Origin of the sequence: Sphingomonas sp. RIT328 (assembly GCF_000632225.1) — a bacterium.
Lineage (GTDB): Bacteria > Pseudomonadota > Alphaproteobacteria > Sphingomonadales > Sphingomonadaceae > Sphingomonas > Sphingomonas kyungheensis.
In genome coordinates, this window is record NZ_JFYV01000026.1 from 1 (window position 1) to 41,437 (window position 41,437).

The 41,437-nt window shown below is 71.0% G+C and carries 39 protein-coding genes, 1 tRNA gene and 2 pseudogenes; 11 read left to right on the plus strand and 31 right to left on the minus strand.

Annotated features, from left to right (window positions below):
* A pseudogene (locus tag BW41_RS12605) lies at positions 1–272 on the minus strand (hypothetical protein); the annotation flags it as partial.
* Between the two features lie 101 nt (positions 273–373).
* Here BW41_RS12605 and BW41_RS12610 point away from each other — a divergent pair.
* Entirely contained in the window at positions 374–1,330 is a 957-nt protein-coding gene (locus tag BW41_RS12610) for a PhzF family phenazine biosynthesis protein (RefSeq protein ID WP_081793080.1), read from the plus strand.
* Here BW41_RS12610 and BW41_RS12615 read toward each other — a convergent pair.
* From BW41_RS12615 to BW41_RS12740, 26 genes are all read right to left on the minus strand, one after another.
* The gene (locus tag BW41_RS12615) at positions 1,247–1,870 is read right to left on the minus strand and encodes a tetratricopeptide repeat protein (protein ID WP_037534878.1); all 624 of its coding nucleotides are present in this window, start codon (positions 1,868–1,870) and stop codon (positions 1,247–1,249) included. The two genes, BW41_RS12610 and BW41_RS12615, sit on opposite strands and share 84 nt — an antisense overlap.
* Positions 1,870–2,271 carry a cytochrome c-type biogenesis protein gene (locus BW41_RS12620; protein WP_037534879.1) on the minus strand — a complete coding sequence of 134 codons (402 nt, stop codon included), beginning with the start codon at positions 2,269–2,271 and terminating at the stop codon, positions 1,870–1,872. The genes BW41_RS12615 and BW41_RS12620 overlap by 1 nt, the downstream gene beginning before the upstream one ends.
* Positions 2,268–2,795 carry a redoxin family protein gene (locus BW41_RS12625; protein WP_037534880.1) on the minus strand — a complete coding sequence of 176 codons (528 nt, stop codon included), beginning with the start codon at positions 2,793–2,795 and terminating at the stop codon, positions 2,268–2,270. The genes BW41_RS12620 and BW41_RS12625 overlap by 4 nt, the downstream gene beginning before the upstream one ends.
* Entirely contained in the window at positions 2,792–4,708 is a 1,917-nt protein-coding gene (locus BW41_RS12630) for a heme lyase CcmF/NrfE family subunit (RefSeq protein WP_037534881.1), read from the minus strand. Before BW41_RS12630 ends, BW41_RS12625 begins: the two co-directional genes overlap by 4 nt.
* Positions 4,705–5,139 (minus strand): cytochrome c maturation protein CcmE, encoded by a 435-nt coding sequence (gene ccmE, locus BW41_RS12635; protein WP_037534882.1) that lies wholly within the window; start codon positions 5,137–5,139, stop codon positions 4,705–4,707. Before ccmE ends, BW41_RS12630 begins: the two co-directional genes overlap by 4 nt.
* Before the next feature lie 97 nt (positions 5,140–5,236).
* Complete coding sequence (ccmC, locus tag BW41_RS12640; RefSeq protein ID WP_037534883.1) at positions 5,237–5,962, minus strand: heme ABC transporter permease CcmC; 726 nt, start codon at positions 5,960–5,962, stop codon at positions 5,237–5,239.
* Positions 5,963–6,415: 453 nt separating this feature from the next.
* Complete coding sequence (locus BW41_RS12645) at positions 6,416–7,468, minus strand: Glu/Leu/Phe/Val dehydrogenase family protein (RefSeq protein ID WP_037534884.1); 1,053 nt, start codon at positions 7,466–7,468, stop codon at positions 6,416–6,418.
* A 123-nt stretch (positions 7,469–7,591) separates the two neighbouring features.
* A tRNA-His gene (locus BW41_RS12650) sits at positions 7,592–7,668 on the minus strand.
* 48 nt (positions 7,669–7,716) lie between these two features.
* Entirely contained in the window at positions 7,717–8,430 is a 714-nt protein-coding gene (gene gspN, locus BW41_RS12655) for a type II secretion system protein N (protein ID WP_037534885.1), read from the minus strand.
* On the minus strand, positions 8,427–8,897 hold the full coding sequence (gene gspM, locus BW41_RS12660; RefSeq protein WP_037534886.1) for a type II secretion system protein GspM: 471 nt from the start codon (positions 8,895–8,897) through the stop codon (positions 8,427–8,429). The genes gspN and gspM overlap by 4 nt, the downstream gene beginning before the upstream one ends.
* Positions 8,894–9,985 (minus strand): type II secretion system protein GspL, encoded by a 1,092-nt coding sequence (gspL, locus tag BW41_RS12665; protein ID WP_037534887.1) that lies wholly within the window; start codon positions 9,983–9,985, stop codon positions 8,894–8,896. Before gspL ends, gspM begins: the two co-directional genes overlap by 4 nt.
* A complete protein-coding gene (gspK, locus tag BW41_RS12670) occupies positions 9,982–10,962 on the minus strand; it encodes a type II secretion system minor pseudopilin GspK (RefSeq protein WP_037534888.1) in 981 nt (326 codons plus the stop codon). Before gspK ends, gspL begins: the two co-directional genes overlap by 4 nt.
* Entirely contained in the window at positions 10,959–11,780 is an 822-nt protein-coding gene (gene gspJ, locus BW41_RS20600) for a type II secretion system minor pseudopilin GspJ (RefSeq protein ID WP_152542307.1), read from the minus strand. The genes gspK and gspJ overlap by 4 nt, the downstream gene beginning before the upstream one ends.
* A gap of 326 nt (positions 11,781–12,106) precedes the next feature.
* The gene (gene gspI / locus BW41_RS12680; RefSeq protein ID WP_037534889.1) at positions 12,107–12,472 is read right to left on the minus strand and encodes a type II secretion system minor pseudopilin GspI; all 366 of its coding nucleotides are present in this window, start codon (positions 12,470–12,472) and stop codon (positions 12,107–12,109) included.
* Entirely contained in the window at positions 12,472–12,936 is a 465-nt protein-coding gene (locus BW41_RS12685; protein WP_081793082.1) for a GspH/FimT family pseudopilin, read from the minus strand. The genes gspI and BW41_RS12685 overlap by 1 nt, the downstream gene beginning before the upstream one ends.
* Positions 12,937–12,938: 2 nt before the next feature.
* Entirely contained in the window at positions 12,939–13,412 is a 474-nt protein-coding gene (gspG, locus tag BW41_RS12690) for a type II secretion system major pseudopilin GspG (RefSeq protein WP_081793083.1), read from the minus strand.
* 19 nt (positions 13,413–13,431) lie between these two features.
* Positions 13,432–14,655, minus strand: a complete 1,224-nt coding sequence (gene gspF, locus BW41_RS12695) for a type II secretion system inner membrane protein GspF (protein WP_037534890.1) — start codon at positions 14,653–14,655, stop codon at positions 13,432–13,434.
* A gap of 265 nt (positions 14,656–14,920) precedes the next feature.
* Positions 14,921–16,492, minus strand: coding sequence for a GspE/PulE family protein (locus BW41_RS12700; protein ID WP_081793084.1), 1,572 nt, complete (start codon positions 16,490–16,492; stop codon positions 14,921–14,923).
* Between the two features lie 424 nt (positions 16,493–16,916).
* On the minus strand, positions 16,917–19,136 hold the full coding sequence (gene gspD / locus BW41_RS12705) for a type II secretion system secretin GspD (protein ID WP_037534914.1): 2,220 nt from the start codon (positions 19,134–19,136) through the stop codon (positions 16,917–16,919).
* Between the two features lie 8 nt (positions 19,137–19,144).
* Positions 19,145–19,999 (minus strand): type II secretion system protein N, encoded by an 855-nt coding sequence (locus tag BW41_RS12710; RefSeq protein WP_037534891.1) that lies wholly within the window; start codon positions 19,997–19,999, stop codon positions 19,145–19,147.
* Between the two features lie 65 nt (positions 20,000–20,064).
* Positions 20,065–20,667, minus strand: coding sequence for an ATP-binding cassette domain-containing protein (locus tag BW41_RS12715; protein WP_037534892.1), 603 nt, complete (start codon positions 20,665–20,667; stop codon positions 20,065–20,067).
* Positions 20,657–21,346 (minus strand): molybdate ABC transporter permease subunit, encoded by a 690-nt coding sequence (gene modB / locus BW41_RS12720; RefSeq protein ID WP_037534893.1) that lies wholly within the window; start codon positions 21,344–21,346, stop codon positions 20,657–20,659. Before modB ends, BW41_RS12715 begins: the two co-directional genes overlap by 11 nt.
* Complete coding sequence (modA, locus tag BW41_RS12725; RefSeq protein WP_037534894.1) at positions 21,346–22,095, minus strand: molybdate ABC transporter substrate-binding protein; 750 nt, start codon at positions 22,093–22,095, stop codon at positions 21,346–21,348. The genes modB and modA overlap by 1 nt, the downstream gene beginning before the upstream one ends.
* 288 nt (positions 22,096–22,383) lie before the next feature.
* Complete coding sequence (locus tag BW41_RS12730; protein WP_037534895.1) at positions 22,384–25,755, minus strand: polysaccharide deacetylase family protein; 3,372 nt, start codon at positions 25,753–25,755, stop codon at positions 22,384–22,386.
* Positions 25,756–26,191: 436 nt separating this feature from the next.
* Positions 26,192–27,172 carry a quinone oxidoreductase family protein gene (locus BW41_RS12735; RefSeq protein ID WP_037534896.1) on the minus strand — a complete coding sequence of 327 codons (981 nt, stop codon included), beginning with the start codon at positions 27,170–27,172 and terminating at the stop codon, positions 26,192–26,194.
* A gap of 59 nt (positions 27,173–27,231) precedes the next feature.
* Positions 27,232–27,900: a spermidine synthase gene (locus tag BW41_RS12740; protein WP_037534897.1), complete on the minus strand. Its 669-nt coding sequence runs from the start codon at positions 27,898–27,900 to the stop codon at positions 27,232–27,234.
* A gap of 141 nt (positions 27,901–28,041) precedes the next feature.
* On the opposite strand from BW41_RS12740, the gene BW41_RS12745 reads away from it, so the two are divergent.
* Positions 28,042–28,392, plus strand: coding sequence for a DUF6481 family protein (locus tag BW41_RS12745; RefSeq protein WP_037534898.1), 351 nt, complete (start codon positions 28,042–28,044; stop codon positions 28,390–28,392).
* A gap of 246 nt (positions 28,393–28,638) precedes the next feature.
* Here the strand turns inward: BW41_RS12745 and BW41_RS12750 are convergent, their stop codons facing one another.
* Entirely contained in the window at positions 28,639–32,757 is a 4,119-nt protein-coding gene (locus BW41_RS12750) for a translocation/assembly module TamB domain-containing protein (protein WP_235199757.1), read from the minus strand.
* On the minus strand, positions 32,754–34,679 hold the full coding sequence (locus BW41_RS12755) for an autotransporter assembly complex protein TamA (RefSeq protein ID WP_037534899.1): 1,926 nt from the start codon (positions 34,677–34,679) through the stop codon (positions 32,754–32,756). Before BW41_RS12755 ends, BW41_RS12750 begins: the two co-directional genes overlap by 4 nt.
* 165 nt (positions 34,680–34,844) lie before the next feature.
* Between BW41_RS12755 and BW41_RS12760 the strand changes: the two genes are divergently transcribed.
* Complete coding sequence (locus BW41_RS12760; RefSeq protein ID WP_037534900.1) at positions 34,845–35,606, plus strand: ThuA domain-containing protein; 762 nt, start codon at positions 34,845–34,847, stop codon at positions 35,604–35,606.
* A 30-nt stretch (positions 35,607–35,636) separates the two neighbouring features.
* Here the strand turns inward: BW41_RS12760 and BW41_RS12765 are convergent, their stop codons facing one another.
* On the minus strand, positions 35,637–35,861 hold the full coding sequence (locus BW41_RS12765; RefSeq protein WP_037534901.1) for a hypothetical protein: 225 nt from the start codon (positions 35,859–35,861) through the stop codon (positions 35,637–35,639).
* Positions 35,862–36,005: 144 nt separating this feature from the next.
* Between BW41_RS12765 and BW41_RS21605 the strand changes: the two genes are divergently transcribed.
* Positions 36,006–36,176, plus strand: coding sequence for a hypothetical protein (locus BW41_RS21605; protein ID WP_200870427.1), 171 nt, complete (start codon positions 36,006–36,008; stop codon positions 36,174–36,176).
* Here BW41_RS21605 and BW41_RS12770 read toward each other — a convergent pair whose 3' ends face one another.
* Positions 36,177–36,794 (minus strand): S24 family peptidase, encoded by a 618-nt coding sequence (locus BW41_RS12770; RefSeq protein ID WP_037534902.1) that lies wholly within the window; start codon positions 36,792–36,794, stop codon positions 36,177–36,179.
* A gap of 92 nt (positions 36,795–36,886) precedes the next feature.
* Here BW41_RS12770 and BW41_RS21610 point away from each other — a divergent pair, with 92 nt between their 5' ends.
* From BW41_RS21610 to BW41_RS21615, 7 genes and pseudogenes are all read left to right on the plus strand, one after another.
* Entirely contained in the window at positions 36,887–37,063 is a 177-nt protein-coding gene (locus tag BW41_RS21610) for a hypothetical protein (RefSeq protein WP_200870428.1), read from the plus strand.
* The gene (locus BW41_RS12775; protein ID WP_037534903.1) at positions 37,060–37,356 is read left to right on the plus strand and encodes a hypothetical protein; all 297 of its coding nucleotides are present in this window, start codon (positions 37,060–37,062) and stop codon (positions 37,354–37,356) included. The genes BW41_RS21610 and BW41_RS12775 overlap by 4 nt, the downstream gene beginning before the upstream one ends.
* A 24-nt stretch (positions 37,357–37,380) precedes the next feature.
* Positions 37,381–38,163 carry a tryptophan 2,3-dioxygenase gene (locus BW41_RS12780; protein WP_037534904.1) on the plus strand — a complete coding sequence of 261 codons (783 nt, stop codon included), beginning with the start codon at positions 37,381–37,383 and terminating at the stop codon, positions 38,161–38,163.
* Between the two features lie 58 nt (positions 38,164–38,221).
* The gene (locus tag BW41_RS12785; RefSeq protein WP_037534916.1) at positions 38,222–39,406 is read left to right on the plus strand and encodes an acyl-CoA dehydrogenase; all 1,185 of its coding nucleotides are present in this window, start codon (positions 38,222–38,224) and stop codon (positions 39,404–39,406) included.
* Positions 39,403–40,539 (plus strand): CaiB/BaiF CoA transferase family protein, encoded by a 1,137-nt coding sequence (locus BW41_RS12790; RefSeq protein ID WP_037534905.1) that lies wholly within the window; start codon positions 39,403–39,405, stop codon positions 40,537–40,539. Before BW41_RS12785 ends, BW41_RS12790 begins: the two co-directional genes overlap by 4 nt.
* Positions 40,540–40,580: 41 nt before the next feature.
* On the plus strand, positions 40,581–41,132 hold the full coding sequence (locus BW41_RS12795; protein ID WP_037534906.1) for a (2Fe-2S)-binding protein: 552 nt from the start codon (positions 40,581–40,583) through the stop codon (positions 41,130–41,132).
* Between the two features lie 92 nt (positions 41,133–41,224).
* A pseudogene (locus tag BW41_RS21615) lies at positions 41,225–41,437 on the plus strand (RcnB family protein); the annotation flags it as partial.

Here is a 41,437-nt window from a genome sequence, read left to right on the forward strand (position 1 = left end):
CCCTGCCCCGCCGCCAGCTGCTTGCGCTCGGCCTTGGTCTTGCCGCGCGCCATGCGGATCAGGAAACCGGGGACGCCCGGCAGGGTGAGGTCGACGACCTTCGAGGAGACGTCCCACGCGCCGGGCTGTACCGCCGATGCGGCCGCCGCGACCGGTTGCAGGACGAGGGCGACGGCGAACAGGCTGATCATCCCCGGATGGTGAACCGCCAGCGCCATCGGCGCAACCGGCAATACCGGACAGATCAAGGCCTTGTCGACGATCCGCGCCATGCCTCGCCGAACCGGGTCGCGGCGTCGGTCCCCGACGGCAGCCTGCCTTGCCCGCATCGGTCCGGCGCGGATAGATACGTGCCCCATCGACAGGAGTCGCCATGTCCCGCCCCTTCCGCCTCGTCGACGTCTTCGGCACCGAACCGCTGACCGGCAATCCGCTGGCGGTCGTCACCGATGCGGAGGGACTGACGACGGACGCGATGCAGGCCATCGCCGCCTGGCTCAACTTCTCCGAAACGGCTTTCCTGCTGCCGCCAACCGATCCGGCGGCCGACTATCGCGTCCGCATCTTCACCATGGCGCAGGAGTTGCCCTTTGCCGGCCACCCGACGCTGGGCAGCGCGCACGCCTGGCTGGAAGCGGGGGGCGAGCCGAAGCGGGACGGCGTCATCGTGCAGCAATGCGGGGTCGGCCCGGTCACGCTGCGGCGCGACGGCGATCGGCTCGCCTTCGCCGCACCGCCGCTGCTGCGCGGCGGCCGGCCGGACGAGGCAGACATCGCCCGCGTCGCCGGCCTGTTGCGCATCGACCGCACCGCGATCGTCGATGCCGCCTGGGCGGACAATGGCCCCGGTTGGATCGCGGTGATGCTCGAATCGGCGGCGGCGGTGCTCGCGGTCGAGCCGGTGCGGCACCATCCCGAACCGGTCGATATCGGCATCGTCGGCCCGCATCCGCCGGGCGCCGCCGTCGCGTTCGAGCTGCGCGGCCTCTTCACCGATGCCCACGGTGGCCTGATCGAGGATCCGGTGACCGGCAGCCTCAACGCCTCGGTCGGGCAATGGCTGTTCGCGAGCGGCCGGGCGAGCGGCCGCTATGTCGCCGCGCAGGGCACGCGGCTCGGGCGGACCGGACGCATCCATGTGTCGCAGGACGAGGCGGGACAGGTCTGGGTAGCGGGCGCGACGCGGACGGTGTTCAGCGGCCGGACGCACGACTTACGCGAGCCGCGGCCGTCCGACGGCGAACCCTCAGCCCCGCTCCGCCAGCAGCCGATCGAGCAAGGCGAGCCGCACCGCTATGTCGCGCCGATACGACGCCTGCGCCGGGCATAGCGCCAGCGCGCGCGCCCATGACCGGCGCGCCGCGACATAGTCGCTCGCCCGCACCTGTGCGAGGCCAAGGAAGAAGAGCGGCGCGGGATGCTCCGGCGCGAGGCGGATCGCCTGCTGGAAGGCGAACACGGCCGGCGGCGACAGCTGGTTGCCGTCATGCATCGCCAGCGTCGTGCCGAGCCCGGTCCACAGCATCAGGCTCTGCGGATAGCGGTTGAGCCCGCCGAGGATCGCGCGTGCCGCCGAGCGCGTATCGCCGGCGCGGGTCATCGCATCCGCCGCGATCAGATAGGCGGCATCGGCGGTGAAGCGGCCGAGCATCCGTTCGCGCAGATCGACCAGCGACGGGTCCTCGGCGACGCGCAGGCGATCGGGTTGCGCCGGGCTCGCCGCGAGCATCGGCGACCCCTGCCAGGCATAGCCCGCCGCGCCGAGCATCAGCGCCGCGCCGACCATCGACCAGAGCAGCCGGTCGACGCACAGCAGCACCAGCGCCGCCATCGCCGCCGCCGCAAGCAACAGGAGCGCGATCCAGCCCATCAGCGCCGCCGCCGGAAGCTGGACCGGGCGATCAGCGCGCCGACGACGAGCAGCGCCACCGGCGCCAGCCACAGCGGCCAGGTCGCCGGCCCCAGCGGCGGATCGTAGCTGACGTAATCGCCATAGCGTTCGACCAGCCAGGTGCGGATCGCTGCCGGCCGCTCGCCCGCAGCGATGCGGCTGCGCACCAGCGCGCGCATGTCGCCCGCCATGCTCGCATCGCTGTCGGCGATCGACTGGCCCTGACAGACGAGGCAGCGCAGCGTCGTCATCAGAGCGCGCGCCTGCGCCTCCTGCGCGGGATCGCGCAACTGCGTGTCGGCGAGCGCGGAGGGCGGCGTCGTCGGATCGGCGAGCGCGGGGGCGGCGAGCAGCGCCAGCGGAAGCAGCAGCCGCCTCATCGCGCGCTCCGCACCGCCGCCGCGATGGCCTCGACATCGTCGGCGCCGATGACGCCGACGTGCTGGAGCACGATCGTCCCGTTGCCGTCGATCACGAAGCTTTCCGGCACCCCCGCCGAGCCGAGCGCCAGTTGCACGCGGCTCTGCGAATCGTCGCCGATCGCGCGATAGGGATCGCCGTAGCGGGCGAGGAAGTCGCGCAGGTCGGGCGCCGTGTCGCGGATCGCGATACCGTCGATCGGCACGCCCATCGCCTTCAGCCGCAGCAATTGCGGCGTCTCGGCGGCGCAGGGGATGCACCAGCTGCCGAAGATGTTGAGCAGGCGTGGCCCCCCGTGGCGGAGGCTGGCGTTGGACAGGCCGGGCTTGCCGGGCGCGATCGCCGGCAGCGTCACGTCGGGGAGCGACTTGCCGATCAGCGCCGAGCGGACGGTGCGATCCGCCGGGCGGAACAGGCCGCTCGCCACCACCGCCAGTACGATCACGAACGCGACCAGCGGCGTCCACAGCAGCACCCGCCTCATGCCCAGGCCTCGCGCACCGCCGCGCGCCGCTCGCGCCGCCAGCGTCCGACCAGCGACAGCAGCCCGCCCAGCGCGATCAACCCGCCGCCGAACCAGATCAGCGTCACGAACGGCTTCCACCACAGGCGCAGCTGCCAGCGCCCCTCCCCGTCCGGGCGGCCGAGCACGGTGTAGAGCTGGCCGTCGCGGAAGGTGGCGATCGCGCTCTCGCTCGTCGTCGTGACGGGGTCGGCGAAGAAGCGCGACTGCGGCCGCAGCACGATCGTGTCGTCGTCGCGCGTCGCGCTCAGCCGCGCCTCGAGCGCCGACCAATTGTCGCCGATCACCGGCTTGATCCCATCGAGCCGCACGGTGAACGGCCCGACCCGCACCGGCTGGCCGACCCGCGCGGCGATCAGCGTCTCCGCGGTATAGGCGCTGTCGCACGCCATGCCGGCGAGGCTGACCGCGATGCCGAGATGTGCGACCACCATGCCCCAGGTGAACAGCGGCGTCCGCCACGGATTGCGCCCGATCACCGGCAGCACGCTCGCCACCGCCAGTCCCGCAGCGAGGCTCAGGCCGAGCAGCGGCATCACCCCCGGCGGCGCGAGCGCGACGAGCCCGGCGCCGGTGAAGCCCGCCGCGGCGATCGGCCAGATCATCCGGTCGAGCAGCGCCGCCGCATCGTCGCGTCGCCAGCGCAGCAGCGGCCCGACCGCCATCGCCACCATGAGTGCGAGGGCGATCGGCCCCGCCGCGGCGTTGAAGAACGGCGGTCCGACCGACAGCTGCACGCCGAACTCCGCCGCGACGAGCGGATAGAGCGTGCCGATCAGCACGACGCCGAGGATCACCGAGAGCAGCAGGTTGTTGAGCACCAGCCCGCCCTCGCGGCTGACGAGCGTGAAGGTGGTGCCGGCACGCACCGTGCCGATCCGCGCCGCGAACAGGGCGAGCGCGCCGCCGGTATAGAGCGCGAGCAGGACGAGGATGAACCGGCCGCGCACCGGATCGACGGCAAAGGCGTGGACGCTGGTCAATATGCCCGAACGGACGAGGAAGGTGCCGATCATCGACATCGAGAAGGCGACCACCGCGAGCATCACCGTCCAGGCGCGCAGGCCGTCGCGCGTCGCCAGCACCGTCACCGAATGCAGGAGAGCGGTCGCGGCCAGCCATGGCATCAGCGAGGCATTCTCGACCGGGTCCCAGAACCACCAGCCGCCCCAGCCGAGCTCGTAATAAGCCCAATAGCTGCCCGCGGTGATGCCGAGCGTCAGGAAGATCCACGCCCCCAGGACCCAAGGCCGCATCGCCTTGGCGAAGACCGGGCCGACGTCGCGCGTGACCAACGCACCGACCGCAAAGGAGAAAGCGACCGATATGCCGACATAGCCGATGTAGAGCGTCGGCGGATGGAAGGCGAGGCCGGGGTCCTGCAACAGCGGATTGAGCCCGAGCCCGTCGCGCGCCGCGGGACTGACCCGCGCGAACGGGTTGGAGGCGGCGAGCAGGAAGGCGTAGAAGCCGAGCGCGATCACCGCCTGCGCGCCCAGCGTCGCGATCAGCGTCCGCTCGGGCAGCCGCCGCTCGAAGATCGCGACCGCGCCGCCGGCAAGACCGAGGATCGTCACCCACAGCAGCATCGATCCTTCGTGATTGCCCCAGGCGCCGGCGAATTTGTACAGCCACGGCTTGGCCGAATGGCTGTTCTCGACGACCAGTCGCACCGACATGTCGCTGGCGAGGAACAGCGCGATCAGCGCCGCCATCGCCAGCGCGGCGAGCCCGCCCTGGACGATCGCGATCGGCCGCACCGCCGCGGTCGGCGCCGCCTGCCCGCGCGCCAGCCCGAGCGCGGCCATCGCCACCTGCAGGGCGGCGAGCGCGGCGGCGAGCCACAGAGCGGCGAGACCGAGTTCGGCGGTCATCGTTCGAGCGTCCGCGTCTCGTGCATCTTGCCGGCGAGTTCGGGCGGCATGTATTTCTCGTCGTGCTTGGCGAGCAAATTGGTCGCGGTGAAACTGCCGTCGCGATTGAAATGCCCCTCGGCGACGACACCCGAGCGCTCGCGGAACAGGTCTGGGACGATGCCGGCGAAGGTCACCGGCGTCGTCGCGATCCCGTCGCCGACGACGAAATGCACCGTGACGCCGTCGCCGGCGCGGCGGATCGACCCCGCCTGCACCATCCCGCCCAGCCGCACCGCGCGCCCGAGCGGCAGGCCCTGTTTCGCCACGTCGGACGGCGCATAGAAGAAGCTTGCCTGATCCTTGAGCGCCGACATCGCCAGCAAGGCGGCGGCGACGATCGCCGCGACGCCGAGCAGCGCCAGCGTCAGCCGTTGATGCTTGGGGCTCATTTCTCGGCGCGCTTCATCGCCAGATAGCTCGCCAGCGTCAAAGCGGCGGCGGCGCCGAGCGCGATGGCATAAGCGGCGATGACGAAGGGCCAGGCGTTCACGACCGCGCCATCCGCCGCATCCGCGCCTCGCTGCGCAGCCGCGCCAGCGCCGCGCGCATCCGCATCAGCACGATGCCAGCGAACAACAGCGTAAAGCCGCTCATCGTGAAGCCGAGCGGCCAGAGAATGCTGCCGGCGATCGTCGAGCGGGTCAGGCCGATCGACGGCCCCTGGTGCAGCGTATTCCACCAGATCACCGAATAGCGGATGATCGGCAGGAGGGCGGTGCCGGCGATGCCGTAGAGCGCCGGGATCCGCCCGTCGCCGCCCCGTTCGGCATCGGCGCGGGCGAGCGCCATATAGCCGCAATAGACGAAGAACAGCAGCAGCATCGAGGTCAGCCGCCCGTCCCACTGCCACCACGTCCCCCAGGTCGGCCGCCCCCAGATCGAGCCGGTGACGAGGCACACCGCGGCGAACACCGCTCCCGGTAACGCGATCGCCCGCGCGGCGACCGCGGCGAGCGGATGCCGCCAGACGAGGAAGGCGATGCTGCTCGCCGCCAGCCCGCTCCACCCGCCCATGCCGAGCCACGCCGCCGGCACATGGATATAGAGGATGCGGACGCTGTCGCCCTGCAGATAATCGGGCGGCGTCTGCGTCAGCCCGGCCCAGCAGCCGATGCCCAGCAGCAGCAATCCGGCGCAGGTCAGCAGCGGCGTCGCCGGTCGGGCGATCGCCAGAAAACGCGCGGGATTGGCAAGGGCATGAAGGCTCGGCACGGTTGCCGGCAGTCATAGAAAGCTTTGCGTGCCGCGTCACCCGTTATGGCAATGTCGGAGGAGGATGTCCGACGGACCCGACCGGCACGATCCGGCTCAGCCCATGTCGTGCGCCGTCCATCGCGCTGCGAAGGACAAGACGGCTTGGCTTAATCGCGCCGCTGTCCTCTTCGATTTCGGGTGGCTCTGCTCCGGCAGAAGGAATCCGCCTCCCACGCCTCGTGTTTCCGCGAAAGTGGGACCCCAGTAGCCAAGCCAATCAACGACTTGCAACGGCGGGAACCGGGCGCGCGGCTTTCGCGAAACATCTGCAAAAGCCGCGCCGTGATGCCGGACTTGGTCCGGCATCAACTGGTCAGGCGGCACGGTGGACCCCGGACCACGTCCGGGGTGACGGCAGGCGTTGGGCGGCGACGAAACGCAAGCACACGTCTCGCCTCGCCGCCCCACGCCTCACCCCCGCCCGATCAGCCGCTGCGCGATCGTGTCCGCGACCTCCGCCGCCGGGCGGCCGGTGCGCTCGCTCTCGTCCCACACCTCGTCGAGCCGCGCGGGGATCTTGGCGATCCGGGCCATCACCTCGGCCTCGTCGCCCTGGCCGAGATATTCTAGGCCGACGTTGATGATGCCGCCCGCGTTGATGACGTAATCGGGCGCGTAGAGGATGCCGCGCGCATGCAGCCGGTCGTAATCCTCGCGCGTGGCGAGCTGGTTGTTGGCGCCGCCCGCCACTACCTTGGCGACCAGCGTCGGGATCGTCGCCTCGGTGAGGATCGCGCCCAGCGCATTGGGGCTGAAGATATCCGCCTCCACGCCGAGGATCGCGCCCGCCGCGACCGTCTCCGCGCCGAGCTCCGCCGCCAGCGCCTTGGCGCGCTCGGCATCGACATCGGCGAGCGTCAGCCGCGCGCCGTCCTTGGCGAGCAGCCGGGCGAGCCCGCCGCCGACCGAGCCGACGCCCTGGATCGCGACATGGACGCCGCGCATGTCGTCGCTGCCCAGCCCACGCTTGGCCGCCGCCTTGACGCCGAGATAGACGCCGTGCGCAGTATAGGGACCGGGGTCGCCGCCCGCGGCGCCGCTCGCCACCGGCAGGCCGCTGACGAACTTGGTCTCGCTGGCGATCACCTTCATCCGCGCTTCGGACATGCCGACATCCTCGGCCGTGACATAGGTGCCGCCGAGCGATTCGACCGCGCGACCGAAGGCGCGCAGCCGCTCGTCGCTGATCACCGCGCCGGGCTGGTCGGCGAGGATCACGCCCTTGCCGCCGCCGAGCGCGAGGCCCGCCATCGCATTCTTGAAGCTCATCCCGCGCGACAGGCGCAGCGCGTCGGTCACGGCGAGATCGCCCGCGGCATAATGCCAGAAGCGCGCGCCGCCCGCCGCCGGCCCGAGATGGGTCGAATGGACGGCGATGATGGCGCGCAGACCGGAGGCGCGATCGGTGAAGGTATGCACGCCCTCGTGCGAATCGAAATCAGGAAGATCCCACACCGACGTCATAGCTTACTCCGCTGTCCGGCCCCACGACGACCCAAGCCGCGCGAAGGCACAAAATTGCTGGGACTCGTAATATTGTTTCTCGACGCCGTTGACTAGCCTCGAAGTGGACCGAGGGCGGAGAAATGGGGCGACCGACGGGACTTGAACCCGCAACTTCCGGCATCACAAGCCGGCGCTCTAACCAATTGAACTACGGTCGCCGCGAAGGATTGCGCCCCTAAGCGGACAGCACCGCGCCGTCAAGGCCGTCAGAAGCTGCCCTCGACCGAAAGTCGGTAACCGCCTTGCCCGGCGACGAACCCTGCCGCGGTCAGCCGCTCCCCCGCCGCCGGATCGGCCGGCACGAGGCGCAGCGCCGCGGTGTAGCGGCCGTTGCCGGTGATGCGCAGATCGATCGCCTCGTTCCCCGACTGGCTGGCGAGCGGCAGCAGCAGCGCGCCGCCGTCGCAGCGGGCATTGCCCGATACCTCGGCCGGCAGGGCGATCCCTGCCGCCTCGCCGATCAGCCGCGCGCGCACCCGCCCCTCCGCCGAATCGCACAGCCCGTCGGTGAAGTGGACGGTGACCGCCTCGAGCGACAGCTGGCTCACCGGCAGCGGCGCGAAGGCGCCGCCGGTCGGCAAGGTCGCGGTCATCCCGTCGATCCCCTGGCCATGCCGGCTGAGCGTGATCGCGCCGTCGATCAGGCCGGGATCGCCATGGACCGACACGCGGGCGCGGCCGAGCAGCAGCGCGAAGGGCGACAGGCTGGCGTCGAGCGAGCCCAACGGCAGCGTGCCGAACCGCGCCTCGTTGAGCCGCCCGTCCCACACGCTGCCTTCGACGGTGCGGGCGGAAAATCCCTGCTGCCCCAGCCCGACGATGCCGAGCACCAGCCGCATCGGCAGGAAGATCAGCAGCGCGATCACCAGCGCCGCGCCGAACAGCGCGACCGGCCCGGTGCGCAGGCGGATGCGGGTCATGCCGCGCGCGCCCGCACGACGAAGTCGACCGCGACGCTGCCGTCCTGATTGTCGCGCCAGTTCGCCGATTCGATCAGGATGCCGCTCGCCTCAAGTCCGCCGAACCAGCGGGCGAGCGCGCCGGGCTTGGCCGCCTGGATCGTCGCATGGACGCGGCCCGCGCCCGATTCGTCGACGCTGGCGAGCGTCAGCCCGGCCGCATCGGCGCGCAGCCGCAGCGTGTCGGCGAGCGTTCCGCTCAGCGGCACGCGGCGCCCGGCGGCGCGCAGCAGGTCGATCTCGTCCTGCGTCGCGGCGAAGCGCACCGCCGCGTCGCCATAGCGTTCGCGCGCGCTCGACAGGCCGTCGCGCACCGGCAGGATGATCCCGCCCCACACGAGGGTGATCGCCAGCAGCGCGAGCATGACGAGGATCATCCGCCGTTCGCGCAGCGACCGTCCGGCGAACCAGGCGCGCATTCCCGTCATGGCCGGCTCACCGTCATCTCGCCCGTCACCCTTCCGTTGGCGGATTGGAACGTGCCCGCGGTGACGGTGAAACCCGCCGCCTCGAGCGCGCGCTTGAGGTCGGTCGGCAGCGATTCGCGCGCCGCGCCGACGCCGATCCGGACGCTACCGTTCGACTGGAAGTCGAGTGCGGTCAGCTCCGTCCCCGGTGTCGCGCGCACCGCCGCATAGATCGCCGCGACCGTCGTCGAAAAGCCGAGCCCCGGCCCGCGCACCGCCGACAGCCGCTCGGCGAGCTGGCGGTCGACATCGGTCACCGTCTCGCCGCGGGCGAGCCCGGTGCGGCCGAGCGCCTCGGTCCGCGCCTCGAGCGCATCCGCGCCGAAACTATATTTGGCGATGCGGACGAGATCGATGGCGAGCGTGACGAGCAGGATCGCCGCGCCGAGCAGCGCCAGCCGGCGCACCAGCGCCCAGTCGATGCCGATCCGCCGCCGCCGTCGCGCGAACGGCCCCTGCCGCAGGTCGAGAACCGGTGCCACCGCCGCGGCAACCAGCGCCGACTCGACCATCCCCGCAGTCAGCGTCTCCTGCATCGTATCGCCGATCACCAGGTCGGCGAGCGGCGCTTCGTCGGCAAAGCCGGTGGTGCGGCTGCGCGCCACGCCGACACCGGCGATCGTGCCGCGGACATAGCCTTCGTCGGGACGCGGCAGCAGCAGCGGCGCCGGGACGATATGCTGCGGATCGATGCCGATCGCGGCGCAGTCGACCAGCCATTGCGCGATCACCGCATTGGCGACCACCGCGACCGGCCGCTCGGCGCTGCCCTCGACCTCGCCCTCATCGCCGGCCGCGACATGCAATTCGCCGATCGGGGTGGCGCTCGCCTCGGCGACGAGCAGCCGTGCCGCCGCGATCGCCTGCGCCGGCGATCGGCTCGGCAGCTCCGCCCAGTGCAGCGCGACCGCGTCGGCGGGCGGCACGACGATGACCGGCGCCTCGCCCGCATCGGGGGGCACGCCCTCGCCCCAGCGCACCGCGCCTTGGTCGATGCGGCACCAGCGAAGGCCGAGGGTGCCGGCGGGAAGGAACAGGAGCGTCGTCATGAGTCGTCGCCCCATTGCCGTGCAACGAGCCGCGCGGGAAGCCGGCTTGCGTCGATCAGCGCGCTTTCCTGCAACCGCGCGGTGCCGTTGCTGACGTCGATCGCCAGCGCGAACCAGGTCGAGGTGAGGCTGAGGCCGCCGCGGTCATCGGGCGTCGCGCCGCTGCCGGCGGCGTTGAGGAAGGTGTCGACGCTGCTGAACCCCTGCGGCGGACGGCGCAGCAGCAGCGCCTGCGCCTGCGCGACCGACAGATTGCCGGGGAAGAGCATCGCGATCAGCGGCGCCTGTTCGGGGAGCAAGGTGTTGATGTTGATCGGCGCAGACACCGGCTTTGGCAAGGTGCACAGCCATGGACGCAGTGTCGCGTAGATCTCCGGCGTGACGCCGTCGACCGCGCGCAGCTCGCTGGGGTCGGCCATCAGCGTGCCGGCGGTGCGATACGGCACCGCGCGCGCCAGATAGACCGGGTCCTCGGCGCCATTGCCCTGCTGATCCTGATCGGTATCGATCCAGTCGGCGCTCGCCGCGGCGATCCGCTCCGCCGCCTGCGCCGGCACGTTGAGCGATCGCATCAGCCGGACGAACTGGACGCGCTTGATCGCACTTTGTGTCGACGTGTAGACACCGGGGCCGAGCCGGCTGACCAGACTGTTGAGGTTGAAGCAATTGCCGCCGTCGCGCACCCGCGCCACCGCGAGGCCGCCACCGGGCAGCGGCAGGCCGAACGGACGGTTGCTCCAGCCGCCGGCGAGCGTGACGCGGTCGCGACTGGTGCCGAGCATATCGGTCACCTTGCTCGTCGCGAGCGCTTCCGCGGCGCGGGCATAGCCGCGCGCCTGTTCGCCGGCGAGGGCGTTGCCGGCGAGCCGCGTCGTCAGCCGCAGCCGTTCGAGCGCGGTGCCGGCGAGCACCGCGACCATCGCGACGAGCAGCAGGACGGTGAGCAGCGCGGCGCCGCGCTCGCGATGGTCCGTCACGGCGTCGCGGCTGGGTTGGGAATGTTCTGCGCGCCGGGCGGCGGTTCGCCGCTGCCCGCGCCGACCAGCAGCATCAGGCGGAAGGCGGTGCCGTCGGCGCGTCGCACGATGATCTCGGCGGCTTGCGGCAACGGCGCGCCCTGCGTGCCGTCCCAGCGGTCGCTCCACGCGCCGCGATAGCGATAGCGCGCGCTCAGCCCGGCGACCTTGTCGAGCAGCGTCACCGCGGGCAGCGGCGCGGCGCCGTCGATCATCGGATAGGCGATGCGCACCAGGGCGCCGTCGCTCAACTGATAGGCGACCTTCTGCGCGCTCGCGCGCGGCGCCGCGTCGACATTGGCCCAGCCGGCGCGGACGAACCGCATCCGCCCGTCACCCTCGCCGGTGAAGGCGGGCAGCAAGGTGCCGCCCTCGTCGCGCGCCGGCCGCTCGACCGCCTGGCCGAGATCGCTGGCGAGCAGTGCCGCGGTGCGGTTGAGCGCGGCGATCTCGTCGAAGCGCTTGCCGGTCGCGGTCTGCGCGCGCACGCTGAAGGTCAGGATCGCCACCCCCGCCGCAGCGAGCAGGCCAAAGATCATCAGCGCGACGAGGACCTCGACGAGGGTGAAGCCGGCCTGCGCGGGGCGTGCGGCTGGGTTGCGACCGGCGGTGGGCGCGCTGGTGGAAGGTGCAGTGCCGGAGGGTGTGAAGGTTGTGCCGGATCGCCTGCCGGCGATGCCGTCACGCCGCCCGGTCGACGGCTGCGTGCCGCCGATCAGCGCTCCCGCGCAGGCGCGAGCCCAGTGGTCTTGCCGCAGGCGGTTGTCCTGTTCGGCCACCGGATTCGCGCCGGCGCGGGAACACGGGTGCTGTTTGACAGGCCCCACACTGCCAGTCGGATGTCCGCGCACTAGGGGAAATCGGCGACCGATTTCCGGCAGATACAATCCGAGGCCGAAGACTAGGCGGCAGGCCCTTCCCCCACCACGCCCCACCCCGGCGAAGGCCGGGGCCCAGTTGGGGGACCTCGCTAATCTGCGGCAGAACTCCACCCAGCTGGACCCCGGCCTCCGCCGGGGTGGGGCATGGGTCGCGGCGATCCGGTCCCCACGCAGAGGTTCGACGCACTCTCCGTCGCAGGCCACCTCCCTCACCGACGGCCCGCTCACGACGGCTGATCCGGCGGCCGGATCGCGGTGGTCCGCCCGACGATCTGCCCGGCGCGATTGCTCACCGCGACGTCGATCCGGACGATCGCGGCATTGCCGGTGCCGCGCACCTCGCGCACCCAGGTCCAGCTCTGGCCGCCGTTGACCTCGCTGCCCGTGGTGCGTCCCGCCACCGGCGGGCGGGCATCGGTAATCGCGTCATTGGCGACGTTGCGCGCGACCAGCCCGGCGAGGAGGCTGTCGTCGAGCGTACGTGCGCCGCGGATCGTCGCGCTCTCGAGTCGCAGCAGCGCCAGCACGGCGAGGCTGAACACCGCCAGCGCGACCATGATCTCGATCAGCGTGAAGCCGCGGTCACGCATCAGCTCGCCACCCGTACCGTGCCGTCGGCGGCCATGTCGATCACCGCACGCGCGCCGCTGCGGCTCAGCGTGATCTGCGCGGGCCGGTCGGCGAGCCCGGTCGGATCGAAGACGATGCGCAGCCGCCCGCTCGCCTCGCCGGTCGCGGCGGTGGTGCCCGGCGTCCAGCGCTCGACGCGCAGCGGCTTGTCGGCGACCGCGATCCACTGGCCCGCGCCACGCCGGTCGAAGCCATAGCCCGCCGCCGTCACCCACAGGCTCATCGGCCGCGATTCGACGATCGCCGCGTCATGCGCCGCGCGCGCGCGCAACGCGAAGCGTGCCGCCTCGTCGGCCAGCCGGCCGCGCGGATCGGGCATGTTCCATACCGCAACCGCCGCGGCGAGGCCGATGATCGTGACCACCACCATCAGCTCGACGAGGGTAAAGCCGCGCTCCCCGGCGCGGCGGCGGCGCGGCGTCATGGTTATTGCCAGCTGGTGATATCGGCGTTGACGCCCTCGCCGCCTTCCTTGCCGTCGGCGCCGAGGCTCCACACGTCGGCCTCGCCATGCTGGCCGGGCGAGGCGTAGAGGTACGGCCGGCCCCAGGGATCGGGCGGCAGCTTCTTGATATAGCCGCCGCGCTGATATTCGGCGGCATTGACCCCGGCGGGCGCGGTCACCAGCGCCTGCAACCCCTGCGAGGTGGTCGGATAGCTGTTCATCTGCAGCCGGTACATCTCCAGCGCGCCTTCGATCGTGCTGATGTCCGACTTGGCCTTGGTGATCTTGCCCTTGTCGCCGGCGGGCAGCACGTTGAACGTGACGATCGCGGCGAGCAGGCCGATGATCACGATCACCACCATCAGTTCGACGAGCGTGAAGCCGTGTTCGGCGGAGCGCCTCACGGGGGTGAAACCCTCCTCGCGACGGTGGCGTTTCTGTTCGGGTCTACGCATGACTTCCCTCATTGGCCCCTCATTGTCCCGCCAGCGTGTTGAGCTGGAGGATCGGGAGCAGGATCGATAGCACGATCGTCGCGACGACGCCGCCCATCACGACGATGATCGCCGGTTCGAGCAGCGACAGCGCGGTGGCAGTGAACCGGTCGAACTCGCGCTCCAGATAATCGGCGGCGCGTTCGAGCATTTCGTCGAGCCGCCCCGCCGCCTCGCCGCTCGCGGCGAGATACGTCAGCAGCGGCGGAAAGACGCCGGCGCGGCGCATCGCCGCCGACAGGCTGCCGCCGCCGCGGATCGCGTCGACGATCTCGTCGGAGGCGACGCGCAGCCGCCGGTTGTGGATGGTCGAGGCGGTGAGCGCGAGCCCCTCCAGCAGCGGCAGCCGGCTGGCGATCATCGTGCTCAGCGTCCGCGACATCCGCGCCGCATGCAGGTCGCGCAGCAGCCGCCCGAGCAGCGGCAGCCGCAGCAGGCCGGTGTCGAAGGCGAGGCGCAACGCCGGATCGCGCAGCGCATACCAGCCGCCGACGCCGACCACCGCGACGACCAGCACGATCAGCCACCAATAACCGACCAGCAGCGCGGACAGGCCGATGACGATGCGGGTGAGCAGCGGCAACTCCTGCCCGACCGTGTCGAACTGCTGCACCACCTGCGGCACGACGAAAGCCATCAGCGCGGTCACCACGCCCATCGCCACCACCGCGAGGATCGTCGGATAGGCGAGCGCGGTGATCAGCTTGCCGCGGATCTCCGCCTGCCGTTCGAGCAGCGCGGCGAGCCGGTCGAGGATCGTCGGCAGGCTGCCCGAGCTTTCGCCCGCCGCGACCATCGCGCGATAGAGCGGCGGGAAGCTCTTGCCCTCGCGCGCCATCGAATCGGCGAGCCGGCGGCCTTCGACGACGCCGCCATGCACCTTCTCGACGATCGCGCGGACGCTGTCCTGCTCGGTCTGGCGGGTGATGGTGCGCAAGGATTCCTCGAGCGGCGAGACGCGGTTGAGCGTCGCGAGCTGGCGGGTGAACAAGGTGAGCTGCTTGCCGCTCATCCGCGCACGGCCGAGACGGATGCCGAACAGCGGCCGGCTCTGCGCCGGCGCAGGCGCGCCCGGTTCGAGGCGGACGACGTAGAGCTTGCGCCGGTCGAGCTGCGCGCGCGCCGCATCGAGCGACGCGGCGGCAACATGACCGCGCTGCTCCTGCCCGCGCGTGTCGATGGCGAGATAGTCGAAGTCAGCCATCTATTTCCCCCCGCTACGAGGAGGTGGCACCGCGTACCGGTGACGGAGGGGGGCTTCCGCGAACGCTACTCGGCGTGAATAGCCCCCTTCACCAGCCTCAGTATAGTGAAGGGGAGCCTTCCAAAGATGGTGCGCTGCGTGGAGAGCCCCCTCCACCAGTCTTCGGCTGGCCCCCAGCAGCGGGTCGACCATGCCCCGCATGGTCAAGGATCGTCCGGGGGACGGTCCGACCCGCTGCTCCGTGCCGGGGAGGAATTGCCGCCCCTCACGCATCCTCGGCCACCGGCTCGCTCGCATCGCGCCGCGACACCCGCACCGCCTCTTCCGCGGTGGTCAGCCCCTTGCGCACCAGCGTTTCCGCCGCCTGCGCAAGGTTCGGCGTCCGCGCGAAGGCATGCGCGGCGATCGCGGTCTCGTCGGCGCCATCGTTGATGTAGCGGCGGATGGTATCGTCGACGCGCACCGCCTCGAAAACGCCGATCCGCCCCTTGAAGCCGGTATGGTTGCACGCCGCGCAGCCGACCGCCTCATAGACGACCGCCTCGGGCTCGATGCCGAGCAGCCCGGCGACGCCGTGCGCGCCGGACACCGGCCGCCGGCAGGCGGGGCAGAGCCGCCGCACCAGCCGCTGCGCGATCACCGCGCGCAGCGTCGAGGCGAGCAGGAACGGCTCGACCTTCATGTCGCGCATCCGGGTGATCGCGCCGACCGCGTCGTTGGTATGGACCGTCGACAGCACGAGGTGGCCGGTCAGCGACGCTTGCACCGCGATCTCGGCGGTTTCGCGGTCGCGGATCTCGCCGACCATCACCACGTCGGGATCCTGGCGCAGGATCGCGCGCAGCCCCGCGGCGAAGGTCAGCCCGACCTTGGGATTGACCTGCGTCTGCCCGACGCCCTCGACCGCATATTCGACCGGATCCTCGACGGTGAGGATATTGCGGCTGCCGTCGTTGAGCAGCCGCAGTGCCCCGTAGAGCGAGGTGGTCTTGCCCGAACCGGTCGGCCCGGTGACGAGGATGATGCCGTTGGGCTCGGCGAGCGCGCCGCGCAGCAGCGCATACATGCCCGCATCCATGCCGAGCGCGTCGAGGTCGATCCCGGCATTGTCCTTGTCGAGGATACGAAGCACGACGCGTTCGCCCGCCCGGCTCGGCAGCGTCGAGACGCGCACGTCGAGCAGCTTGCCGCCCAGGGTCAGCCCCATGCGTCCGTCCTGCGGCACGCGCCGCTCGGCGATGTCGAGCCGCGCCATCACCTTGATGCGGCTGACCACGACCGGCGCGACGTGCGGCGGCATGCGCAGCGTCTCGCGCAGCACGCCGTCGATCCGCATGCGCACGATCAGGCCGGTCTCATAGGGCTCGATATGGATATCCGACACGCCGTTGCGCGCGGCATCGGCGATGATGCCGTTGATCAGCCGGATCGCCGGCGCGTCGTCGGCGGTGTCGAGCAGGTCCTCGGCGGTCGGCAGGCCCTCGGCGAGACTGTCGAGCTCGTCGCCCATGCCGACCGCGGCGAGCGCATTGGCCTGGCCGTCCATCGCATACTGATCGGACAGCAGCCGGTCGAACTGCGGCGCCTCGACCACTGAGACGTCGAACGGGCGGGCGAGATAGCGGCGCACCTCGATCAGCGCTTTGGGATTGGCGCCGGCGCGCAAGGCGACGGTGAGGTGCGTGTCGCTCTCGGTATGGGTGACGACGACGCCGTGCCGCCGCGCAAAGCCATAAGGGATGGCGAGCATCGGCAGCGGCTCGACCGGCGCGGTCGCCGCCGCATCGATGACGAGCTGTTCGGGCGCGGCGAGCGCCTCGCCGGTGCGGATGATCATGCCGATACCTCGCCTTTCCGCGTCACGCTCGACCGATGCCGGGACGCCAGCAGCCAGATGGGGAGGCCCCCATCCCTCGTCATCCCCGCGGGGGCGAGCCGCGATGGGCCCACGAGGTCCGCGCCTCCGGTTTTACGGCGGCGTCGGGACGACATAGCGACGGAGCACACCATCCCCTCTTCTGTCATCCCCGCGCAGGCGGGGATCCATAGACGCAGGTGCGGCGACAAAGCCGGGAGATTAGCGTGTCTGGATCCCCGCCTGCGCGGGGATGACGATCCGGGGGGAGGAAGCGAACACCCTCCCCTCGGCGTTGCGCGGGACGAAACGGTGCGGAGGCATCCAACCGTCCGCCCACGCTCCGCCACCGGCCGGTCCGAGCGACGGACCGCCGGCCCGCGCCGGCCTGCCGATCCGCGCGTCCTCACCGCTCCCTCGGCCGGATGACCTTGGTGGTGTTGTGCTGGATCGGCACCGCGATGCGTGGATCGTCGATATTGCCCGGCACCGGCGCGGAGGGGATCGGCGCCGCCGCCCCCAGATAGTCGCGGACGAGCTGGTCGATCGACGGCTCCTCGTCGGGCGACTGCAATCCCTGTTGCAGCCGGATATAGCCGTAACGCTGCTCGGCGAGCTTGCGGCTGTCCGCCGCGCTGCGCAGGATGGTCGGTCGGATGAAGATCATCAAATTGGTCTTGTTGCGCGACTTGGCCTTCGACTTGAACAGGTTGCCCAGCACCGGAATGTCGCCGAGGAACGGGATCTTCTCGATCGTCCGCCGCTCCTCGTCGCTGAGCAGCCCGCCCATCACCGCGATCTGCCCCTCGTCGACGGTCAGCGTCGTCTCGATCTCGCGCTTGTTGAGGATCAGGTCGCTGTTGTCGCTCGACACCGGCCCGGCGATCGAACTCACCTCGAGGCGCAGGATCAGCTTGACCGTGCCGGACGAATTGACCTGCGGCCGCGCGGTCAGCTCGATGCCGACATTCTCGCGCTGCGTGGTGCGGAAGGTATTGTCGAAATTGTTCGACAAGGCCTGCCCGGTGGTGATCGGAATCTCCTGCCCGACAAGGCTGTGCGCCTCCTGATTGTCGACGGTGACGAGGTGCGGCACCTGCAGCAGGTTGGAGGTGGTGTCGCTCTTCACCGCATTGATGATCGCGCCGAACAGCACGTCGCCGATCTTGCCGCCGAAACCACCGAAGCCGCCGGTCGAGCTGAGGATCGAATTGAGCGCCGACTGGGTCAGCGTATCCGACGCGGTATTGTTGGTGACGGTGGTGACGACGCCGTTGGCGACCGTCGTCGTCGTATTGTTCGACAGCTCGCGCGCGCCGATCGCGCCGGCGATCTGGAGGATGTTGGGCGCGCTGTTCGAGAAGGTCGAGGCGGCGAAGGCGCCGCCGGACGGATTGGCGAGCACGAATTGCGCGCCGAGCTTGTTGACCGTCGCGTCCGAGACTTCGGCGACGATCGCCTCGATCAGCACCTGCTCGCGGCGCGTATCGAGCTGGCGGACGACATCCGACAGCTGCCGCTGGATATCGGCGGGGGCGGCGATGACGATCGCATTGGCGCCCTGGAAGCGCGTCACCACCGCGGCGGAGCGCCCGCCCTCGGTCGAGATCGCCGGGCGGCCGTTCCCCGTCGTCGTGCCGCCGGCGTTGCTCGTCTGCTGCACCGGTGCCTGCGTCACCTGCCGCTGCTGGCTCGTGTTGCTGCTGCCGCCGGTGCTGCTGCCGAAGCCGGTCTGGGTGCGCGACAGCTGCGTTTCCTGCACCGCGTCCGGCGTCTGGCCGACGAGCTGCTGGAGCACGGGCAGCAATTGCGCCGCATCGGCGTTTTCGAGGAAGACGACGCGGATCTCGGTGCCGTTCTTCGCCTTCTGATCGAGATCCTGCGCGACCTGGACGAGCCGCGCGACGCTGTTGACGTCGCCGCGGATCACCACCGAATTGCTGCTGTCGACCGCGGTGACGGTGGTGCCGACGCCGCCCTGCGCGCCGCCCTGCCCGCCCGGTGCGCCGGTGGCGAGCCCTTGCAGCGCCGCGGCGATCTCCTTGGCCGAGGCGTTCTTGAGCGCGACGACGCGGGTCGAGGCATTGTCGGCATCGACACGGCGCAGCACTTCGCGAATGCGGCGGATGTTGTCGCCGAAATCGACGATGACGAGGCTGTTCGAGCCGCGGTTGGCGCTCACCGCGCCCTGCGCACTGACCAGCGGCCGCACCGTCTCGATCGCCTGCGCCGCGTCGATCGAGCGCAGGCGGATGATCTCGGTGACGAAGCTGTTGCGGTTGGCGCCCGCCGCACCGATGCGGCTCGGCTGCGAGGCGGCATTGTCGATCGGTTGGATGCGGAAGGCGCCATTGCCGGTCGGCACCGCGACCAGGCCGTTGGCGCGCAGCGTCGACAGGAAGGTCTCGAAATATTCGGACCGGCTGAGCGGCCGGTCGGTGACGACCGTCACCTTGCCGTTGACCCGCGCGTCGATGATGAACGTCCGCCCGGTCACCTTGGCGGCATCGGCGATGAAGGCGCGGATATCCGCATCGCGGACGTTGAGCGTGGTCTGCGCGGTCGCCGCGACCGGCAGCGCGAGCCATGCGGTGGACAGCAGCAGGGCGGAAGCGAAAGTCTTCATGTGGGTCTTCATCGATTGGGCGCGATCGTGATGGCGAGCGCGAGCGTCTGCGACCCACGTTCTACGGTGATGGGGATGTTGCCGCCACCGGCGAAATCGGCGGTGACGCGGTCGAGGTCCTGCGGGCCGCTGACCGGCCGGCCGCCGATCGCGGTGACGACGTCGCCGTCGCGCAGGCCGGCGTTGCGGAACAGCGCGCCCGAACCCTGCGGCCGGACGACGAGGCCGGAGATACGCCCCGAATCGATCCGCGGGATGAAGCCGATCTCGCTGCGGATCTGGTCGGCGCGGATCGGCGCCGCGCCGCCGGGCGGCGGCGCGAGCGGCGCACCGGGGATCGGGCCGGTCTGGCCGAGCCCGCCCGATCCGACCGGCGGCGGTGGCGGCGCGTCGGACTGGACGAGGAACAGATCCTCCGCCGTGCCGCCGCGATCGATGGTGATATGATCGAAGGCGACCGCCTTGAGCCGCACGCCCGGCTGGATCTCCTCGCCGACCGCGACGCTCTTCTGGACATTGTCCGGCCCGGCGAGGATCGCGGAGCCGCGCCCCGACGCCTCGTCGACGCGGATGCCGAACAGCGTCAGTTGCAGCGCGGTCACCGTCGCCGGCCCCTGCGGCGCGCCACCGAGCCGGAAGAAGGGATCGAAGCCGGCGAGCACATCATAGGGCCGCCCCGGCACGCTGACCGTCGCCGGACGCCAGTCCCCCAGCGGCGACACCGGCGTCACCAGCGTCCACACCAGCCGTGCGCTCTGCGTCGCCAGCCCTGCGATCAGGAGCAGCTCGGCCAGCGAATAGACGTTCACGACGGGCAGGCGGCGCACCAGGCGCCGCGTGCGCGCGTCGAGTTTCAAGCGCATGAAGTCATCCCGTCCCGCAGCGTCGGCCTACGCATGGCATGTTACGGTTTAGCGGCAAAGGGGGATCATAGCGTGACGACGCGGGTCGCGAGCCGTTCGGCCTCCTCGGGATCGTGTGTCACCATCAGCATCGGCAGCCGCGCCTCGTCACGCACGCGGAGCAGCGCGTCCATGATCTCGGCGCGGCGCGGCCGGTCCAGCGACGACAGCGGCTCGTCGAGCAACAGGAAGGCGGGATCGCTGAGCAGCGCCCGGCCGATCGCGACGCGCCGCGCCTCGCCGCCCGACAGCGTCCGCGGCCAGCGATCGAGCAGATGCCCGATGCCGAGCATCGCCACCGTCGCCGGCAGCGCCCGCTCGTCGCGCGCGCCGTACAGCAGATTGGCGCGGACGCGGCGATGCGGGAACAGCCGCGGGTCCTGGAAGACATAGCCGGCGCGGCGATGCTGCGGCGGCACGTCGACCCCGGTCGCGGCGTCGAACAGCACGCGCCCGGCCACCGAAATGCGACCGCGGTCGGGGCGGAGCAGCCCGGCGACCATGTTGAGCACGCTCGTCTTGCCCGTCCCCGACGGACCGAACAACATGGTCAGCCCGTCGCCGGCGACGCAATCGAGCGCGATTTCGGCCTCGCCCAATCGCTTGGCGACCTGGATCTCAAACGCCATGCAGCCCCCGGCGGACGCGGCGCGTGAGCCATTCGGAGGCGAGCAGCGCAGCGAAGCTCACCGCGACCGCAATTCCCGACAATCGCCATACCGTCGCCTCGGCGCCCGGCTGCTGCAACGCCGAATAGATCGCCAGCGGCAGCGTCTGCGTCTCGCCGGGAACGTTGGAGACGAAGGTGATCGTCGCGCCGAACTCGCCGATCGAGCGCGCGAAGCCGAGCACCGCACCGGCGAGCACGCCGGGCAGGCTGAGCGGCAGCGTCAGCGTCCAGAACACCCGCCACGGCCCTGCGCCGAGCGTGCGCGCCGCATTCTCCAGACCCGCGTCGACCGCCTCGATCGACAGCCGCATCGCCCGCACCATCAGCGGCAGCGCCATGATCGCCGCCGCGATCGCGGCGCCGGTCCAGCGGAACAGCACGCTGATCCCGAACCAATGCTGCAACAGGCTGCCGACCGGCCCGGCCGGCGCGAAGGCGAGCAGCAGCAGCCAGCCGGTGACCACCGGCGGCACCACCAGCGGCAGATGGACGAGCGCGTCGACCAGCACCTTGCCCGGAAACCGCACCCGCGCGAGCAGCCAGGCGAGCGCGAACGCCGGCGGCAGCGCCGCCGCCATGGCCACCGCGCCGACGCGCAGCGACAGCGCGAGGATCGTCCATTCGTCGGCGGACAGCATCAGCGCGGCGCGAAACCGTATCGCGCGAAGATCGCCTTGCCCGCGCCGCTGACGAGGAAGCGGCGGAAGCGCTCGCCCTCCGGGTTGCGCGACGCGGTGAGCCGCGCGACCGGATAGGTGATCGGCGGATGGCTCGCTTCGGGGAAGACGCCGGCGATGCGGACGCCGGGCGCGGCGCGCGCATCGGTGGCATAGACGATGCCGAGCGGGGCCGCGCCGCGTTCGACCAGCGTCAGCGCGGCGCGCACGCTGTCGCCGCGGACGACATGGGGCGCAACCGCGCTCCAGACGCCGAGCGCCCGCAATGCCGCCTCGCCATAGCGCCCCGCGGGCACCGGCGCATCCGCCATCGCGAGCGGCCCGCGGCTCAGCACGCGCGCGAGGGCTGCGGCGGGGCGCAGCGGGATGCGCACGCGGTCGTTCCTGTCGGCGACGACGACGAGGCGGTTGCCGAGGAAGGTGACGCGGCTGCCGGTGACGATCAGACGCCGGGCGGCGAGCTCGTCCATCCACTGCTGGTCGGCGGAGACGAAGAGATCCGCCGCGCCCCCCGCCTCGACCTGCCGCGCCAGCGCCGAGGAGGCGGCGAACGACACCACCGGCCGCGGATGCCCCTGCTTGGCCCAGGCATCGGCGGCGGCGTTCATCCCTTCCTGCAGGCTCGCGGCGGCGAGCACCAGCGGCGCGCGCTGCGCGACGGCCGGCGCGGCGAACGTCAGCGCGAGGATGAGCAACAGCGGACGGATCATGACGGCACCCGGATAGGAAGACTGTATTCCGCCGTATACAAGGCTTTGCGCCGACGCGACCGTCCTTTTGTCAGTTTGGCTAGGTGACGCCCGACGCCTGCGCGACCAGCTCCTGACTGCGGTCGACGATCAACCGCAACGCCCTGGACGCCCGAACCCGGCGTCAAAGGCGTCATGACGCTCATCAATTCGAACCACTGTGCCCTACATGCCGCGACTTACGGTCAGTCCTGCGATTGACGTTGCCCCAAGCAGGAAAGGGGCAGGCTCATCCTGTCTCCACCCCGCTCACGACGCGCTCACCCGCCCGGTCCGCTGCAATTTGCCCCAACCGACCATCGGTCCGCGCAGCGCCTGCGCGATCGCCTTGAGCACGACATAATACATGATCTGGCGATAGCCGATCCGCTGCGGCACCAGCAGCCACAGCAGGCGCCAGCGCTCGCGCCGTTCGAGTGCGAAGGCGATCGTCGCAGCGAGCAGATCGATCGCGGTGAACACCAGCCAGAAGGCGAGCATCGTATAGACGTCGTGGCTGGTCTGCGCCCAGCCATGCGCCTGGATGTCGAGATAGGTGACGACGAAGCTGACGAGCAGCGCGAGATCGATGATCGGGCTGATCGCGGCGAGCAGGATCTGGAAGACGATCGCCTGCGGCAGGCCGATCCAGCCCAGTCCGCGAGGGCTGCTGCGGCCGATCGCCGAACGATGCTTCCACAGGCATTGCAGCGTGCCGAACGCCCAGCGGAACCGCTGTTTGGCGAGCGCGCGGAACGTCTCGGGCGCCTCGGTCCAGGCGATCGCATATTGATCGTACTGGACGCGCCAGCCGGCACGCTGGATGGCGACGGTGAGGTCCTGATCCTCCGCCAGCGTGTCGTGCGGATAGCCGCCGACCTGGCGGATCGCGGCGAGCCGCCACGCGCCGACCGCGCCGGGCACGACGGTGATCGCATCGAGCCGCGCGAAGGCGCGCCGTTCGAGATTCTGCGCGGTGATATATTCGAGCGCCTGCCATTTGGTGACGAGATTGACGCGGTTGCCGACCTTGGCATTGCCCGCGACCGCCCCCAGCCTGGGATCGTCGAACCAGCGCGCCAGCCGCGCGATCGTCGTCGGCTCGAACTGCGTGTCGGCGTCGAGCGCGATGACGATCTCGCCCTTGGCGTGCTCGAGTCCGGTGTTGAGCGCGCGCGCCTTGCCGCCGTTGACGAGCGTGAGCAGCCGCACGCGCGGATCGTCGCCGAAGGCGGCGCTGACCACCGCGGAGGTCGCGTCCTTCGACCCGTCGTCGATCACGATCACCTCGACCGCGACATCGACCGAGGCGAGCACGCCGCGCACCGCGCGCTCGATCACCCGCTCCTCGTTATAGGCGGGGATCAGCACGGTGACGAAACGGACGGGATCGATCGCCGGGAACACCGTCCGGCCCTCGCGCCGCGCCTGGATCAGCGCCAGCGCGGAGAGCGCCAGCGCGCGCAGGATGCCGATGGTAATCGCGATCATGAACAGCCAGCGCAGCCCCACCGCGATCCCGCCGAGTGCGCTGAACAGCGCGAGGTCGACGTTGGCGGCAAGCTGGTCGCTCGCGCTGATCGGCGGCATCGAGGCATGGCGCGACAGGCCGGCGAGCGTCGAGACGGGCACGAATCGATACCCGAGCGCGCGCAGCCGGTCGATGATCACCGGCAGCGCCGCGACCGTCTCGGCACGATTGCCGCCGGCGTCGTGGAGCAGGATGACGTTGCGGCTGCAATCGGCATCCGAATCGCCGTCGCAGGTCTTGGGGCCGCTGGTCACGCGGTCGATCGTCGCGTCGATGATCTGCTGGACGCCCGGCCGCTTCCAGTCGCCGGGGTCGACGTGCAGGCCGACCGAGACATAGCCGCGCTCCTGCGCCTGCAGCGCCGGCTCGATCTCGTCCGCGGTCGACGGTTCGGCGTCGCCGAAATAGGGCGCGCGGAACAGCCGCAGCGAATGGCCGGTGAAGGCCTGGAACAGCCGCTGCGTCGCGTTGAGCTCGAACCACACCTGCCCTGGCGAGACGGTGGCGAGATTGGGATGGGTGTAGGTGTGGCTGCCGATCTCATGCCCCTCCGACACCATGCGTTGCAGCAGCGACCGCTGGGTCAGCGCATTCTCGCCGATGATGAAGAAGGTCGCCGGGGCGTGCTTCTGCTTGAGCACGTCGAGGATCTGCGGCGTCCATTTCGGATCGGGGCCGTCGTCGAAGGTCAGCGCGAGCAGGTTCCTGCGATAGCCGGTGCGATCGACCTCATAGGCCTTGGGCAGACGCTGGAACTGGACGTCGGCGATCGTTCCGCCCGGCCCGGCGATCGCGCGGCGCTCGCCCGGCACGGGGGTGGCGGCGATCTTCAATATCTCGCCGGCGCCCTCGATGTCGGTGATCGTGCCGGCGGGGATCGAGTCGATCGCCGAGACCGCCGGCAGGCTGCGGTGATCGCGCCCGAACACGGACCACAGGCCCGGGTCCTCGGCGCCGAGCCGCCACAGGGCGACGCTGCCGATCCCGGCGCGATGCAGCAGCGCGATCTCGTTATAGGCGGAGGCGGCGTCGAGCAGCCAGACGACATGGCGGCTGCCGCCGTCGCTATAGGCGAAGCTGCTGTTGCCGCTCGCCCGGTCGAACGCCGGCATCGCCCCCGAATCGCGCGCATTCTGCCACGCCTCCTCGACGCCGAGCGGATCGCCGCCGCCGTCGTGCCAGTCATAGGCATAGGAGCCGATCGCGACGACCAGCTTGGCGGCGGGGATGCCGCGCGCGGCGCTGGCGACGCTCTCCGCGAACCAATGTTGCGAGGCGATCGGGCCGGCGGGGCCGCTCGGCTCGTGCTCGTCATAGGCCATCAGGAAGATCTTGTCGGTGACCTTGGCATAGGCTGGCAGGTTCCAGTCGGGATCGGCGACCGGCGCGGCGATCGAGACGCTCCAGCCGTGCGGGGCGAAGCGTCGCTGCGCCTCGGCGAGGAAGGCGCGGTAATTGGCCTGGGCGCTCGCCGGCAGTTCCTCGAAGTCGAAGAAGGCGCCGCCGGCGCTGTTGGCGGCGAGCCACGGCACCAGCCGGTCGAGGAACGCGGCGCGCGCCCGCGGGTCGGCCAGCATCGCGGCGGTGCCCGCACCGTCCCATTCGCCGTTGCTGGCGTTCTGGACCATCGGGATCACCACCGGGCGATGCACCGCGCGGTTGAGGATCGCCCGCCCGGCGGTATCGCGCAACACCTGGATGCGATGGTCCGGCCCGGTCACCGATACCCAGCCCGGGATCACCCAGTCGAGCTGATCGACATGCCGTTCGAGGCTGGCGGCGCTCGACTGGTCCCAAGGCGTATGGAAGGCGATGGCGAGATTGGGGTTGCCGGCGCTCGCCTTGCCGCCGCGACCGGTGCCGAACAGCTGGCCGGCATAATAATCGAGCCCGCGCTTGGCCCGGCGGATCACGCCATGCGGCGGCGCGAGCCGGCGCAGCGCCGGCCGCTCGACCTCGACCGGCAGCAGCGGCGCGCGGGGCACCGCGCCGATCGACACCGCGAACACCGCCACCGACAGCACCAGCAACGCCACGAACGCGACGACGCCGAGCGTGAAGCGCCGTTTGCGCCGGCCACTGGCGTCATAGAATATGGGATGCTGGGGCATGAACGAGGAACTCCGGATAGATCGCTGTGCAGCGGGATGGATGGCGGATCCGCGTCAGCGGCGTGACAAAGCCGTCACTTGCCGCGATCGGTCCGCCCCTGCGCACCCGTCCCCGTCGTCCATCGCTCATTCCCCTGCGGCCACGTCGCCGTCAGCGCGGCTTATCCCAGCGCACCGGCGCGAGGGCAATATGCCGTGGCGGGGTGCGACTGTCGTAGCAACTGTCCGCTCCGAAGCGTGACCAGTATTCCTGCGAACGCAGGAATCCAGAGCGAAACAAAACACCGGCGGTTCCGTTCGCCGCCCTGGGCTCCTGCGTGCGCAGGAGCACGGGACGCCCGTTCGAGGGCGGCTATTCTCTCGACGGTCCGCGCGATCTCCGACGACGTTCGGATCGAGCGGCCTTGGCGACCGCCACCCCGCGCATCGTCGCGCGTCACCCCACCGTCAGCACCGTACTCCCCCGCGTCTCCCCCTGTTCGAGCGCGCGATGCGCGTCCGCCGCCCGTTCGAGCGGGAAGCGTTGGCCGATCTGCGGCCGGATCGCGCCCCGGCGCAGCATCGCGAAGACGCGGTCGACGCCCGCGCGCCGCTCTTCCGGCGTGACATAATAATCGAACAGCGTCGGCCGGGTGACGAACAGCGACCCCTTGGCCGCCAGCGTGCCGAGCGACACGCCCGTCACCGCACCGCCGGCATTGCCGTAGCTGACGATCAGCCCGCGCCGCGCCACCGAATCGAGCGACGCCTGCCACGTCGCCTGGCCGACGCCGTCGAACACCGTCGCGACGCCCTCGCCGTGCGTGATCTCGCGCACCCGCGCTGCGACATCCTCGTCGCGATGGAGCAGCACGCGGTCGGCGCCGGCGGCACGGGCATGATCGGCCTTGGCGGCGGTGCCGGCGGTGCCGATCACCGTCGCGCCGATCGCCTTGAGCCAGCCGACGAGCAATTGGCCGACGCCGCCCGCCGCCGCCCAGACCAGCACCGTCTGCCCCGGCTGGACGCGCGCGCAGCGATCGACGAGGCATTCGGTGGTGCAGCCCTTGAGCAGCAGCGCCGCCGCGGTCGCGTCGTCGATATCGTCGGGCAGGTGCAGCAGCTGCCGCGCCGCGACGTTGCGCGCGGTCGCATAGGCGCCGCGCGCCGGGCCGAAGGTGCCGACGCGGTCGCCGACGGCAAAGCCCTCGACGCCCTCGCCCACCGCCTCGACCACGCCCGCCGCCTCGCTGCCGAGGCCGCTCGGCAGCTCGACCGGATAGACGCCGCTGCGATGATAGGTGTCGATATAGTTGAGCCCGACCGCATGGTGCCGCATCCGCACCTCGCCCGCGCCGGGCGGCGGCAGGTCGATGTCGACCCATTCGATCACTTCGGGGCCGCCGGTACGGGTGATTCGTGCCACGCGATCGCTCATCGTCTTCGCTCCTTCGTCCGCCGCTCCGAACCGTTCGGGGCGGGCGCCGGTTGCACGACTCAGCGCGGCACCGCAAACCAGATGGTGTGCATCGCGCCCTTGCCGTTGCTGCGCGCGCGGACGGTGACCTCGTCGACGGTGAAGCCGCCCTCGCGCAGCCGCCGGGCGAACGCCGCATCCTTCGCCGCCGACCAGATGGCGAGCACACCGCCGGGGGTCAGCGCTGCGCGCGCCGCGGCGAGGCCGCGCGCCGCATAGAGCCGGTCGTTGGCGGCGCGGACCAGCCCGTCGGGTCCGTTGTCGACATCGAGCAGGATCGCGTCATAGGCGCGCGGGGCTGCGGCGATCACCTCCGCGACGTCGGCGAAGGTGACGGTGACGCGCGGATCGTCGAGGCAGCCGTCGGTCAGCGCCGCCATCGGCCCGCGCGCCCAGTCGACGATCTGCGGCACCAGCTCGGCGACGGTGACGCGCGCCTGCGGCCCCAGCCGGCCGAGCGCCGCGCGCAGGGTGAAGCCCATGCCATAGCCGCCGATCAGCAGATGCGGCGCCGGCCGCCCCAACCGCTCGATCGTCATCGTCGCGAGCGCCTCTTCCGATCCGCTCATCCGGCTGTTCATCAGCTCGTTGCGGTCGAGCACGATCATGTAATCGGCGCCGCGCCGGAACAGCCGCAGCGGCTCGCCGCCCGGCACCTCGGCGGTGTCGATCAATTCGCGTGGCGTCATCGCGGCTCCCTTCGCGTGCAAAGCCGGCGCTTTATCGCGGCTGGTGGCGCGCCGCGACGGGCGTTTTTGCCAATTCGGGCGTTTTGCAGTAACGGCCACCGCCGAGACACTCTCACAATCGACAGGATCATCACGCCTCACATGTCAGCCTACAAGCCCCAGACGTTCCAGGAGCGCGCCGCGCTGTCCGCCAAAGCCAAGCAGGCGGCGCTCGAGAAGCTGCGCGCCAAGCCACCGCTCGACCCGGCGATCGTCGCCGCCCGTGTCGCCGCCGCCGAGGCGAAGGAAGCCGCGCTCGCCAAGGCGCGCGCCGAGAAGCAGGCAGCGCGCGAGCAGGCGATCGCCGAGAAGAAGGCCGCCGCCGAAGCCGCCGCCCTCGCTGCGGCAGAAGCCGCCGCCAAGGCCAAGCCCAAGATGCCGACCGAAGCCGAGATGAAGGCGGCGCGCGACGCCCGCTACGCCGCCCGCAAGCAGCGCGCCGGCAGGAAATAACGGGACGTCCTCCTAGCCTGTCGAAGCGGCAGGGCATTTACCTGCCCTTCGTCAGGTCAAGGTGAGGCGGAAGAGGCGGCGAACGCCCCACCTTCGTTTGCGCCGAGCCTGTCGAAGCGCACTGTCCCACAAGGACGCGCGCCTGCGGAGACCCGCCTTTCGACAGGGTCCGGGCCAATGGTCAGATGACCTCATCCCTCCTTGCACTGTCGGTCGAGGCGCCGCGGGGCGAATGGGTCCCCCGCCTCAATAATCCTTCGACACCCGCACGTTCGCGCTCTGCCGCCCGAGCGTCGAGATGCTCGACAGCAGCGACAGCCAGCGCGTCACCTGGAACTCGACCTGCGTCGCCGAATAGCCCTGCCCGTCGGTGACGATCTCCGCATAGAGCCGGCGCGTGACGTATTTGCCCGCGGCGATCGACGTGCTCTGCCCGGTCTGCGGATCGGCAGGCAGGATGCGCAGCCGGTCGAGTCCCGCGGCGCGGCGCACCGCGTTGATCGGGTTGAGGCCGTTGCCGCCGTTCTGCAACGCCGCCACCGCCGCGGCGAGTTGCAACGCCTCGGGCGCGGACAATTTGGTGATCGAGGTGCCGAACAGCAGCCGCGACAGCAATTCGTCCTCGGGCAGCGCCGGCGTGCTGGTGAAGCCGATCTCGGGCTTGAGCGCGGTGCCGGTAACGCGGATCGTCGCGGCAAGGCCGGTGCTGTCGGCATTGGCCTCGATGTCGAGCACCGGATTGGCCGGCACCTCGCCGGCGAAGCGGATCACGCCGCGCGACAGCTGGAACTTGCGCCCGGCGAATTCATAATCGCCGCGGATCATGTTCGCCTGGCCGGTGATCGCCGGATTGCCCGGCTGGCCGGCGATGCCGAGGTCGGCGGACCATTCGCTCGACAGGCCGAGGCCGCTGACGATCACCTTGTCGGGCGCGCGCGCCTTGATCGCCAGCGTCCACGGCGTGACGGGCGTATCATCCTCCTCGCCGCCGTCGGGCAGGTTGATCTCGCGAACGTTGAGCCGTGGCAGCGCCGCCGCCGCGCTCGCCTGGCCGAGCCGGTAGCGGCTGCGGTTGAGCACGATGTCGCCGGCGATCGTCCCGCCCTTGCCGTCGGAGGTGAAGGTGAGCGGGCCGGTGACGGTCGCGCCGATATCGTCGCGGTTGATCATCACCGCATGATCCGCCTGAAGCTTGAGCGCGAGGCCGATGCCGTGCGGCGCGGCGAAGTCGAAATCGCCGCTGCCGGCGACGCGGCCGCCCTTGCCGGCGTCGGCGGTCAGCCGGTCGATGACCAGCCGCGATCCGTTGAAGCGGCCGTTCGCCTGGACGTTGGTCAGCACGGTGCCGGTGTTGGCGCTCTCGATCCGCGCGCCATTGGCCTGCAGCACGCCGCGGATCAGCGGCGCGCCGATCCGGCCGCTGACGTCGGCGCCGATCGCCACCGGGCCCGACAGGTCGAACAGTTCGAGCCCGGTCAGCCGCCACACCGTATCCGCCGGCCCCGAATAGCGCAGCTGCGCGAACAGCGGCGCCGCCGCGATCCGGCTGGCGAGGTCGCCCGAGCCGAGCGGCTTGAGCAGCGCCTGGGCGCGGCCGATCGTCTTGCCGCCCGACGCCATCACCACGCGCACGCCCAATCGGTCGGCGGAGAGGATGCCGGCGAGACCGAGGTCGATCGGCCGCGACGACAGCACCAGCCCGGCGCGGCTCAGCCCACGGACGGTCAGATTGGCCTTGCCGGTCGGCGCACGATCGGCCCCGGTCGCATAGCTGAACGTCCCCGACGCGGTGCCGCCGAGGCCGAGCCGCGGATAGCCGATATCGAGGATCGCCAGCGGCATGCCCGTCAGCGCGGCGTCGAGCGACAGCGCATCCGCAGCATAATGGCCGCCGACCTCCGCCTCGCCGCCGGCGAAGCTCAGCCGCGTCGGCGCGAGCCGCCAGCCGTCGCCCTCACGACGGATGTCGGCGGGCGCGAGCAGCCGCAGCGGGCGGCGGTCGAGCGTGCCCTGCGCGGCGACCGACAGATGATCCTGCGCCATCTGCGTCACCGTCTGGATGTCGAAGGCGCGCCCGCGCGATCCGGCGATCGACGCGCGCACCTCGCCGACGCCGCCGCGCAGCTTCGCCGTGCCGGCGAAGCGCGCGAGGCTGAGTCGCCCGAGCCGCACGCCCGCACCGCTGGTGGTGAGATCGAGCGCGGTGCCGGCGGGATCGAGCAGCAGCGCCGCGTCGACGCGGCCGCGGCGCAGCGTCGCGCTGCCGAGCTGCGCGTCGGCCGCGCTGAGATGCGTCTCGATCCGCTGCACCGTGCCGACCGGGCGGAACAGCAATTCGCCCGCCAGCCCGCCGCCCGCCACCGCGAGCCGCCCGGTGAAGCCGCCATGGCCGATCGTCAGCCGGCCGCTCGCCGCGGTGCCGCTCACCGCCAGCCGGTCGACGACCAGAATGTCGTCGACGCCCGGCGGCAGCAGCAGGATCGATCCCGCCAGCGTGAACGGCCCGAGCCGCGATTCGCCCGCGGCGCGATAGGTGAAGCCGCTCGCCGTCGGATCGAGATGCGCGCGCACCTGCGACAGGCCGAGCGCCGCATTGGGGCTGGCGAATTGCAGGTCGAGCGTCGGCCGGTCGATCTTGCCGTCGAGCCGCATCACCACCGGGCCATAGGTGGCATGTCGCCCGCTCGCCTCGATATGGAAGGTATCGTCGGGACGGCGATAGCCGTTGCCGCGCAGGCTGAGCAGCGGCGAGGTCAGCACCATGTCGGTGAAGCGCAACAGGCCGTCGGGGGTGCGTTCCAGGCCGGCGCTGATCCGCGGCAGGCCGCCGGTCAGGCCGCGCAGGAAGCCGTTGTCGAGCCGCACGACCTGCGCCGTGCCGCGCCCGACGATGCGCGTGCCGCGCCCCCCCGCCCCCGGCACGACGCGCAGGTCGGAGCGCAGGTCGACGATGCCGAGCCCCTTGATGAACAGGCGGTTGAGCGTGCCGTTGAGCCCCACCTCATAGCGGCCGGTGGCGAGATCGAGCGCGACCATCAGCCGCCCGTCGAGCTGGTCCGAGCGCAGCCGCAGCGAATCACCGGTGAGCAGTGAGCCCTTCAGCATCAGCGGCCCGTCGAGGCTGAAATGCCGCAACACGCCGCCCGCGACGGTGCCGACGCCGGTGACCTGCGCCGCGGTGAAGCGCGTCGGCAGCACGAGCTGCCGCTGGCCGAGCCGGCCGCTGCCGGCGAGCCGCACCTCTTCGAGGCCGGTCCGGTCGATCGCCAGCCGGTCGGCGCGCAGCCGGTAGTCGAAGCGGGCGCTGCGGAAATCGCCGTCGATCACCGCGCGCGCGGCGACGCCGCTGCCGGTCATCGCCGGAATGATCGCCGCCGGCCGCAGCAAACGCGCGCTGAGCCGCAGATTGCGCCACGCCCCCGCACCGAGATCGGCGAGGCCGGTCGCCTCCAGCGCCAGCGCCGGGCTGCGCAGCGTCAGCCTGCCGTCGAGCCGCCGATCGGCGAAGCGCGCCTGCCCCTGCACGCGCAGCCGCGGTGCGGCGAGGCGCAGCGCCGCGCCGCTCAGCAGACCGGTCGGCACCAGGTCGCCCGCCAGCGTATAGCGGCCATCGTCGGCAGCGAGCGCGAGATCGAGCGCGCGCGCGCTACCGATCCGGCCGACCGCCCGCCCGCGCCAGCGCGTCCAGCCGCCCGACCCGTCGATATCGAAGGCAACGGCACGCCGCAGGCCGAGGCTGCGCGACAAGACGCCGCCGGCGCGCCCCGCCGCGCTGGCATCGAGATCGAAGCGACCGGCATCGGGCTCGGCATCGAGGCGCAGCGTGAGCCGATCCGATCCGGCGACGCTGGCGGCGAGCCGCACCAGCGCGCGGCCGCGGCGGATGTCGGCACGGCCGGCGATCCGCCCGACCCGCGCGGTGCCGAGCACCGGCTTGGCGAGCACCAGCCGCTCGACGTCGAGGGCGCGGATGCGGATGTCGAAATCGGGCAGGATCGGCCCGGTGCGCGGCATCGCCCGGGTATGCGGCGCGTGGAACAGCACCGCCCGCGGGATCGCCAGCCGATCGATGATGAGCTGATGCCGCAGCCAGCGCCACGGCGACCAGTCGAGCGCGACGGTCGGCGCCTGCACCAGCAGGCCGTCGAGATCATAGACGCGCACGTCGCTGAGCCGCGCCCGGTCATAGAGCGAGCCGTCGATCCGCCCGATGGTGAAGCGCAGGCCGTTGGCGGTGCGGATCGCGCCGATCCGCTGCGCCACCCAGCGATGGCCGATGCCGGTGTCGACCACCGCCAGCGCCAGCGCCGCAAGCGCGAGCAGTCCGGCGAGGGCGAGCGCGATCCGGCGCAGCGCGCGGCTCAAAAGGCCTGCCCCAGCGAGACGTAGACGGCGATGCGGCTGTCGCCCGGCTGCGGATTGAGCGGCGTGCCGACGTCGAAGCGGATCGGGCCGAAGTTGGAATAATAGCGCACGCCGACGCCCGCGCCATATTGGAAGTCGCCGAGCCCCGGCACCGCGCTGGTATAGATGGTGCCGCCGTCGAGGAACGGCACGATGCCGAAATTGCCGAAGGCGCGCACCCGCGCCTCGATCGAGAATTCGGCGAGGCTGCGCCCGCCGATCGGATCGTTGTTGACGTCGCGCGGCCCGATCGCCTGATAGCCATAGCCGCGCACCGACGCGCCGCCGCCGGCGTAGAAGCGCCGCGACGGCGCGATGCTGTCGCGCGAGGCGCCGAGGATCGAGCCCAGCCGGATCCGCTCGGCGAGCACCAGCCCGCGCCGCGCCGGCTGATAGGCGCTCGCGTCGATCTGCACGCGCGCATAGCCGAACGCGTCGTTCTCCAGCGAGAATTCCGGGCTGACCCGACCGCCGAGGCGGAAGCCGCGGGTCGGGTTGAGCAGATCGTCCGATCCGTCGTAATTGAGGCTGGTCGGCGCGGCGGCGATATAGAAGGTGCGGCGGCGCGGCTCGCCGGTCGCGGCGATGACGTCGCGCTCGTCCGAACTCAGCACCTCGCCGCCGAGCGACCAGGTCCAGGCCTTCTGGAAGAAGATCGTCGTCTGCCGCTCGATATTGGCGGCGACGGTATAGGTCTTCGCCTCATAGGCATCGCGCTGGACGTGGCTCGCGGAGATCTGCGCGGTCAGCACGCGGTCACGGTCGCCGAAATTGTTGCGGCGGAAGACGACGCTGCCGAGCTGCTCGCGCGTGCCGAGCACGCTGCGCAGGGTGAGCGCGCCTTCGGGCGGGAACAGGTTGCGATGCGTCCAGTTGAGTTCGGCACGCGCGCCTTCACCGGTGCCATAGCCGAGCTCGCCGGCGATCGTATGCACAGGTGCGGCGCCGAGCTTGACGCCGATGTCGACCACCCCCGGCGCGTCGGCCGGGATCGGCTTGACCTCGACCGAGGAGACCAGCCCGGTCTGCACCAGCGCGCGGCGCAGATCGTCGAGCGTCGTCGCATCGAACGTGTCGCCGGGGGCGAGCCGCGAAATCTCCTGGACGTGATCGGGACCGAAAACGCGGTTGCCCGGCAGCGCGACGAACTTGCCGAACCGGCTTTGCGCGCCCGGCGCGACCTGGAGGTCGAGCGTCGCGGTCTTGCTGGCGTGGTCGACGACGATCTGCGGTTCGCCGACATCGGCGAAAGGGAAGCCGGTCTGGCCGATCCGCGCCGTCAGCCGCGCGGTGCCGGCGACGATCGCATCGGCATCGACCGGGTCCGAAGGCTTGACCCCGAACGCCTCGCGCAGCGGCGCCGCCTTGTCGCCCGCCGCGGCAAGACCGCCGAGCGTCACGTCCCTGAGCCGGTACAGCGTCCCCGGTTCGGCGGCGAGCACGACCAGCGGCTTCGTCCCCGGCTCGACCCGCGTCGTCACCCGTGCGTCGTAATAACCCGCGCCGCGCAGCAGCGTCTGCAACAGGTCGGCATCCTCGCGGGCGCGGCGGTCGAGCTGCGCGGCGTTGGCGGCGCTGCCGTCATTGGCGCTGAGCGTCGACAATTCCTCGAAGCGCTTGCGCAGCAACGGCGTCGCGCTGGTGTCGATGCCGTCGATCCGCCACGCATAGCGGCGCTCGGCGGCGCCGTCGGTCGCGGCGGCCGTCGTGCTGGCGGGATCGTTGCCGAGTTCCGGCCAGGCGACGCCGATATCGGGCAAGGGCGCGAGCGGGGCATTGGGATCGAGCGGCACCTCCGCCGGTGCCGTCTGCGCCGCCGCCGGGCCGGGAAGAAGGAGCACGGCAGTCGCGCCAAGCCCGAACCACCCCAAACGCAACAGCATGGCGCCGTCCTAGCGTGCGTCGCCGGCCTGCAACAGTCCCATATCCGGCGGTTTCGGCCTCAATCGGCCCCGCTTATCGTTCGCCCGGGCGCGCCGCCGCGGCAGCCGCCAGCCCGACCAAAGTGGCGCTTGCCTCGGCCCGCCACGCGCGCGAAGCCGGAAACCATGAGACCGATGCTGACGATCGCCGCGCTCGCCGCGACGCTGACCGCCGTCCCCGCCGCGGCGGAGGACCAGTTCAAGCTGCTGGTGATCGCCGCGCCGAGCACCTACCATTACGAATATATCCCGGTCGCGCGCGACAGCATCGAACGCCTGGCGCGGCTGCATGCCTTTGCCGTCACCTGGTCCGCCGACGGCGCACCGTTCGACGGCGACCTCGGCCCATATGCCGCGGTGATGTTCCTCAACACGCCGCCCGAGACGCTGAGCGAGCCGCGCCGCCGCCGGTTCGAGGCCTATATGCGCGGCGGCGGCAATGCGATGGTGGTGCACCGCGCCGCGATCGTCCCGGCCGCCGCCTGGCCGTGGTATGAGCGGATGGTCGGGCGCAGCTTCGTCAACCACCCCAAGCTGCAGACCGCCGCGGTCACCAAGCTCGACCCGCGCTTTCCCGCGACCTTCGCGCTGCCCGACCGCTGGATCTGGAGCGACGAATATTACGTCACCACCAATCCCTATCGCGTCACCATCCACCCGGTGCTCGGCGTCGACGAGACGAGCTACGACCCGACGCTGATCTGGCCCGGCCAGGTCGGCCGGCCGATGGGCAAGGACCATCCCGAGGCCTGGTATCATACGTACGAAAAGGGCCGCGTCTTCGTCACCCTGCTCGGCCACAATGCCGACATGTACCGGGACGGGCGGTATCTGGATCACCTGCTCGGCGGGATCTGGTGGACCGCGACGGGGCGCGGGATCGGCTGAGACCGGCGTGTGGCGCTGCCGGCGCCGCGCCTAGTGCACCGTCCCCACCGCCGTATCCGCCACCAGCAGCGCGACCAGCCGGCCGGTCTGTCGCCAGCGGCAGAAGTGGACGACATTGCCGATGTCGCGCATCCGCCCGGCGCGGATAGCCGCCTCGACCGGCGCGTCCTCGCCGAAGCGGGCGATCAGGTCGGTCGCCTCCGCCACCTGCTGCGCGTCGTCGAGGTGGATGGCGATGGCGGGATCGGTGTGCATCCCCGTGCCGTTACACGCGCCGTGCCATATGGTGAGGACGCGCGGAACTGGCGGAGGACGATGGTAAACCGCCGCCGCGTCGCCGTCCCGCCCGTCCCGTCGGGGGACGCTGGCGTCTCGCCGCGGGACGTGGCAGGGACGGGCATGGCCGAAACCCCTCCCTCCGCCGCGGGCGGCATCCTCGTCGCGATCTGTTCGATCGGGGGTGCGATCGTCGGCCTCATCCAGGGGCAGGTGACGATCGGCTTTCTCGCCGGGCTGGCGATCGGCGCGGCCGGCGCGATCGCGGTGTGGCTGCGCGACAGCCGCCGCTGATCAGCGCGGCGCGCGCATCAGCCAGACGACGCGTCCGATCACCTCGACCGCCCCCGCCGGCACCGGCGGCGCAGCGGGATTGTCGCTGGTGACGGTGATCCGCCCACCCCGCCGCGCGACGCGCTTGACCATCACCGTGCCGTCGATCCGCACGACGTGCACGCGCGGTTGCGCATCGGGGCGCGCACGGGCGCGGTCGACGACGATCAGATCGCCGTCGATCAGCCCCGGCTCCATCGAATCGCCCCGCACCCGCACGATCGCCGCCATGCCGTCGCGCAGGCCGAGCTGCGTCGCCAGCGCCGGATCGAGCGCCGCCGTGCCGAGCACGATCTCGGTATCGACGAACGCGCCCGGCCCCGCCGAGGCGGCGACGTCGAGCCGCGGCAGCGCGAACAGGCGCGGCGCGGCCGGACCGCCCAGCTCGCTGTCCGCCACGCCGAAATAGTCGCTCAGCCGCCGCCGATCGTCGTCGGCGAGCCGGCGTGGCGATCCGCGCGCGACGAACTGCTGAAGATAGGCATCGTTGCGCCCGAGCATCCGCGACAGCGCGGCGAGGCTGTCACCCCGCGCCGCGGCAAGGGCGGTCAGCCGCCGGCGGGGATCCTCCGCGTCCATCGCCCGCGACCGTATCGTAGGAAATTTTCCTAGACAAGTTGGAAAGACAGGAACAGATCAGGAACGTAATCGCCGGACTCGGGAGGGAAGCCATGTCATTGCTGCTCAGGATCGATCGCTATCTCCGCCGTTCGCGCATGTCGCGCAGCGAGTTCGGCAAGCGCACCGTCAACGACCCGCGACTCGTCACCGACATGGTGCGTGGGCGCGTCGTCGGCCCGTCGGTCGAGGCGCGGATCATCCGGTATCTCGACGGAGCGGGGGCATGATGCACATGACGCTGCCGCACCGCCGCCTGCACCGCGCGCTCGGCGCAAGCGCCGCCTGCCATGGCCTGACGTTCCATCCGCTCGGACTGCACGAACGCCCCTGGTCGAGCGCGACCTTCACCGGCGTGCGCCTGACGATCGACCTCGCCATCGCCGGTGGCGACGCCGCGGCGTGGCTGGACGCTCTGCCCGAGGAGGATCTGCCCGTCCCCGCCGCGATCGTCGCCGACCTGATCGTCACACGCCGCCGCGGCGACCGCGCGACGCTGGAGGTGCTCCTGCTGGAGCAGTGAGGCCGGTTGCGATAGGCTGCCGCGATGACGATCACCTATCGCAGCTACCTGCGCCTGCCCGAGCTGCTCGACCTGCAATCGCCGCTCAGCGGCGTGCATGACGAGCTGCTGTTCGTGACGATCCACCAGGCGTCCGAATTGTGGATGAAGCTCTGCCTGCACGAACTGGGCGAAGCGCGGCGGCGGATCGCGGCGGACGATCTGCCGCCCGCGCTCAAGATGATGGCGCGGGTCAGCCGCATCCAGACGCAGCTGATCCAGTCGTGGGAGGTGCTGGCGACGATGACGCCCGCCGATTATGCCGCGATGCGCGGCAGCCTCGGCCAGAGTTCGGGCTTCCAGTCGGATCAATATCGCTGCCTCGAATTCATCCTCGGCAACCGCAATGCGGCGATGATCGACCTGTTCGACGAGCCGGCGGTGCGCGAGCGGCTCGCCGCCGAACTCGCCGTGCCGAGCCTCTATGACGAGGCGCTGCGCCTGCTCGCGCGCCGCGGCTTGCCGGTGCCGGCCGAGCGGCTGGCGCGCGACTTCACCGTCACCGCGCCGCCTTCGCCGGCGGTCGAGGCCTGCTGGGCGACCGTCTATGCGCAGCCGCACGCCTATTGGGACCTGTACGAGCTGGCCGAGAAGCTGGTCGACCTCGAATATCACGTCCAGCTCTGGCGCTTCGGCCACCTCAAGACGGTCGAGCGGGTGATCGGCTTCAAGTCGGGCACCGGCGGCACCGCGGGCGTGCCCTATCTCGCCCGCGTCGTCTCGCACCGCTTCTTCCCCGAGCTGCTCGACGTCCGCACCAGCCTGTGACGCAGGGCTTGCCCCGCCCCGCCTTCCCCCGTACCGGGCCTTCCAAAAGGAGATGATGATGGCGGGCATGGGCAAGTTCGACTGGGCCGATCCCTTCCTGCTCGACGACCAGTTGAGCGAGGACGAGCGGATGATCCGCGACACCGCGTGCGGCTATGCGCAGGACCGGCTGGCGCCGCGCATCGTCGCCGCCTTCCGCGACGAGCATACCGATCCGGCGATCTTCCGCGAAATGGGCGAACTCGGCCTGCTCGGCCCGACCCTTCCAGAAGAATATGGCGGTGTCGGCGCGAGTTACGTCGCCTACGGCCTCGTCGCGCGCGAGGTCGAGCGGATCGATTCGGGGTACCGCTCGATGATGAGCGTCCAGTCGAGCCTCGTCATGTATCCGATCTTCGCTTATGGCTCCGAGGAGCAGAAGCGCAGCCTGCTGCCGCGCCTCGCCAGCGGCGAGTTCATCGGCTGCTTCGGCCTGACCGAGCCCGATGCCGGCTCCGACCCCGGCGGGATGACCACCCGCGCGCGCAAGGTCGACGGCGGCTATGTCCTCAATGGCGCCAAGACCTGGATTTCGAATTCGCCGATCGCGGACGTCTTCGTCGTCTGGGCCAAGTCGGACGCGCATGGCGGCGCGATCCGCGGCTTCGTCCTCACCAAGGGAATGAAGGGCCTGTCCGCGCCCAAGATCGAGGGCAAATTGTCGCTGCGCGCGTCGATCACCGGCGGCATCGTGATGGACGATGTCGAGGTCGGCGACGACGCGCTGCTGCCGCATGTCGAGGGGCTGAAGGGCCCGTTCGGCTGCCTCAACCGCGCGCGTTACGGGATCAGCTGGGGCGCGCTCGGCGCCGCCGAATATTGCTTCCACGCGGCGCGCCAATACGGCCTCGACCGCAAGCAGTTCGGCACGCCGCTCGCCGGGCGGCAGCTCTATCAGAAGAAGCTCGCCGATATGGAGACGGAGATCGCGCTGGGCCTGCAGGCCAGCTTGCGCGTCGGGCGGCTGATGGACGAGGGCCGGTTCGCGCCCGAGATGGTCTCGCTGGTCAAGCGCAACAACGTCGGCAAGGCGCTCGACATCGCCCGGGTCAGCCGCGACATGCACGGCGGCAACGGCATTTCCGGCGAATATCAGGTGATGCGCCACCTGATGAACCTCGAAACGGTCAACACCTATGAGGGCGCGCACGACGTCCACGCGCTGATCCTCGGCCGCGCGATCACCGGGATCGCGGCGTTTTGACCGAGGCGGCGGGGCGCGCGCATCCGCTCGCCGGCCTCAAGGTGCTCGAGCTGGCGCGCATCCTCGCCGGCCCCTGGGCGGGGCAGGTGCTCGCCGACCTCGGCGCCACCGTGACCAAGGTGGAGAGCCCCGCCGGCGACGATACGCGCAGCTGGGGCCCGCCCTTCGTCGACTATCCCGACGGCGGCCGCGACGCCGCCTATTTCCACGCCTGCAACCGCGGCAAGACCAGCGACGTCATCGACTTCACCACCGCCGCGGGGCAGGCGCAGGTCCGCGCGCTCGCCGCCGGGGCCGACGTGCTGATCGAGAATTTCAAGGTCGGCGGCCTCGCCAAATACGGGCTCGACTATGCCAGCCTGTCCACGCTCAATCCCCGCCTCGTCTATTGCTCGATCACCGGCTTCGGGCAGGACGGCCCCTATGCGGCGCGCGCCGGCTATGACTTCATCGTCCAGGGAATGAGCGGGATGATGGACCTGACCGGCGATCCCGACGGCGCGCCGCAGAAGATCGGCGTGGCGATGGCCGACATCACCACCGGCCTCTATGCGGTGATCGCGATCCAGGCGGCGCTGGCGATGCGCGAGCGGACCGGGCGCGGCCAGTGGATCGACATGGCGCTGCTTGATTCGATGACCGGCGTGCTCGCCAATCAGGCAGCGAATTATTTCGCCAGCGGCGTCACTCCGGCGCGCGTCGGCAACGCCCACCTCAACGTCTGCCCCTATGCGGTGTTCGAGACGAGCGACGGCTGGTTCATCCTCGCGGTCGGCAACGACGGCCAGTTCCGCCGCTTCTGCGCGATCGCCGGGATCGACGCCGACGATCCGCGCTATGCCAGCAACGCGCTGCGCCTCGCCAACCGCGAGGCGTTGTTCGCGCAGATCACCGCGGCGACGCGGACCTTCGCGCGCGACGATTTGCTCGCGCGCCTCGCCGCGGCCGGCGTGCCGGCGGGACCGATCAACTCCGTCGAACAGGCGCTTACCGATCCGCAGATCGCCGCTCGCGGCCTGGTGATCGGGTCGGACCCGATCCGCGGCCTGCGCACGCCGATCCGCTTCTCCGACGCCGCGCTCGCCTGCGACCGCCCTGCCCCCCGGCTCGGTTCGGGCGATGACGAGCGGTGACGGTCTGGCGACATGCCGGGCTTTGCGGCTAAGGGCCGGACATGGCGCGCCTTACCGTCAACAACCAGCCGGTCGAATATCGCCTCGATCCGGAGACGCCGCTGCTCTGGGCGCTGCGTGACGCATCGAACCTCACCGGCACCAAATATGGCTGTGGCACCGGCGATTGCGGCGCCTGCACCGTCGATGTCGACGGGCGGGCGGTGCTGTCGTGCCAGGTCGCGATCGGGCGGATCGAGGGCAGCTTCGTCACCACGATCGAGGGCCTGTCGCGCGAGCGCAACCACCCGTTGCAGCTCGCCTTCCTCGCCGCCAACGTGACGCAGTGCGGCTTTTGCATCCCCGGCATGCTGATGGCGGCGTCGGTCCTGCTCAACCATCGTCCCGACCCGAGCGAGGCGGATATCCGCGGTGCGATCCGCAACCTGTGCCGCTGCGGCGTCTATCCGCGGCTGATCGAGGCGATCCAGCGCGCCGGCCGTGCCGCGCGGGGTGAGGAGACGATCCCCGCCGGCGCCCGCCCGGGTATAGACCCGGCCGATGCGGCGCGCGTCGTCCCCGCTTTGGTCCCGCCCAAGCTTTCGCAACGCTGACAGAGGTATTCAGCTTCGTCACAGCGGCTGTGGTGCAAGTATCGGTCATCATCCGGGCCGGCTCGTGCGCCGGCGGACGAGGACGAAGGACGATGAAGACCGTGATCAAGGCGCTGCTCGCCGCATCGATGCTGATGCCCGTGGCGGCACAGGCGCAGGATGGCCGGCGCAACTGGGATCAGCGTGGACCCGACGGACCCGGCCGCCCCGGCCCGCGGCCGGATGACCGCGGCCCACGGCCGGACGACGGCGGTCCGCCCCGCGTCGCCGATCGTGGCTGGCAGGGCCGTGGCGATCGCCCCGCC

Bases quoted from the DNA above. Each gene is read 5' to 3' on its own strand.
- BW41_RS21610 (WP_200870428.1), top strand. From the start codon at position 36,887: ATGTCATTGCTGCTCAGGATCGATCGCTATCTCCGCCGTTCGCGCATG.
- gspG (WP_081793083.1), bottom strand. From the start codon at position 13,412: ATGCGTAGACCCGAACAGAAACGCCACCGTCGCGAGGAGGGTTTCACC.
- gspL (WP_037534887.1), bottom strand. From the start codon at position 9,985: ATGACGACGCTCCTGTTCCTTCCCGCCGGCACCCTCGGCCTTCGCTGG.
- gspI (WP_037534889.1), bottom strand. From the start codon at position 12,472: ATGCGTGACCGCGGCTTCACGCTGATCGAGATCATGGTCGCGCTGGCG.
- BW41_RS12755 (WP_037534899.1), bottom strand. From the start codon at position 34,679: ATGCTGTTGCGTTTGGGGTGGTTCGGGCTTGGCGCGACTGCCGTGCTC.
- BW41_RS12715 (WP_037534892.1), bottom strand. From the start codon at position 20,667: ATGGCGTTTGAGATCCAGGTCGCCAAGCGATTGGGCGAGGCCGAAATC.
- BW41_RS12615 (WP_037534878.1), bottom strand. From the start codon at position 1,870: ATGGGCTGGATCGCGCTCCTGTTGCTTGCGGCGGCGGCGATGGCGGCG.
- gspM (WP_037534886.1), bottom strand. From the start codon at position 8,897: ATGACGGGAATGCGCGCCTGGTTCGCCGGACGGTCGCTGCGCGAACGG.
- BW41_RS12625 (WP_037534880.1), bottom strand. From the start codon at position 2,795: ATGAGGCGGGTGCTGCTGTGGACGCCGCTGGTCGCGTTCGTGATCGTA.
- ccmE (WP_037534882.1), bottom strand. From the start codon at position 5,139: ATGAGCCCCAAGCATCAACGGCTGACGCTGGCGCTGCTCGGCGTCGCG.
- modA (WP_037534894.1), bottom strand. From the start codon at position 22,095: ATGATCCGTCCGCTGTTGCTCATCCTCGCGCTGACGTTCGCCGCGCCG.
- gspF (WP_037534890.1), bottom strand. From the start codon at position 14,655: ATGGCTGACTTCGACTATCTCGCCATCGACACGCGCGGGCAGGAGCAG.
- BW41_RS12685 (WP_081793082.1), bottom strand. From the start codon at position 12,936: ATGACGCCGCGCCGCCGCCGCGCCGGGGAGCGCGGCTTTACCCTCGTC.
- BW41_RS12610 (WP_081793080.1), top strand. From the start codon at position 374: ATGTCCCGCCCCTTCCGCCTCGTCGACGTCTTCGGCACCGAACCGCTG.
- BW41_RS12770 (WP_037534902.1), bottom strand. From the start codon at position 36,794: ATGGACGCGGAGGATCCCCGCCGGCGGCTGACCGCCCTTGCCGCGGCG.
- BW41_RS12620 (WP_037534879.1), bottom strand. From the start codon at position 2,271: ATGAGGCGGCTGCTGCTTCCGCTGGCGCTGCTCGCCGCCCCCGCGCTC.
- BW41_RS12765 (WP_037534901.1), bottom strand. From the start codon at position 35,861: ATGCACACCGATCCCGCCATCGCCATCCACCTCGACGACGCGCAGCAG.
- modB (WP_037534893.1), bottom strand. From the start codon at position 21,346: ATGCTGTCCGCCGACGAATGGACGATCCTCGCGCTGTCGCTGCGCGTC.
- BW41_RS12740 (WP_037534897.1), bottom strand. From the start codon at position 27,900: ATGACGCCACGCGAATTGATCGACACCGCCGAGGTGCCGGGCGGCGAG.
- BW41_RS12780 (WP_037534904.1), top strand. From the start codon at position 37,381: ATGACGATCACCTATCGCAGCTACCTGCGCCTGCCCGAGCTGCTCGAC.
- BW41_RS12795 (WP_037534906.1), top strand. From the start codon at position 40,581: ATGGCGCGCCTTACCGTCAACAACCAGCCGGTCGAATATCGCCTCGAT.
- gspN (WP_037534885.1), bottom strand. From the start codon at position 8,430: ATGACCCGCATCCGCCTGCGCACCGGGCCGGTCGCGCTGTTCGGCGCG.
- gspD (WP_037534914.1), bottom strand. From the start codon at position 19,136: ATGAAGACTTTCGCTTCCGCCCTGCTGCTGTCCACCGCATGGCTCGCG.
- BW41_RS12700 (WP_081793084.1), bottom strand. From the start codon at position 16,492: ATGATCATCCGCACCGGCGAGGCGCTCGCCGCGCCCGAACAGCTCGTC.
- BW41_RS12745 (WP_037534898.1), top strand. From the start codon at position 28,042: ATGTCAGCCTACAAGCCCCAGACGTTCCAGGAGCGCGCCGCGCTGTCC.
- BW41_RS12760 (WP_037534900.1), top strand. From the start codon at position 34,845: ATGAGACCGATGCTGACGATCGCCGCGCTCGCCGCGACGCTGACCGCC.
- BW41_RS12645 (WP_037534884.1), bottom strand. From the start codon at position 7,468: ATGACGTCGGTGTGGGATCTTCCTGATTTCGATTCGCACGAGGGCGTG.
- BW41_RS21605 (WP_200870427.1), top strand. From the start codon at position 36,006: ATGGCCGAAACCCCTCCCTCCGCCGCGGGCGGCATCCTCGTCGCGATC.
- BW41_RS12730 (WP_037534895.1), bottom strand. From the start codon at position 25,755: ATGCCCCAGCATCCCATATTCTATGACGCCAGTGGCCGGCGCAAACGG.
- BW41_RS12785 (WP_037534916.1), top strand. From the start codon at position 38,222: ATGGCGGGCATGGGCAAGTTCGACTGGGCCGATCCCTTCCTGCTCGAC.
- BW41_RS12630 (WP_037534881.1), bottom strand. From the start codon at position 4,708: ATGACCGCCGAACTCGGTCTCGCCGCTCTGTGGCTCGCCGCCGCGCTC.
- BW41_RS12735 (WP_037534896.1), bottom strand. From the start codon at position 27,172: ATGAGCGATCGCGTGGCACGAATCACCCGTACCGGCGGCCCCGAAGTG.
- BW41_RS12710 (WP_037534891.1), bottom strand. From the start codon at position 19,999: ATGCGCTTGAAACTCGACGCGCGCACGCGGCGCCTGGTGCGCCGCCTG.
- BW41_RS12775 (WP_037534903.1), top strand. From the start codon at position 37,060: ATGATGCACATGACGCTGCCGCACCGCCGCCTGCACCGCGCGCTCGGC.